The 57,671-nt window shown below is 55.8% G+C and carries 40 protein-coding genes and 2 pseudogenes (1 of these 42 only partly in view); 21 read left to right on the forward strand and 21 right to left on the reverse strand.

What is annotated here, in order from left to right; translation table 11 throughout:
• Together FJD38_RS21875 and cobA are read left to right on the forward strand one after the other, a co-directional pair.
• Window positions 1-27: the final stretch of a bifunctional protein-serine/threonine kinase/phosphatase gene (locus FJD38_RS21875; protein ID WP_146387508.1), read on the forward strand. It extends 1,641 nt beyond the left edge of the window; the window shows 27 of its 1,668 coding nt (coding positions 1,642-1,668); the start codon falls outside the window, past its left edge; it ends in the stop codon at window positions 25-27.
• 39 nt (window positions 28-66) lie between these two features.
• Entirely contained in the window at window positions 67-849 is a 783-nt protein-coding gene (gene cobA / locus FJD38_RS21880; protein WP_122785981.1) for a uroporphyrinogen-III C-methyltransferase, read from the forward strand.
• A gap of 163 nt (window positions 850-1,012) precedes the next feature.
• Here the strand turns inward: cobA and FJD38_RS21885 are convergent, their stop codons facing one another.
• The 3 genes from FJD38_RS21885 to FJD38_RS21895 are packed head-to-tail and all read right to left on the reverse strand — an operon-like array spanning window position 1,013 to window position 4,113.
• Window positions 1,013-2,455, reverse strand: coding sequence for an MFS transporter (locus tag FJD38_RS21885; protein ID WP_146387510.1), 1,443 nt, complete (start codon window positions 2,453-2,455; stop codon window positions 1,013-1,015).
• Window positions 2,456-2,510: 55 nt separating this feature from the next.
• The gene (gene aroE, locus FJD38_RS21890) at window positions 2,511-3,326 is read right to left on the reverse strand and encodes a shikimate dehydrogenase (RefSeq protein ID WP_122785979.1); all 816 of its coding nucleotides are present in this window, start codon (window positions 3,324-3,326) and stop codon (window positions 2,511-2,513) included.
• Window positions 3,327-3,348: 22 nt separating this feature from the next.
• Window positions 3,349-4,113 carry an SDR family NAD(P)-dependent oxidoreductase gene (locus FJD38_RS21895; protein ID WP_146387512.1) on the reverse strand — a complete coding sequence of 255 codons (765 nt, stop codon included), beginning with the start codon at window positions 4,111-4,113 and terminating at the stop codon, window positions 3,349-3,351.
• A 140-nt stretch (window positions 4,114-4,253) separates the two neighbouring features.
• Here FJD38_RS21895 and FJD38_RS21900 point away from each other — a divergent pair, with 140 nt between their 5' ends.
• Window positions 4,254-5,177: a LysR family transcriptional regulator gene (locus FJD38_RS21900; protein ID WP_146387514.1), complete on the forward strand. Its 924-nt coding sequence runs from the start codon at window positions 4,254-4,256 to the stop codon at window positions 5,175-5,177.
• Window positions 5,178-5,229: 52 nt separating this feature from the next.
• Here FJD38_RS21900 and FJD38_RS21905 read toward each other — a convergent pair whose 3' ends face one another.
• Entirely contained in the window at window positions 5,230-5,631 is a 402-nt protein-coding gene (locus FJD38_RS21905) for a VOC family protein (RefSeq protein WP_146387516.1), read from the reverse strand.
• Window positions 5,632-5,649: 18 nt separating this feature from the next.
• The gene (locus FJD38_RS21910; RefSeq protein WP_146387518.1) at window positions 5,650-6,393 is read right to left on the reverse strand and encodes an SDR family NAD(P)-dependent oxidoreductase; all 744 of its coding nucleotides are present in this window, start codon (window positions 6,391-6,393) and stop codon (window positions 5,650-5,652) included.
• Window positions 6,394-6,530: 137 nt separating this feature from the next.
• Here FJD38_RS21910 and FJD38_RS21915 point away from each other — a divergent pair, with 137 nt between their 5' ends.
• Complete coding sequence (locus FJD38_RS21915) at window positions 6,531-7,424, forward strand: AraC family transcriptional regulator (protein ID WP_146387520.1); 894 nt, start codon at window positions 6,531-6,533, stop codon at window positions 7,422-7,424.
• Window positions 7,425-7,518: 94 nt separating this feature from the next.
• Here the strand turns inward: FJD38_RS21915 and FJD38_RS21920 are convergent, their stop codons facing one another.
• Window positions 7,519-8,634 carry an NADH:flavin oxidoreductase gene (locus FJD38_RS21920; protein ID WP_146387522.1) on the reverse strand — a complete coding sequence of 372 codons (1,116 nt, stop codon included), beginning with the start codon at window positions 8,632-8,634 and terminating at the stop codon, window positions 7,519-7,521.
• 121 nt (window positions 8,635-8,755) lie between these two features.
• Between FJD38_RS21920 and FJD38_RS21925 the strand changes: the two genes are divergently transcribed.
• Window positions 8,756-9,646, forward strand: coding sequence for a LysR family transcriptional regulator (locus FJD38_RS21925; protein ID WP_146387524.1), 891 nt, complete (start codon window positions 8,756-8,758; stop codon window positions 9,644-9,646).
• Between the two features lie 250 nt (window positions 9,647-9,896).
• Here the strand turns inward: FJD38_RS21925 and FJD38_RS21930 are convergent, their stop codons facing one another.
• Both FJD38_RS21930 and FJD38_RS21935 read right to left on the reverse strand, forming a co-directional pair.
• Window positions 9,897-10,430 carry a GNAT family N-acetyltransferase gene (locus FJD38_RS21930; RefSeq protein ID WP_146387526.1) on the reverse strand — a complete coding sequence of 178 codons (534 nt, stop codon included), beginning with the start codon at window positions 10,428-10,430 and terminating at the stop codon, window positions 9,897-9,899.
• A 213-nt stretch (window positions 10,431-10,643) separates the two neighbouring features.
• Entirely contained in the window at window positions 10,644-11,228 is a 585-nt protein-coding gene (locus tag FJD38_RS21935) for a dihydrofolate reductase family protein (protein ID WP_146387528.1), read from the reverse strand.
• Between the two features lie 285 nt (window positions 11,229-11,513).
• Here FJD38_RS21935 and FJD38_RS25080 point away from each other — a divergent pair, with 285 nt between their 5' ends.
• Window positions 11,514-11,708: a hypothetical protein gene (locus tag FJD38_RS25080; protein WP_341874145.1), complete on the forward strand. Its 195-nt coding sequence runs from the start codon at window positions 11,514-11,516 to the stop codon at window positions 11,706-11,708.
• Between the two features lie 30 nt (window positions 11,709-11,738).
• Here the strand turns inward: FJD38_RS25080 and FJD38_RS21945 are convergent, their stop codons facing one another.
• The gene (locus tag FJD38_RS21945; RefSeq protein WP_146387530.1) at window positions 11,739-12,668 is read right to left on the reverse strand and encodes a 2-hydroxyacid dehydrogenase; all 930 of its coding nucleotides are present in this window, start codon (window positions 12,666-12,668) and stop codon (window positions 11,739-11,741) included.
• Window positions 12,652-13,992 (reverse strand): MFS transporter, encoded by a 1,341-nt coding sequence (locus FJD38_RS21950; RefSeq protein ID WP_146387532.1) that lies wholly within the window; start codon window positions 13,990-13,992, stop codon window positions 12,652-12,654. Before FJD38_RS21950 ends, FJD38_RS21945 begins: the two co-directional genes overlap by 17 nt.
• 252 nt (window positions 13,993-14,244) lie before the next feature.
• Between FJD38_RS21950 and FJD38_RS21955 the strand changes: the two are divergent.
• Together FJD38_RS21955 and FJD38_RS24880 are read left to right on the forward strand one after the other, a co-directional pair.
• A pseudogene (locus tag FJD38_RS21955) lies at window positions 14,245-14,585 on the forward strand (acid phosphatase); the annotation flags it as partial.
• Window positions 14,585-14,752: pseudogene (locus FJD38_RS24880) on the forward strand (IS5/IS1182 family transposase); the annotation flags it as partial. The pseudogenes FJD38_RS21955 and FJD38_RS24880, both read left to right, overlap by 1 nt.
• Window positions 14,753-14,850: 98 nt before the next feature.
• Here the strand turns inward: FJD38_RS24880 and FJD38_RS21965 are convergent.
• Window positions 14,851-15,291 carry a helix-turn-helix domain-containing protein gene (locus FJD38_RS21965; protein ID WP_146387534.1) on the reverse strand — a complete coding sequence of 147 codons (441 nt, stop codon included), beginning with the start codon at window positions 15,289-15,291 and terminating at the stop codon, window positions 14,851-14,853.
• Window positions 15,292-15,370: 79 nt separating this feature from the next.
• Here FJD38_RS21965 and FJD38_RS21970 point away from each other — a divergent pair, with 79 nt between their 5' ends.
• Window positions 15,371-15,886 carry a DUF2938 domain-containing protein gene (locus FJD38_RS21970; protein ID WP_244302785.1) on the forward strand — a complete coding sequence of 172 codons (516 nt, stop codon included), beginning with the start codon at window positions 15,371-15,373 and terminating at the stop codon, window positions 15,884-15,886.
• 94 nt (window positions 15,887-15,980) lie between these two features.
• Here the strand turns inward: FJD38_RS21970 and FJD38_RS21975 are convergent, their stop codons facing one another.
• Window positions 15,981-16,601 (reverse strand): dTMP kinase, encoded by a 621-nt coding sequence (locus FJD38_RS21975; RefSeq protein ID WP_146387580.1) that lies wholly within the window; start codon window positions 16,599-16,601, stop codon window positions 15,981-15,983.
• A 93-nt stretch (window positions 16,602-16,694) separates the two neighbouring features.
• Window positions 16,695-17,924 carry an MFS transporter gene (locus tag FJD38_RS21980; RefSeq protein ID WP_146387536.1) on the reverse strand — a complete coding sequence of 410 codons (1,230 nt, stop codon included), beginning with the start codon at window positions 17,922-17,924 and terminating at the stop codon, window positions 16,695-16,697.
• A 158-nt stretch (window positions 17,925-18,082) separates the two neighbouring features.
• Here FJD38_RS21980 and idi point away from each other — a divergent pair, with 158 nt between their 5' ends.
• Window positions 18,083-18,658 (forward strand): isopentenyl-diphosphate Delta-isomerase, encoded by a 576-nt coding sequence (idi, locus tag FJD38_RS21985; RefSeq protein WP_146387538.1) that lies wholly within the window; start codon window positions 18,083-18,085, stop codon window positions 18,656-18,658.
• On the opposite strand, the gene mtlD is transcribed toward idi, so the two are convergent.
• Both mtlD and FJD38_RS21995 read right to left on the reverse strand, forming a co-directional pair.
• Window positions 18,648-20,768, reverse strand: coding sequence for a bifunctional mannitol-1-phosphate dehydrogenase/phosphatase (gene mtlD, locus FJD38_RS21990; protein WP_122785961.1), 2,121 nt, complete (start codon window positions 20,766-20,768; stop codon window positions 18,648-18,650). The two genes, idi and mtlD, sit on opposite strands and share 11 nt — an antisense overlap.
• Window positions 20,769-21,197: 429 nt before the next feature.
• The gene (locus FJD38_RS21995) at window positions 21,198-22,190 is read right to left on the reverse strand and encodes an alpha/beta fold hydrolase (protein WP_122786052.1); all 993 of its coding nucleotides are present in this window, start codon (window positions 22,188-22,190) and stop codon (window positions 21,198-21,200) included.
• Between the two features lie 194 nt (window positions 22,191-22,384).
• Between FJD38_RS21995 and FJD38_RS22000 the strand changes: the two genes are divergently transcribed.
• The 4 genes from FJD38_RS22000 (at window position 22,385) to FJD38_RS22015 (ending at window position 37,044) form a co-directional block, all read left to right on the forward strand.
• Window positions 22,385-24,574, forward strand: a complete 2,190-nt coding sequence (locus FJD38_RS22000; protein ID WP_146387540.1) for a TonB-dependent siderophore receptor — start codon at window positions 22,385-22,387, stop codon at window positions 24,572-24,574.
• Between the two features lie 221 nt (window positions 24,575-24,795).
• On the forward strand, window positions 24,796-27,726 hold the full coding sequence (locus FJD38_RS22005; protein ID WP_146387542.1) for a Tc toxin subunit A: 2,931 nt from the start codon (window positions 24,796-24,798) through the stop codon (window positions 27,724-27,726).
• A complete protein-coding gene (locus tag FJD38_RS22010; protein WP_146387544.1) occupies window positions 27,719-32,557 on the forward strand; it encodes a Tc toxin subunit A-related protein in 4,839 nt (1,612 codons plus the stop codon). Before FJD38_RS22005 ends, FJD38_RS22010 begins: the two co-directional genes overlap by 8 nt.
• Entirely contained in the window at window positions 32,554-37,044 is a 4,491-nt protein-coding gene (locus tag FJD38_RS22015; RefSeq protein WP_146387546.1) for a SpvB/TcaC N-terminal domain-containing protein, read from the forward strand. The genes FJD38_RS22010 and FJD38_RS22015 overlap by 4 nt, the downstream gene beginning before the upstream one ends.
• A 94-nt stretch (window positions 37,045-37,138) precedes the next feature.
• On the opposite strand, the gene FJD38_RS22020 is transcribed toward FJD38_RS22015, so the two are convergent.
• On the reverse strand, window positions 37,139-40,048 hold the full coding sequence (locus tag FJD38_RS22020; RefSeq protein WP_244302786.1) for an RHS repeat domain-containing protein: 2,910 nt from the start codon (window positions 40,046-40,048) through the stop codon (window positions 37,139-37,141).
• Between the two features lie 282 nt (window positions 40,049-40,330).
• On the opposite strand from FJD38_RS22020, the gene mexE reads away from it, so the two are divergent.
• From mexE to FJD38_RS22040, 4 genes are all read left to right on the forward strand, one after another.
• Window positions 40,331-41,575 carry a multidrug efflux RND transporter periplasmic adaptor subunit MexE gene (gene mexE, locus FJD38_RS22025; protein WP_122785956.1) on the forward strand — a complete coding sequence of 415 codons (1,245 nt, stop codon included), beginning with the start codon at window positions 40,331-40,333 and terminating at the stop codon, window positions 41,573-41,575.
• Window positions 41,576-41,590: 15 nt separating this feature from the next.
• Window positions 41,591-44,770: an efflux RND transporter permease subunit gene (locus FJD38_RS22030; protein WP_122785955.1), complete on the forward strand. Its 3,180-nt coding sequence runs from the start codon at window positions 41,591-41,593 to the stop codon at window positions 44,768-44,770.
• Window positions 44,767-46,185 (forward strand): efflux transporter outer membrane subunit, encoded by a 1,419-nt coding sequence (locus FJD38_RS22035; protein ID WP_122785954.1) that lies wholly within the window; start codon window positions 44,767-44,769, stop codon window positions 46,183-46,185. The genes FJD38_RS22030 and FJD38_RS22035 overlap by 4 nt, the downstream gene beginning before the upstream one ends.
• Before the next feature lie 184 nt (window positions 46,186-46,369).
• On the forward strand, window positions 46,370-47,425 hold the full coding sequence (locus FJD38_RS22040) for a tetratricopeptide repeat protein (RefSeq protein WP_146387548.1): 1,056 nt from the start codon (window positions 46,370-46,372) through the stop codon (window positions 47,423-47,425).
• A gap of 34 nt (window positions 47,426-47,459) precedes the next feature.
• Here the strand turns inward: FJD38_RS22040 and FJD38_RS22045 are convergent, their stop codons facing one another.
• Both FJD38_RS22045 and FJD38_RS22050 read right to left on the reverse strand, forming a co-directional pair.
• A complete protein-coding gene (locus FJD38_RS22045; protein WP_146387550.1) occupies window positions 47,460-48,608 on the reverse strand; it encodes a PQQ-dependent sugar dehydrogenase in 1,149 nt (382 codons plus the stop codon).
• Between the two features lie 18 nt (window positions 48,609-48,626).
• The gene (locus FJD38_RS22050; protein WP_146387552.1) at window positions 48,627-48,974 is read right to left on the reverse strand and encodes a hypothetical protein; all 348 of its coding nucleotides are present in this window, start codon (window positions 48,972-48,974) and stop codon (window positions 48,627-48,629) included.
• Between the two features lie 287 nt (window positions 48,975-49,261).
• Between FJD38_RS22050 and FJD38_RS22055 the strand changes: the two genes are divergently transcribed.
• A complete protein-coding gene (locus FJD38_RS22055) occupies window positions 49,262-51,796 on the forward strand; it encodes an autotransporter family protein (protein ID WP_244302787.1) in 2,535 nt (844 codons plus the stop codon).
• Here the strand turns inward: FJD38_RS22055 and FJD38_RS22060 are convergent, their stop codons facing one another.
• The 3 genes from FJD38_RS22060 to FJD38_RS22070 form a co-directional block, all read right to left on the reverse strand.
• Complete coding sequence (locus FJD38_RS22060; protein ID WP_122785950.1) at window positions 51,797-52,309, reverse strand: hypothetical protein; 513 nt, start codon at window positions 52,307-52,309, stop codon at window positions 51,797-51,799. It abuts the gene before it with no gap.
• Window positions 52,310-52,499: 190 nt separating this feature from the next.
• A complete protein-coding gene (hdeA, locus tag FJD38_RS22065; RefSeq protein ID WP_122785949.1) occupies window positions 52,500-52,814 on the reverse strand; it encodes an acid-activated periplasmic chaperone HdeA in 315 nt (104 codons plus the stop codon).
• A gap of 260 nt (window positions 52,815-53,074) precedes the next feature.
• A complete protein-coding gene (locus FJD38_RS22070) occupies window positions 53,075-54,112 on the reverse strand; it encodes a zinc-dependent alcohol dehydrogenase family protein (RefSeq protein ID WP_122785948.1) in 1,038 nt (345 codons plus the stop codon).
• 445 nt (window positions 54,113-54,557) lie between these two features.
• On the opposite strand from FJD38_RS22070, the gene FJD38_RS22075 reads away from it, so the two are divergent.
• Window positions 54,558-56,144, forward strand: coding sequence for an ABC-F family ATPase (locus FJD38_RS22075; RefSeq protein WP_122785947.1), 1,587 nt, complete (start codon window positions 54,558-54,560; stop codon window positions 56,142-56,144).
• A gap of 159 nt (window positions 56,145-56,303) precedes the next feature.
• Complete coding sequence (locus tag FJD38_RS22080; RefSeq protein ID WP_146387554.1) at window positions 56,304-57,491, forward strand: MFS transporter; 1,188 nt, start codon at window positions 56,304-56,306, stop codon at window positions 57,489-57,491.
• Window positions 57,492-57,671: the final 180 nt, after the last annotated feature.

Here is a 57,671-nt window from a genome sequence, read left to right on the forward strand (position 1 = left end):
ATGCTGATTTGGCTACTGCACGCATGACGATAAACAACGTCCAATTGCCCTGATAAGGAATACCCCATGAGCGCAAAAGTCTGGTTGGTTGGTGCCGGTCCCGGTGATCCGGAATTGTTGACCCTTAAAGCTGTGCGCGCCTTGCACGCCGCCGATGTGGTGATGATCGACGATCTAGTCAATCCAGCCGTGCTTGAGCACTGTCCCAACGCGCGAATAGTGCCCGTGGGCAAACGCGGCGGCTGCCGCTCCACACCGCAGGATTTTATCCACCGATTGATGCTGCGCTACGCCCGCCAAGGGAAATGCGTGGTACGCCTAAAAGGTGGCGATCCATGTATTTTTGGACGCGGCAGCGAAGAAGCCGAATGGCTCGGCGTCCGCGGTATTGAAGTGGAATTGGTCAACGGCATCACCGCCGGTTTGGCGGGCGCTACCAACTGCGGCATTCCGCTTACCCTGCGTGGTGTCGCCCGAGGCGTTACCTTGATTACCGCCCATACCCAGGACGACAGCAGCCTCAATTGGTCCGCTCTGGCACGCAGTGGCACAACGCTGGTGGTGTATATGGGTGTGGCCAAGCTTGAGGATATCCGTAGCAGTTTGATGACCGGTGGTTTGGACAGCCGCACGCCAGTGGCGATGATCGAAAATGCTTCGTTGCCACATCAACGGGAGTTACGCAGCACACTGACCTCAATGTACGAAGATGCGTTGGCCTTTGAACTGAAAAGCCCGGCGATTTTGGTGATTGGCGAAGTGGCGGCTGCGGGTGGAAGCTGGAAATGCACCGATACAACGGTTAGCACGCAGCCTGAAAACAAGCAGGTTATTCGGCGAGGAAGGTGAACCACTTGCCTGCTGCAATAACCAGGGCAGCCAACAGCTGATTGCGGGGTACCGGCGACAGATACCGGCCCCGCCCAAAACAACTTAAACCGCCCTGCCCAGCCAGCCGGAAGCTGATTTTTACAACTCTTGAGTGACCTCGACATCGTGTTTATAGCGACCCTCAAGCCGTTCGTGTACCTCGAGTGCTGCTGGACGGGACATGCATTGCTGAGTCGGCATGGGCTATTTCCCAGGCATCCCGTGGATCATCCAAGTCGCGATTGAGGGTTTCCGGGGTTTTGAATGTGGCGTACAGGGTGATCAGTGTAAGCAGCGTCAGGTAACAGGCAATGGGCAGCCAAGCGCCGATACCTGCGCTGGCGTCACCGTCATGGCTCGCCACCACCAGTGCAATGATGCCGGCCCCGATCATCGGCGCAATCCCACCGGCGATCACTGCCGATGCCTCACGAGCGATGGACACCCCCATGTAGCGGTGACGCGAGCCGAACAACTCTGGCAGCAACGCAGCCTGCGTACCGAACATACCCCAAGTGCCAATGCCCAAGGCGATGGAGATAGCAATGACACTTGCTACGACATTGCCCAGACTGAGCACCCACCACACCGGGAATGCCAGTGCCAATTGCACCAGAGCAAAGGCCCGGTAGACCACGACTCGGCCAAAACGGTCGCTGAGCTTGCCCGCAATCGGTACGGTCATCGCGCCCAGGCTGGCCGCGCAGATAAGGGTCAACACCCCCACCGGCCCTTGCAGCCCTACCACGCCAACGATGTAGCTTACTGCCAGAGCCTGGTAAATCGATGAGCCACCGTTTTCTCCCAGGCGCAGCCCAATGCCGATCAACAACGTGGGTTTGGAATGCTCCATCGCGCTTTTAAGCGGGTTGACGCAGACACGTTTGAGCGCCTTCAGGCGGATAAAAGTCGGGGATTCCTTGAGCGACAGACGCATGTACAAGCCCAACGCAACGATCACCACGCTGCTGAAGAACGGCACCCGCCACAGCCCGCTTTCGATCACGTTGTCATTGCCGCTGACCACCAGGAAATACACCAGTGCTGCGAGGATGGTGCCCAATTGGATGCCAAGGAACGGCAGCGCAGCATAGAAACCCCGTCGGCCCTCAGGGGCGTATTCGGTCATCATTACCGCCGCACCGGCCTGCTCGGCACCCGCGCCCAACCCTTGCAGAAGACGCAGGATCACCAACAGCATGGGTGCCAGGTAGCCGACTTGATGGAAGCTTGGCAGTGCACCGATGAGCGTGCTGGAAATGCCCATCAGCAGCACTGTCGATGTCAGCACGAACTTACGCCCGACGCGATCACCGATCATGCCGAACAGTACCCCGCCCAGAGGCCGTATCGCAAAGCCCAGAAAATAGGTACCGAAACTGGCGATCAGGCTCATGGCGCGGGTCTGCTCCGGAAAGAACAGAGGCCCGAAAATCAATGCCGAAGCCAGGGTGTAAAGCGCAAAGTCGTAGTACTCCAGTGCACTTCCCAGGGAGCAGGCCCAAGCCGCGCGGTGCAAATCTTTCTTGTGCGCTTGCGCGTCGGGGGGAGTGCCAATGTCGGATGCTGAATGATCGTGAGTCATGGGGTACCTCCAGGTGCCTTTACGGCATCTTGTTATTGACCAGTCGAAGGGTTGCTTACAATTTCAACCGCTGTATTTCCTGGAGCATGGCCTGCTCCATGATGTCGATTGGAGCCTCTTTCCCGGTGTACAACTCGATTTGGCGACACGCCTGGTGCACTAACATGCGGGTGCCGGCAATGGTGCGGCAGCCCAACGATTGGGCTTGCAGCAACAGCGCGGTATGCACCGGCATGAAGGCCACATCCATGACCAGCAGATGACCGGCCAGGCTGCCGTCCAGCGGGTTACTGTCCGGTTGCTTGAAGCCCACGGACGTCGCATTGATGACGATGTCGAAGGCCTCGGCCGTGAACGCCTCGACGCCCCCGCCCCACCTTGCCCCCAGTTCTTCTGCCAGCGCAGCACCGCGCTCGATGCTGCGATTGAACACCGTGACCTCGGCCGCTGCTTGCAAACACCCGTAGACCACCGCACGAGCCGCGCCGCCGGCACCGATTACGGCGATACGCTTGGCGCACAGATCGGTGACTTCTTCCAGGGCACGTACTGCACCGAGGTAGTCGGTGTTGTAGCCGGTCAGTACGCCGTCGACGTTATTGATGGTGTTGACCGCACCGATGACGTGGGCAGACTCGTCAATCTTGTCCAAATGAGGCATTACTGCGGTTTTATAGGGCATTGAAACGTTCATGCCGCGCACGCCCAGCGTACGAATGGCTGCTACGGCGGCGACCGGATCTTCGACGCCAAAACAGACAAAGGTGTAATCCAGGCCCAGCGCTGCATATGCCGCGTTGTGGATCTTTGCAGAGAGCGAAAACGGCGAGCCCATGATTGAGCCGCACAGGGTTGGCAGGGATTGAGGCATGCGGGAGTCCTTGGCGAGAGAGTTAGACGACGCTGGTCAAGCCACCATCGACGAAAAGGGTCTGACCGTTAACGAAGTTGGACGCTGATGATGCGAGAAAAACGGCCGCGCCGCAGAGCTCCTCTACATTGCCCCAACGCCCGGCAGGCGTTCGCTGCAACAGCCATTCGCAGAACGCCGGATCGTTGACCAGCGCCTGATTCAATTCCGTCTGAAAATAGCCGGGGGCCAGGGCATTGATCTGAAGACCCAGACCTGCCCAGTCGGCACACATGCCCCGCGTGAGCATTCGCACGGCGCCCTTGCTGGCGGCGTAAGGTGCGATGGAACGTCGGGCCAGTTCGCTTTGCACCGAGCCAATGTTGATGATCTTGCCGTGCCGGCGCGCAATCATGTGACGAGCGACCGCCTGGGATACATTGAACACGCCATCAAGATTGGTACTCATCAGCCTGTGCCAGTCATTGGCGCTGACATCCTGCAGCGCCTGGCGATGCTGCAAGCCAGCGTTGTTGATCAGAATATCAATCGGCCCCAGGCACTCTTCCAGCCCATCGATGGCCGTTGCGACAGCAACGTGGTCGGTCACGTCGAATACCGAGTAATCGACGTCCAGCCCTTCATCGCGCAACAGCGCGCAAGCACCTTGAGCGCGCTCGGCATCGCGGCCATTGAGCACCACGTGGGCACCCGCTTGTGCCAGCCCGCGAGCCAGAGCCAGGCCAATGCCGCGTACCGAACCGGTGATCAGCGCTCGACGCCCGTTCAGACGAAAGCTGTCGATCATGTGTGTCTCCCTACGCTGAGTTGTTGAATGGGCAATGTCGCCACTTTCAACTGCTATCGCGCCGGGATGCCAATCGTTTATGGTGATGTTGTGATCACCCCTCGTGATCACCAAGTGACCATGCTGCACAGGGAGAAGATGTGGAACTCAAGCATTTGAAAGCTTTCGCGACACTGGCCGAAGAGTTGCATTTCGGCCGTGCTGCGTTGCGCCTGCACATAGTCCAGCCCGCCCTGAGCGCGCAAATACGGGCTCTGGAGGAAGAGGTAGGCGCACAGTTATTCGAGCGTAACCGGCACCGCGTCGAGTTGACCGAGGAAGGAATGCTGTTTCTGCCCGAGGCCTTGGCTACCCTGCGCCAGGCCCGGCGCGCCCTTGAAGTGCTGCAGCAAGCGGCGGCCGGTGAGGTTGGCATATTGCGTCTGGCATTTGTCTCTTCAACGTTGTCGCACTTGTTGCCGCAACTCGTCCGCACGCTGGAGCAACGCTACCCGCACATCGAACTGGAGCTCAAGGACATGCCTTCGCTAGCGCAAGCTCGGGCTTTGTTGGACAACGCCCTGGATTTTGCCTTGGTACGCCTGCCCTTGAATGTACCTGGCGTCCAGACACGCATGCTTTTCGAAGAGTCACTGGTCGTCGCGCTGCCACAAGAAAACCCGTTATGCGCCAAACCTCGTATAAAGCCTCAGGATCTAGCCGGATGTCCGGTACTGGTGCTAGCGCGCAAGTTCGCTCCCGGCTTGTATGACCAGATGCTGGCAGGCTTTCACAGACGAAAAGTTACGCTGACCATTGCCCGGGAAATGGGCGAGTTCACCACACAGTTGGCGTTGGTGGCCGCCGGTCTGGGCATTGGCATATTGCCAAGCGGCGCAGCATCGGCATTGCCCGCGGGTGTCGTGACTCGCCCACTGACTCTGCCCATGAGCGGGGCTGGCATCGGCGTGGCTTGGCTCGGCCTGGAAAATCCACGCAAGCGGGCGCTGATGAGGGTGCTAGACGAACTTTATCCCGTGACAGCGCCTGAGTTCACTGAGCAAGCGCCAAGCAGCACGCTATAGATTTCAGAAACCACCGGCTGGTGCGCGCCAAGGGTCCCGCGCAAATGACTACTCATTGGGCGTGCTGCCATGTTTTGTAGACGAATTCGAGGCTGTACCCATCCGGGTCCAGCACATTGGCAGCGTAATAGTCAGGGTGGTAGTGCAAGCGCGCGCCAGGCGAGCCGTTGTCGATTGCCCCCAGATTCATGGCAGCGGCGTAGGCGGCATCCACTTCAGCCTTGCTGTGCGCGATAAAACCAACATGTACCGCACGCCCTTCGACAACGCCCTCACGCAGCCAGAAGAACATCCGGCCGTTGGCGCCGAAGCCTTTTAGATCAGGATGACCCGGCGGGCCGTCCTTGCCGTCGTAGTCCAGGCGTGCGGTGATACCCAACGGGGTCAGGGCCGCTTCGTAGAAACGGATGGACCGGGCGATATCGCTCACGGACAAAAAGATATGATCCAGCATGGCAAAATCCTCAGGTATTCAGATGTTGTAGCCGCCGGAAACTTCGAGGGTCTGGGCATTGATCCAGGCGCCCTCCTCTGACAGTAACATGGCGATCACACGGGCGACGTCTTCAGGCTCGCCGACTCGCCCAAGTGCGGTTTGCGCCGCCAGTACCGCCTCAAACTCATCGTTCAGACCGCCACCCAACTCGGTACGGATGGCGCCGGGCGATACGGCGTTGGCCCGTATGCGCCGCTCGCCGAACTCTTTGGCCATGTAACGGGTGAGCACTTCGAGCCCCCCCTTGAACGCCGCATAGGGCGCCACGCCAGCGGTGGCGACGCGGGTGGTGGCACTGGTCAGATTAACGATACTGGCGTTTTCCGCGAACAGCGGCAGCAGGGTCTGGGTCAGGAAAAACGGGCCTTTGAGGTGCACGTTGAACAAACCATCGAACTGCGCTTCGGTGACCGTTGCCAAAGGATTGAACAGACCGTAGCCGGCGTTGTTGACCAGGCCACCCAAAGTGGTGGCATCCCAGGTGTCCCGCAAGGTCAGTACCACTGACTGGCGAAACGCCTCGAAGCTGCCAACGTCAGACACGTCGAGCTTGAGAGCAACAGCCTTGCCACCGACGTGTTCAATGCGTTCCACGACCGTCGCGGCAGCCCGTGGATTAGTGTTGTAGGTCAGGATGACCCCCATCCCACGCTGAGCAATGTACTCGGCGGCACTGGCACCGATTCCACGGCTGCCACCGGTAATGACGATTACGCTCATCTGATGTTCCTCTGTGGTTCATATGTGCACCCACAGTACTCATCAGGATCGTCAGGTTCGTACCCATTTCTACCCGAAACCTGCCTGTTTCTGCTTTTCGCTTGCATGGCGCCGGGTCCTGCCGTCAGCATGCCAGCATGGACAATCAACTGAATGAACTCAGGTCGCTAGCGGCCAAGGCTGAAAATCGCCGTACCGAAACGGGCATTCCCCGCGTGGCCATGGTTCAGGGCAAAATCCCCGAGCACATGCTGGCGGCGGTCTATGACCCGATGATCAATGTGATCCTGCAAGGCAGTAAGAGCATGACCGTGGGGGATCGGACGCTTCGGTATGACCCTGCGACCTATTTCGTCATGTCCATTGATTTGCCAGCCGTGGGGTCTGTGCATCCGAGCGTATCGGGAGAACCTTACTTGGCAGTGAGTCTGACTCTTGACCCGGCAGTGCTGTCGACGCTATTTGCGGACCTGCCTAAACCTGTCGGCCGCGTTGAGAACGCGCCTGGGTTTTGCGTGGCGTCAGTCACAACCGACCTGATGGATGCCTGGGTGCGAATGCTGCGATTGATGAGCGACCCGGACGCCATCGCAGCCCTGGCCCCGGTTTACGAGCGAGAGATTATCTTCCGTGTACTCCAGGGGCCCCATGGCTGGATGCTGCGCGATATCGCAGCGCCGGATAGTGCGATGGCGCGCGTCAACATGGCGATCCAGTGGATCCGCCGTGACTTCGCTCAGCCCATTGGCGTGGAGCGCTTGGCGGAACGAGCATCAATGAGCGTCTCGGCGTTTCACCGCCACTTCAAGGCAGTCACCAATCTGAGCCCTTTGCAGTATCAGAAACGGATTCGCCTGCTCCAGGCCAGAACGCTGATGGTGGCCAACGCTCAGAACGTCATGACTGCTGCCTTCGAGGTCGGCTATGAAAGCGCGACGCAATTCAGCAGGGAGTATGCGCGGGTGTTTGGACTTCCTCCTGCACTAGACGTCGGCAGGATCCTGGCGCAAACAAGCGCCATCAGTCGCTAGCCGGTTAGATATAGGCTTGAAGATATCCATGACCCTTGGCTGTCGGCCAGGAGCGGCCGTACGCGACGCGAGCCTTGGTTGCTCCCTACACAGGCTATTCGCACAACTCTACGTCCAATTCACGTTCCTTGATGTTGGCGATGGGCTGAAGGATGGAACCATCGAACTCACGAAGCTCTGTGCCTGCCTCGATCAGCGAAGGATAGTCAGGATTGCCGAGCGCGCCGCGCCCCAGCGCCACAAGATCAGCCCCCGAACGTATTACCTCGGCTGCACGATCTGGATCATGCAGGCCGCCGTTCGCAATGATCGGCACGCCCGGAGCATACTTCCTGGCCATAGCGACGAGACTGTCTTGAGACCCCTCGAATGCAGGCTGCCACGCCTCATACTCAGTGACATGAATAAAATCGACCTCAGCATCAGCCAGAGCGCTGAAGATGATTTGAGCGTCGCTTTCACCACCGAGCCACTTGTTCTTGAAATCGTTGACCTTGCCCTGAGAAATACGGATGCCCACCGGCACTTTCGCTCCGACACGATCCTTCACCGCAGCGACCACCTCGACAAGAAGACTCATGCGCTGACGGATATCACCGCCCCAGCAGTCATTGCGCAAGTTGGTGTGGGCCGTCAGAAACTGGTCGAGTAGGTACCCGTTCGCTCCGTGGATTTCGATACCATCAAATCCTGCCACCTCGACCGCACGTGCTGCCGTATCCACGAAGCCTTGAATGGCCTCCGCTATCTCAGCTTCAGTCATTTCGACAGGCATACGGTAGGAGCCTGTGCCATGGTAAACAGTCATCTGCTCGCCCACGGGCTGAACGGCAGAGGGGGCAATGTTGTGATGGCGATAGATATTGCCCTGACTCAGCGCACCGGCGTGCATGATCTGCGCAAAAACGAGGGCGCCCTGCGCCTGCAGATCCTGGTTGAGCATCGACCATGCAACTGCCTGCTCTTCATCTGCCAGTCCCGGTTGGTTGGGGTAGCCCTGCGAAAATGCCTTATCGGTGTACAAACCTTCGGTGATGACTAGACCGAACCCGCCTTTGGCGAACCGTAGGTAATAGTCACGCATAGTGTGCGTGACCAGACCGTCCTCCGTCGCTGTTACCCGCGTCATCGGTGCTACCGATAGGCGGTTGCGGAAATGCGCGCCCTTGATATCGCAGGCCGATAAGATGACTTGCTTTGTTTCGCTCATAATTGCCTCGTAAAGTCGTTTAACACACTATGGAACAGGCTGTTTCAAGCATGCTATCGAGTGAAAGCGGTGAAACAAAGGCTCTTGCCAGTGAAGCCGGCTTAACAAAAAAGGATATAAAATGCTGACGTCCGACCTACGGGTATTTCAGGCAGTCGCGTCTGCCGGCAGTCTTTCCGCCGCTGCGCGTCAACTGGATGTGCAGCCTATGCAGGTGTCACGGCGAGTGGCCGCACTGGAGGAAGAATTGGGCACGCGCTTGTTCCATCGCACCACCCGATCAGTTTCGCTCACCTCTGAAGGCCAGCTCTTCCTACCGTATGCATCAACGATTATTGATGCGGAAGACAATGCGAAAAGCGAACTGGGCCCAGCAACCGCCAAAGCGAAAGGCGTCCTGCGCATGACCGCGCCGAGCGTATTTGGCCAATCAATAGTGGTGCCTATGCTCTCTCGCTTACTGGAAGCCCACCCTGATCTGAGCGTTGACCTAGATCTCTCGGACAAAGTGATCGACATCGTCGGACAAGGGCTGGATCTAGCCCTTCGCCTTGCACCATTGGGAGATTCCGAACTGGTCGCCAAGCGAATCACTTCAAACCCCCGCGTGATATGTGCATCGCCTGACTACCTGCGCCGCAATGGCCGACCTACGAAGTTGACTGAGCTGGAGGCTCACCACTGCATTCAGCTTCAAGCCATTCCGCGCTGGCCGTTCATCATTGATGGAGAGCTCATTCGCAAGCGTGTAAACGGTCGTGTCAACACCAGCAGCGTAGACGCGGTAAGAATCGCAGCGATCCAAGGTCTCGGCCTCGCCATGCTGACCTCGTGGGACATCATCCGCCAGGTGCGCGACGGTAAGCTTGAAGTCGTTGAGTTACAGGATGCCGAAATGGAGGATCTCTCGGTCTGGGCCGTGACGCCTAGCCGACGTTTTACGCCTATGCGGGTCAAAATATTCTTAAGCGCGCTGGAGGATGAGCTGGATATGATCAGAAAATCAGGCTGACGCGCATTTACCTGCAACCGACGCTTCTGCGGTGCCCAAATTCAGCTGGAGAAATGCATTCCACTTACCCGCTCATTTGCATTCGACTTGACCAGTCGTTTGCATCAAATGTGACCAGCACAGCGGAGGGGGCGTTGAGCGACAGAGAACGGCCGATTCTGCTGAAAAGTCGATTTTTTCAACAAACGTGACGTTGAGCTTGGCCTCATCGTAGAACCTATTCACCACTGTAAAATGACCCGAATGGGCGTTAATTTTCGCAGGTATCGTTTCGTAGATCGTGCCACATATGCACTTTCGAAACGAATTGCTGCCCTACTGCTACCGCCAAAGGCTCTATTCCAAATGGCTTGAATCCCATTCGCTCATAGAGCCTTTGTGCACCTCGATTGCCCTCGGTGACGGTGAGCTGAACGAGCAAAAGCTGAGGCTGGGATTTTGCATAGGCCAGGACGCTACGCAGCAGTTTATAGCCGATGCCTTTCTCTCGATGAGCGAGTGGAACGTACATTCCGAAGAGCGTGGATTTGTGGCTGGCCTTTTTTCTTCTTTCAACAGAAAGTCCAGCGACACCAAGCAAATCTTCATCCTCAAACGCAGCGAACACCACATCGGCAGCATCAGATCCACTATTAAGCCTTTTCTCCCACCACTCGATGGGTAAGGCTTCGCGCTCGCCGACATCGGAAGTAAAAGCATCGGGATGAAGGCGATAAGCCTCAAGCATTAGCGCTCGATACGACGCGGCATGATCCGGGGTCAGTCGCTTAATTATCGTGGTCATCGAAATCACATTTCATGGTCGTGCACTGATTATGTCCTTCCTAGGCCCAAGGCGACACGGACGCAGATGCTTGAGTTTTTCAACAGAATCGACCCATAAGAGTCAGATAGCTTCCTGATTTCGATACCCGAAACCGGACAGTCGTGAAGTTCTGCAAGCAAAACCAAGCAGTACTAGCGAAAGACTGACCAAAATGAAAAATCACAACCTGCATCATTTATTTCGTTTTACCACGTAGTTCAGGCACACCACGCCCGACGCAAAAAGTTTACTTTTCACCAACGTGAGTGCGGTTCTGTCCTCAATGTTTTTGAACAAGGGAATACCCTGCCCGAGCAGAATCGGATTGATGAATAGCAAATACTCGTCGATGAGATTCTCCGCCATCAGCGCGTGAGTGGCGCCAGGGCTACCAAACACTAAAATCTCGCTGCCCCCGCTGTGCTTGAGCTTGCTAATTTCATCGCTTAAATTGCTACTGATGATTTTGGTATCAGGATGATTTTTTTCCAGCAGGGTTGTCGACAACACAATTTTGCGGGCGGTTTTATACCAGCGCGAATGCGCGTGGTCATGCGCACTGGCATTGGGCTGCTCGGCAGCGGTTGGCCAGTACGACTCCATCATCTGGTAGGTGACGCGCCCGTATAACGCGGTGTCGGTCTGCTGAATCCGCTGCTCCACGTATCCAAACAAATCGTCGCTCAGACTTATCCAGCCCAGGCTATCCATTCCTTCATCGGTGGAGGCAACAAAACCGTCCAGTGACACATGCACAAACGAAACGATTTTCCGCATGATTTTCTCCTTGAGTTTATTTGGTTACATAACCGGTGTTTGGTTCCTGCCTTCAATTGCATCCTATTTCGCCACCACCATCATGCTGCTTGCTTGCGCAATACAACCGAACTTCATTCTGAAACAGTTTTCCACAAAGCGGCCAGTCCCGACTGGCTCTTTTTGGCCGATTGCTTGCTGCCTGTCGTGAAGGACTGCAATCGCCCCATAAGAGTCAGATAGCTTTTAAGCGGCATTCTGCGGCGCTTCGTCAAAACCTGACCCAGGGTCAGTCTCGAAGTCAGGATGGCCCGTAACACCGAGTTGCTCGGGATGATCGCTGACGCCAGCCTGGATCTGGCCCTGACCTGGGACACCGGCAATGTATCGCCGTATGCCAAGTGCCTGGGCCTGGGTTATGTACTGCATGCCGGCGCCGAGCTGCAGGCACCTGCCATCAAATACCTGGCTGGCTTGATCAAAACCTGGCTGCAAGAATAGGCGCAAGGGCTCGCGCCATAAAATGGCAGTTCAATCCGGGATCGGTGTTGGATAGGCGGCATCGCTAAAATGCGCGGCCAGATTGGCCAGGGTCAGGTCGGACATCGCCCGACGCGTATCCCAGGTGGCACTGGCCATATGCGGCGCCAGCAACACATTATCCAGCTCCAGCAAGCCGGGATGGGGCCGCGGTTCATCCTCGAACACATCCAGCCCGGCCCCCAAAAGGCGCCCTTGGGCCAATGCACTGGCAAGCGCGGCCTCGTCAACCACACTACCGCGCCCCACATTGATCAGGATGCCTTCACTGCCCAGTGCGGCGAGCACCTTGGCATCAACCAGGTGCCGGGTCGACTCTCCACCGCCCACGGCAATCAGCAGAAAATCCACCGCGGCGGCCAGTTCGGTCAACGAGGCGTAGTACGGGTAATCAACCGCCAGCTGACGACGCCCGTGGTAGCTGATGCGCATGTCGAACGCCGCCGCGCGCCGGGCAATCGCCATGCCGATCCGCCCCAGGCCAACGATGCCCAGCCGCGCCCCGCTGACCTTGCGGGTAAAACCGAACGGACCTTGCTGCCACTGCCCGCTACGCACGAACTGATCGGCTTTGGCAATGCGCCGCGCAGTGCCGAGCATCAAGGTAATGGCGAAATCGGCCACGTCGTCGGTGAGCACGTCCGGCGTGTGCGTCACCACAATGCCCCGGGCCCTGGCAGCCGCCACATCGATACCGTCGTAGCCGACGCCAAACACCACGATCACTTGCAGGTCGGGCAGCCGCCCGATCAAATCGGCCCGCACCCGCGACTCGCCATTGGCAACCAGAGCGCGGATCCCCCGGGCCTTTGACGCATCCAGTTCGCTGCCGCTCTCACTGCATTCCAATACTTCATATCGGGCATGCAAACCCTCGCTGAGCATGTCCGGCAAACGCGCAACTTTAAGCACTGTGAACATTTTTGTGGCCCTCCACGATGGCGTCACGCAGGATTTGGCGCTTGCGTTGACCGCCCAGGTACAGGCCCAGCATGCCACCGACAAGCAAGGCGACGGCAACCATCAACAAGGCGTAGTCATAGCTTTGAGTGGTGTCCTTGATCCAGCCCATGACCGGTGGCAGCCCAAGCCCTGCGATGTTGGCGATGGAGTTGATCAAGGCAATCGAAACAGCAGCTGCAGGCCCGGACAGATACTCGGTGGTGGTGGCCCAGAATACCGGAGTCGCCGCCCAATTCAGGCCAACAGCCACCACCAGCATCACGTAGGCCAGCCACTGATTGCCGGTAAACACCGCCAGGCCCAGCATGCCCCCGGCCAGCAACAGCGGCCCCCCCAGGTGCCAGCCGCGCTCACCGGTGCGGTCGGAATGACGGCCATTGGCGTACATAAATACGCAGGCCAGGAAAAACGGCATCGCCGACAGCAGGCTGACCACAAACGAACCCTGACTGGATACCGACTGCACGATCAGCGGCAAAAACAGGGTGACCCCGATGGTGCCGAAAGCCTGGAGCAACCAGAACAGACTCAGCAGCCACACCTGGCGACTGCGAAACGCCACATGCCAGGCATCCTTGTGCGAGATGACGGTGCTCGCTTGTTCGGCCTCGATGGTGCGGCTGAGCCAGGCTTTTTGCGCGCTGTCGAGCCAGTTTGTAGACGCCGGGGAGTCAGGCATGTAGCGCAAGACCACAATGCCCAGCGCCACTGCAGGAATGCCCTGGAGAAAGAACAACCAGCGCCAGCCGTTAATGCCCAGCAAACCGTCCAGATGCAGAAAGGCACCCGACATCGGCAACCCGATCACCGACGCCAGAGCCGCGCCGATGTAGAACCATGACATGGCCTTGGCCCTGTCACTGCGCGGGTACCACTGCGACAGGTAGTAGATGATGCCGGGGGTGAAACCGGCTTCGGCCGCGCCCAGCAACAGGCGCATGACGTAGAGCTGGTTGGCGCTCTGGATCAGGCTCATGCCAGCAGCGATGATGCCCCAGGTGATCATGATTCGGGCAATCCAGCGCCGTGCACCGACCCGGGTCAGGATGATGCTGCTGGGCACTTCGAACAGAATGTAGGTGAGGAAGAACAGACCCACACCGATGCCATACATCCGCACGCTGAGCCCGAGGTCGGCGTTCATGGTTAGCGCCGCCACCGAAATGTTCGACTTATCAATGTAAGCCACCATGTACAACAGCATCAGGAAAGGAATCAGCTTCAGATTGAGCGTCTTCATGGTGCTGGCATGCAGACAACTGTCCAGCGATGGACTTGTCATGGGGAAAACCTCTTGTTGTATTTATTTTCGGAACCCGACTGCCGCCTGATCCTTTGGTTTTGTCCAGACCATAAACCAGTCTTGACAACAGTTCAATATATGACTTTACAACCCTATATATGGGATTAAGTCGTCTTCCAGTTCGACTTGCTGCCACAGCGCCGTCACAATCCCCTGTTAGCCTCCGGTCCGATAATATTTTGTTACATCTGATCAGGTACCCGTATGAGCGACCAGAAAGACCAGGACACCCCAGGACACCCGACTGCCCGCCAGTCCAGCCGCCGTCATTTCCTTGAGTCCCAAATCGCCTCGCTACAAGGCGACGACCCCACCGGCACGCGCGTCAAACCCTTAGACAAATCCCCGGCCAGCGCCATGACCGGCGCCCCGCAGTTCGGCCCCAACGCCCTCACCCCGGACTGTTTGCCGTGAACACCATGGGCTCGCTCTACTGGCCTCCCTGGATCCGCGATCCCGAACATCCGAACTATTAAAACTTGATTTGCCCAGCGTGCTGGTGCCCCAAACACGAGCACATTGGCGACAAACTGAGCAAAAAGAACATCGACTGGGCCTGGTACACGGGTGCCGTGGCCGGCAAATTGCCTGCTCTAAATGCTCAATGAAAGAGCGCTGCTGCCCAAACACCTCGTTCCAAAAAATCGCCCGTAGCGTCCATGAGGCGGCACACAATGTTGCTCGGCTAATTGCCGCAACACCGCCATACATGTGCTCTCGCCATGAGCGCAAAAAGGTTGCCACTCATGTCCGACTGTTTCCGACCCAGAGCAGAGGATCACCTTGGTCGGGTAAGTACTTCCGGCTAGCGCTGAGGTTGATATCTAACAAAGGCATTCACACGCCACGTCTACGCAGTTTCGACTTTCCGGATTTCCTCTTGGTATCTTCCTTTCCGATAGCATTCAGTAATTTCTGGAACGTTGAGCATTCAATGTGACGAACAGCAGGACAGCACGCCACTCGACGAAGCTCGTCGCGTGTGGCACTGAGCCGCTCGATAGTGCGGTCTAGTTCATCGGCCTTTTGGTTAAGCCGCTGACGATCAATGTCAGGCTGCCCCTCTGCATCCAGCATGGCAGCAAGATCGCCTAGCGAAAGCTCTGCAAATTGTCCGAGCGCGATCAAGGACAACCGCTGGAGTATGTCGGCACGAAACACGCGACTCAGGCCGCGGCGCCCCACTGAACTGATAAGGCCTTTCTCTTCGTAGTAGCGCAACGTTGAAGCCAGTAAGCCGGAGCGTCGTGCAACTTCACTAATATCCATCTCTTTCATGCTTGACCTCAAGTCGACTTGAACTTGCAGACTGTCTGGATCAAACCGCCAAAACAGACTCAAGGCAAGGAGAAATACCGTGGAAATAGCTGAAACCGCGCTTCACATTCTGTGTATTGGAATGGGTGCAACGCTGATCATGGACGTGTCGGGTTTTGTTCAAGCACGAGTGCTTGGTTCAACGTCGCTTGACTATGGCCTGGTGGGTCGCTGGCTGGGCTACATGCTGCAAGGGCGGTTTCGTCATGCCTCGATCACGGCGGCAACTCCTATCAGGAACGAACGCTTGATGGGGTGGGTATTCCATTACATCACGGGCATTGTCTTCGCCACGCTGCTGATAGGTGCGAAAGGGCCAGCGTGGATCTGCGACCCTACGCTGACACCCGCGCTGGTGATGGGTTTGGTCAGTGTGATTGCACCTTTTTTCATCATGCAACCCGCGCTCGGTTTCGGCGTTGCCGCTTCTAAGACAGGGTCGCCGAGTATTGCAAGGCGCAAGAGCGTCATTGCGCATCTGACATTCGGAGTGGGACTTTTTGTGGCAGCATGGTTGCTGAGCCTGCTCTTCCCGGCATCGTTCTGCTTAAGTTGATTGCCTTCGGTTCAGCGGCGATGTTCAGGATAGGAAAGGTTTACCCATTACCAAGCTATAGCGTTACACGGGGCTAACCATCAATCAGGACCTTTCAAGTCATGCCACGCAGCACGCCATTGATTTCAGAAACCACCTGCTGGGTTGCTGTTTCGATAGCACCATCGTTGCGGCATAAAACCCATCCTTGATCTTCAATCGCTCGTTCGAACGCTTCAGTACACGCAACATGCTCAGCCTGGTGATGCATCACTGTGCTACCCAGGCCGCGCGAGCGTGTTGCCGCCCTCGCCCAGGAAATTTCAGGGGCAGTGACCACTCCGACATGCAGGTCTGGCACTCGCACGTTTCGATCCAAGTTCAACTGAAGGATCTCTGCAAACGGGACGGTCCGGCGAAACGCAGCATCCGATGGATACCAGCGATCAATCAGGATGATGCTGCCCACAGCCTGCTGTGTGAGTACATGGCTGGAAATCCAGGCGCGGCTCTCTGCGAAGCGCTGACAAATGGTCAATTCAAGGTCGTGGGAGGGATTTCTGGCGAACGTGTTGACGAGGGCCATAGTTTCAGCCCTGTAGGGATCGCTTTTTCGCTCGCATAGCCGGATCACTTTCTTGTTGTCAGCCCTCAGCACTTGCGTGATGGCCTCCAACAGTGTGGTTTTACCTGTGCCCTTGGGCCCATCCACAGAAACAAACAACGTGGGGTTCATACTTCGACCGTTAATACACATTGACGATGACTTTAACCCGATTGCTGGCTTGAGCGCCTGAAAACCCAAAATCATGAGGTGATGCTTATGAGGTCAAGACATATCACTGCGCTGTGCAGTGGCGACGTATTCCTCATGTGTGCTTGTCGCCTCACGCAAAGCCGGTAGCCCGAACAGTACGGTAGCGACCATAAACAGCCCGGCGCCAATGCCCACGCCAAACCCGGCAGCGCTACCGTAGACATCAATAACCAGCCCGGCGAGCATACTGCCCAGCGCCACCCCGATACTGATGCCGGTCGACATCCACGTCAGACCTTCGGTCATGCGTGCCGCGGGAACGATGATCGAGCCAAGGTTCATGGCGATGACCATGGTTGGAGCAAAAGAGATACCCGCCACCAGAAGCATGGCCGCCAAGGCGTAAACGTTAGGTGAAAAAACAGGTAAAACCGCTGTTAGTGCAGTGATCAGCAAAGCGATAAAAAATTGTTTTTCAATCGGCATGCCTATTTGGAAGGCGCCAAAACTCAGCCCGGCAATCATGGAGCCCATTGCATAGGCTGCCAGAATGAAGCTGGCGGAGGTTGGCCAATCATGCTCGTTAGCAAATGCGACGACGGCCACATCGACCGCTCCACCAATGACGCCCATGGCCAGAAGTGCCAGCACGATAATGCGCAGGCCCGGGTTATGCAGGGTTGAGCGTGCCTTGCCTTTGCTGGCCACGATCACCTGCGGCTCTGTGCGGCGCTGCAATAAAAACGCTGCCACCCCGATGGCCAGCAGCAATACGGCAGCAAGGGGCCCGGCCTCGGCAAATAAACCGGTACTCAGGCCAATCGCCAACGGCGGGCCGATAATAAAGGACATCTCTGTCAGCACCGTGTCCAGCGAAAAAGCCGTATGCAACTGCGGTGAGCCGCGAAACAAGTGAGTCCAACGTGCTCTGATCATCGCCGGCATGCTGGGCATACTGCCTGCCAGTACCGCCAGAATAAAAAGAACAACCGCTGGGGCGCCGGTGTAAACAGCCGCAATCAGCGCCAGCAACATGATGATGCTGAAAGAGGTGACCCAGGGTAGAACGCGACTCTGCCCCCGGCGATCGACGAGCCTCGAGAGATGCGGGCCAATCAGTGCATTCGACAATGTAAATGTCGCCGCGATAGCACCAGCCAGCCAATACCCGCCATTGTGCTGCACCAGCATGGTAATGAGCCCGATGCCAATCATTGCATGTGGCAATCGGGCGATGGCGCTTGCAATCACTAACCCCGGGACGCCGGGCGTAGAAAGCAGTTCGCGGTAAGGATTTGCCATGAATTTATCCGTAAGAAATTAGCGAGAGAGTGCATGTACATTCATATGCGTCATTCACCTCTTGTCGGCAAATCATACGAAGCATGCATCAAAGCAGTGGCGCTCACTGCACAGTACTCCTAGCCTAGCTGAACCTTTTCCCAAAAAGATTTCTCGATATGACGTCTTCAAAAGACGAAGAGCTCATTCTCGTAGATGAGCACGACCAGCCCATAGGCACTGGCTTGAAATTAAGCGTGCATAAGGACGGCCTGCTTCATCGAGCCTTTTCTATCTTTATTTTCAATGGCAAGGGTCAACTGATGCTGCAACGACGCGCATTGGGTAAATACCACTCGGGTGGGTTATGGACCAATACCTGCTGTGGCCACCCGCGCCCCGAAGAAACGGTTCTGGGTGCCGCACACCGTCGGTTGCAAGAGGAGATGGGATTTGATTGTGCACTGCATGAAGCGGGCACCCTGACTTACCGAGCTGAAGTTTCGCAGGGTTTAATTGAGCATGAATTTGATCATGTTTTTGTTGGGCGATTTGATGGGGATGTTCACCCTGACCCCGAGGAGGCACTCGATTGGCAGTGGATTGACCTCGACACCTTGCACACTGCACTTGTGACTCAGCCCGACACCTTTACGGTGTGGTTTAAAACGATTATCGAACAGCTCGGTGGCAAGCTGTGCAACCTCAGGGACTTAGCCCTGAAGTTGCACACTGAACAGGACATCAGGCACTGATCGCGTCAGTCTCCACATCCCGTGCGAAGTGGCCAACAATGGACTCAATCAAAGCCCTGTCCGCGACAGGGTCAAGGCCCGGGTACGGCTGGCCGTTGTACAGGCCGGTATAGGTCAGCATGTCCTCAATGCTTGAACCCTCCTCATACACGCTCCGCATTAGTTGGCACTCGGCGTCTTTGGCGTCAGTAGCACTCAGCGCATAATGCAGGGCCAGCGCACTGCCGAATTCCAAGGCGTTGCAAGCAATACCATGCTTTTTGGCCAGATCAATGCTGCGGAAAATTCGCTCATTGCGTTGTAACTTGCGCAACGGGTCACGCCCGACACGAGCACAGGGATCCTTGAAAGAATTTTTGCAACGTTCAAGAAAGGTCGAGGAGAAATCACTGATGGCATCTGCCAGGTGCGGATATTCAGCGACCAGCGCAGGCCCGACTTCCTGATGAATCAGTCGCTCGGCCAGCGCGCTGACCCGCGGATCACCCATGCCCTGCCCCACCCACGAATAGCCCAGCAAGCTGGAGTACCAGGCAATGATGGCGTGCGGCCCGTTCCAAAGCAGGTTCTTCATCACTTGAGTCTGGCTGATGTCATCAACGGTTTTCACCTGACGCAGCCGCTCCAGCAGATTGCTGCACCGCTCTGCGTACAGCGGCATATCAGGTTCACTGTTAAACAGGATCAAGTGCAGTTGACCGAGTGCATTGGTTGACTGGGCAAACGGTCTAAAGCGTGCAATTAGCCGTTCGTACTCGGGCGCAGGCGACTTCTGTGAGCGTTTTGGCGCGGGTGTGCCGTCATTCAGACTGTTTTGAAAGATCGTCGACTTGATTCGTAACTGCCGCACCAGCGCTTCATTACTGATTTTGGAGACGATACGGCTCACGACAGTTTCAGCGAAATGGGTGTTCTCCAGGATTTTGGCGCACAGCTCGGGCGATACCTGCTGCGCCAGATGCGTTTGGACTTGGCGGCGGACAAACTCCGCGCCACCCACCTTGTTCAGCACTATCAGGATCGTCAGCTCTCGCCCGCGCCGCTCGAAACGTCGAACCAGACCTTTGGCAATCACCCCCGCCTGCTTGCGAATCGCGGGTTCGGGCAAACTAAGCCCGACGATCTCCGCAACGTCGTACATACGGATGACAGCTTCTTCGTCGTCCATGTCGATCATGTTGAGCGAATCGATGGTTTGGTCAAAGGATGTCGCGCCGTAGCGCACACTGAAGCTGCCAAAGGCCTGAATGGTTTCTCTGAGCATCCGCGAGCGCGTTGCGGCAATGATTTCACACGGACGTGTGTAACCATCCCAGTGCGAGAAGATCTGTGTCAGGTAGCCGCCGCCCATGGCGCCAAAGCCATGAATTCCGACACTGAATTGGTTAAACGCCTGCGGAAAACTATCAGTCAGTTGCGGTGTGCCCAGGTCTGGCATGCAATCGTTCAGGTCTGCGAGAAAGCCATGCATGCTCTGATACACCTTCAAGGCAGCCGCCTTGACCTCCGGTGCTGGTGGCTTGATGTCTTCAATCAGAATGGGTTGGCCTTCAGCGCGGGTCGCAGACAGCAGGCCGTTTTCAGAGTCTTCCAGCATCAAGCAATGTTCAGGCAGGCAGTTCAGCGCACTGGCCGCTGCCAGAAAAATCTCGGGATGGGGCTTGCCTTGAGTCACTTCGTCGCCACAGACGGTGACATCGAAATACTTCAGCACATTGGCATTGATCAGGTATTCCTCGGCAATCGCTCGACGGCTGGACGTTGCAACGGCCATGGTCAGGCCGTATTTGCGCAAACGCTCCAGCACCTCCAGCAAACCGTCCTTGATCGGTACGCCATTATCGCGGACATAAGCCAGCTCAAGTTCATCGGCGCGCTTTCTGACTTCTGCGTAGGGGAAGTCGTCGCCATGGTTGGCCTTGGCCAGCGCTTCGGCTTTCTTGGCACTCAGGCCCAACGAACCTATGAGGGTGTCTTCACTCAGGGGTGTGCCGAAAATCTCGAGCGCTGCCTGTTTCAGGGTTTTGAAACGCAAGCGTTCCGTGTCAAACATTGTGCCGTCCATATCAAAAATGGCACTGAAAATGCGTTTGCCCTGGAAATGAATCATGGGGGTGTTACTCCTTATACCGCGGGTGATGGGTTCAGATAAAAGCAGTGCTCAGAACGCATCAGGCGGAGGGACGTAACAATGGCGCCAGTCGGCGCAGCTGCCTGGCAACCGGGGTCGCAGGCGGGAGATGGCGAAATGTATTAAGAGGCGAGAAACAAACCCTGTCGCTGCGCGCGCACAGCTTTTTACGTGAGGCCCACACTTGGCAATCAGGGATGCGCAAGGTGAGCCGGACGAGCGATTGATACGTGTGATTCCATCCATAGGGCGTTGAAATATCCTGTTTCGATAAAGAGTCCTTTTTAGCTATAACCTATTCAATGGCTCTAAAGCAAGGCAGCACGGCCGTCACTAGGCAGTGGTTGCCGAAGGCAACGTCCGGTTGCGTAGTGACCGTAACTGCCTGCGCACACAATTGAGCAGGACTCAGTGGCTGCCTGCGACAGCTGTCCCTGCGCGGTTCAATTGCTCAATCAGGACTTTATTGAAAGCGGCTGGATCTTCCATTTGCGGGGCATGGCCCATGCCTGGAAATTCAATCAACCGGGCGTCCGGTATCAGAGCCGCGGCCTGTTTGCCGAGCACTTTGTAATGGCCAATTTTGGCCTTCACTTCAGGCGCCGCTATATCGCTGCCAATCGCAGTCGTATCGGCGTCACCAATCAGCAGCACTGTAGGTACCTTGATTTGCGGCAGCTCGTAGATCACCGGCTGGGTAAAAATCATGTCGTAGATCAGCGCCGAGTTCCATGCCACACGCTTATGCCCCGGGCCTTTGTTCAGCCCCGCGAGCATGTCTACCCACTGATCGTATTCGGGCTTCCAGTGACCTGCGTAATAGGTGTTTTGTTCGTACTTGCGTATGCCGGCAGCGTCCAGTTTCAGTTCGCGCTCATACCATTGATCGACGCTGCGCCACGGTACACCGAGGGCTTTCCAGTCCTCCAGGCCGATCGGATTGACCAGCACCAGCTTCTGCGTATCTGAGGGGTAAAGCAGCGCATACCGGGTTGCCAGCATGCCGCCGGTGGAATGACCAATCACACTGGCTTTGTCTATGCCAAGCTGACTGAGTAATGCATGGGTATTGGCGGACAGTTGCTGAAAACTGTACTGATAATGTTCAGGCTTACTGGATGTGCAGAAGCCAATTTGATCAGGCGCCACTACTCGATAACCCGCCGCACTCAGTGCCTTGATGCTGTCACCCCAGGTCGCTGCACAGAAGTTTTTACCGTGCAGCAACACGGCGGTATGACCATTGGCCGCCCCTGTGGGAGCTACGTCCATATAGCCCATCTGCAAGGATTGCCCCTGGGACTTGAAGGTGAAGTGATGCAGCGGGTACGGGTACTTAAAACCCTGAAGTTCTTCGCCATAGCCTGGAGTGGATGACTCGGGGGCCGCAACCGCAAGCATGGGCAAGGCGCAGGAAAGAGCCAGGCATGAGCGCTTGATAAAAGGTACAAACTTCATGGGCAATGCCTCAAAAAGACTTGAGACTCACACGCCACTATTAACCCAAGGTTAAAACCCGCCTGTATGATGTCGCGCTCAAGAATCAGGCCACTACTCAAGCCTGCCGCGGGTCAGTCATAGCTCAGGAGCGTTTCATGAACAGGCTTTACCGGACTTTCAACGTGGGAGAGTCCGCCCCGCGGTTCGCGCTCAACTCACTGACCCTGGGTGTATTGCTATCCGGCGCGGCGCCCGTCGCCCATGCAATGCAAACTGAACTGCCAGCCACCAGCGTGACCGCCTCCGGGGCATTGAGCTATCAAGCTGATCAGGCCACAGTCGCAGGTTTCGAGTCGACGCCGTTGCTGGACACCCCCGCTGCAATTACGGTCTTTACCGATGCCTTGATCACTGACCAGCAAGCCCGCCTGCTCAGCGATGTATTGAAAAATGACGCGTCAGTGGGTGAAAGCTATGCGCCCGTGGGCTATTACGAAAACTTTGTGGTGCGTGGCTTCTCGTTGAACTCAGCCAGCAGCTACAAAATCAACGGCCGCACCATCACCGGCGAGCAAAATGTCGGCCTGGAAAACAAACAGCAGGTTGAATTGCTCAAAGGCCTCGCGGGTTTGCAAAGCGGGGTGTCCGAGCCTGGGGGTGTGGTCAATTACGTGACCAAACGAGCCGCGGATGTGCGCTCGGTCACCGTTTCGACCGATGACCGAGGCAGCGGATACCTGGCCACGGACGTAGGCGGCTGGTTTGGCAGCGAGCAACAATTCGGGCTGAGGGTGAATCTGGCTCATGAAGACATCCATTCTTACGTCGAGCACGCCAATGGCCAACGCGACTTCGCTTCCATTGCCTTCGACTGGAACATAAGCCCCAATGCTCTGCTGCAACTGGATGTGGAGTACCAGAACAAGGAGCAACGCTCAGTACCGGGCTATCAACTGCTGGGCGGTACCGATCTTCCACATCATGCTTCGCCGAAAAAGCTGCTTGCCCACCAAAGCGGCAGCAAACCTGTGACCATAGATTCTCTGAACCTCAACGGGAATTTTGAGTACCGCTTCAGCGATGATTTAAAAGCGAGCCTTAGCGCCTCGCGCAGCAAAGTCATCATCGATGACTACAGCTCTTTTGCCTGGGGCTGCTACGGCTCAGACAGTTGTGCCGGCAGTGCCGTGCCGAACTACTTCAGCCCCGAGGGCGACTACGACATCTACGATTTCCGCAGCCCCGACGACACGCGCCGCAACGATGAAATACAGGCGGCGCTCAGCGGACAATTCGATACCGGCACTATTAGCCACGAACTGACCGTGGGTACCAGCGCGTTTCGCCGCGTGGTGGACCAACGCGAACTGATCAACGAGATGATCGGCAGCGGTAACGTCGACACCGATCCTCAAGACTTCCCCCGCTACACCGGCCCGGTCAACGACAGTTATCGTCGTTTGGACAGCCGCCAATACGGCGTGTTCTTCAATGACCTCATCAGTTTCAACGAGCAGTGGCAAACGGTGCTGGGTGGCCGAGAAGTCCGCCTTGATGAGCGGACGTTCGATGACCAGGGTGACACCACGCGCCACACCCGGCGCTATGAATTCTTGCCGCAAGCCGCACTGATCTACAAACCAATGCAAAACCTGTCGCTGTACACCCGTTACAGCAAGGGCTTGTCGCTGGGGGGCGAGGCCCCCTGGTTCGCCAGCAATGCCTTTGAAATATTGGCGCCAACCGTGTCGCGGCAAATCGAGGCCGGTATCAAATACGACTGGCAGCGCATGAGTTTGAGCGCCACGCTGTTTCAGATTCGTCAGGCTTACCAGTATGCAAGGCCCAACGACGATGCCAGCTTTACCTTCGTGCAACAGGGCGAGCAGAAAAACACGGGGCTTGAATTGGCCGCCAATGGTCATGCAACTGATCGCTTGCAAGTGTTTGCCAGCGTGGCAGCCATACGCTCCAGAGTGACCGGCAGCGGTACGCCGGAATATGAAGGGCACCAGACAATCAATGTGCCCACACTGCGCGCCAGCCTTTACGGCGACTATGCGTTGCCTTGGGTCGAAGGCTTGGCTTTGTTGGGCGGCGTGCAATATAACGGTAAAAAATACGCTAACCAGCAAGGCGCAGTCGAAGTGGGCTCCTACGCCATTTTCAATATTGGCAGTCGCTACAGCACGCGTATTGAGGGCTATGACACCGTGTTCCGCTTGACGGTCGACAATCTCTTTGACAAGCGTTACTGGCGCGATGTCGGCGAGTACATGGGGGACAATTACCTGTTTCAGGGCGCCCCGTTGACCGCAAGGCTGAGTGCCTCGATCAATTTTTGATGGGGCCGATGCATGAGGCCATCGGCTTCGTGGTGCAAGGCAGTTCTCTTGCCTTCACCGCGAATGAATAAAAAGCCCGCTCCGGGGTCAGGATTACTCACTCAATAACGATACATCCTAAGACTTTGAGCGGCTGTAGCTGACGGTTAGCGCTACGAGGGCAATGATAGTTTTCCAAACGTGCAGTGGATCAGCCACTTCACGTAAAGGAACTGTTCACTATGCCCAAGGATTATTCTCCCCTACTGGATTTACTCATTGTTTCGCGCCCAGGACGTGAACACGATCGGGACAGGTTTAAAGCTGCACTCCTGACGCTCGACCTGTACTCGGTGTTCGACATCATTCGTTTATCCAGAAACGACTTTATTGATCGACTTGCCCAATACTGCGACGACGATGGAGGGGAAGCCTATGACAATGCCGTCGGCTATGCCTCACAAATAGAACTGCTGGCGCGTGACCCAACTTCACTCGATGACGACTCGCTACGTAACAGACGCAGCGCTATAACCGACCCCCGTGCGCCTCCCACCTACGCGACCCTGTTCCCTGGCAACGGGGAGACATTTTGCTCCGCATCCTCTCTGGCCGCCGTCGATTCACCCGCTGCTTATCTGCGTGCGCTTTATATGTTTGCGCTGCAGCTTGAGCAAACAGGCAAAGGCACTAAAGAAAAAATAACCCTCAACCGACGACGGCCAACACTCAAAGATCTGATGATCGACGATGAAAATACCCATCGCGAACTGCCGATGTTGACCTTGGTTAACGAAACCTTGAGCGGGCCTGTAAAAAAGTATCTGACTGACAACAGTGATCTCTACGGCAACCGAACTGTGGAGCAGGTGTTAACCGAACTGCGTTACCCGTTCGAACTTCCGTTCGATCTGGCACATCAGCAATGTGTATTGGGTTTGTCGGCTCAAAAACCGCGACTCGGGGCTTTGAATTACCTGATCAGTCTCAAGCTCCCGTACAACCACCAACCCGAAAACAAATACGGCGTCGTGCAACAGGAAGCCTATGAGGCACAACGCCTGCTTACGCTCCTGAGTCCAGCTCAGCAAAATCTGTTGACTGAAGACGTTTACGGGCAAAACCCGGCAATCGATTCGCCGTCTGCGTCCTTTTTCAAGAAACACTATGGCCACAGCCAACCCATTACTGATCAACAACAGTTCATGCAGAGCACTGGTTTGAATACCGACCAACTCCTTGAATTATTGGCGTTGGGGCGTTACCACCCACGGCGCTCAGCCCATGTATTACCTGAACAGGCGCAGATGACCACCGATCAGAACATGGGGGCACGCTATGTCAATGGCCCTGTGGTGGCCGGGCAAAAAAGCCTGGGACTCAGCACCGTCACGGCCGACAAAATGATTCTGGTGCAGACCAGTCCTCAACGATACGACCGGTTACAACGGATGATCCGCTTGCAACGCTGGCTCGATATACCTTTTTTCGAGCTGGACGAGTTTGTGCACAGCGCTCAAGGCTGCGAAGGCACTCCAACAGACTCGCTGGTGATTAATGACAATACCCTGCGGGCATTGGGCGTTTTTCGCTATTTAAGCCAGCGCTACGGCATCAAACTTCACACTTTTTCAGCCTGGTTGTACCAGTTGCCGGTGCATGGAACAGCACAACATGCAGCGTTGTTCGATCAAGTATTCAACCCCCCGCACTGGTTGCATTCACCCTTGATGCTGGACAACCAAGCCTTGGACCTCACTACAACGGATGCCACTCTGTTCCGAATCTGTGCGGCATTGGGTCTGGAAGATACGCCAGTATCGTTGGGACTGCTCAAGGCCCGTACGCAACTATATTCGGGCGCGCCCGCGCGCAATATCACGACCCTTTCCAGCTTTTATCGCCAAGCCACACTGCCAGCACTGTTCGGCTTATCTATTTATGAATGTGATCAACTGGTTCAAATGCTTGGAGGTGCGGACTACCGCCGGCAATTGGTTACCCCCCTCTTACGGACATCAGGCAGCAACGCTCCGTCGGACTTTCTCGATGTACTGATGCAACTGGACTGGGTCGTCACCTGGCTCAAAGACAGCAAGACCAGCATTACCCAATTACGCCAGCAATTATTGCTGGACACGGTGTCCGCCCCTGCGCCAGTACAGGCGCGACTTACCCAACTTCACAATGCACTGCACGGCATGCAAGGGTATTTTCTTCCTCAAACCACGTTCGATGAACTGGATCTTCCCCAGGCCGAAGCGAGCGCCAAACACCTGGAACTCCCTTGGAACCTGGTGCTTGCAAAGGCGCTCTTAAGAGCAAATGTGCTGCCCAACAAGCAGCCAAAACTTGAGGCTATGGAGAAAGCCATAGATGTAGTGGTTGATCGCTACACAACGCTGAGCCTTGATTACGAACGTAACCGGGCTCTCAAAAGCGTAGCCAAACAAAAACTCTACACGGTGGTAGGAGCGGCCTTCGCACAACTACAGCCTTTTAAGGCGGATGTGGAGCATGTGCTCAAGGATGCGTCTCAAGCCAGCGAAGCTTCAGGCTTGAATAAACAGGCTTTCAAGCAGACAACCCGTGCTTTGGCCAATGCCCTTGGCAGCCAGCATCCCAAGGACACTCTCAAGCATATTCTTCTGTACTTGCCCAATGCCGAGGCCGACCTGCAATTGCCGTTGAGTCGTACGGTATTGCAATCATTTCTGCTCAACCCCCACTGGCTGGACGCGGAGCAGGCAAGCACTTCCATGCTCAAACTTACACTCAGCACCCTGTATCTGTTCCAGCGATTCAATCATTTCAGCCTGCAGTACGGGGTCAATCACGACTCGCTGCTCATTTATTTGAATGAGGCCAACCCACAGGTTCTCCCCGAAGACTGGACCAGCCTGAATGTGCAATCTCACCGTCAGCTATCCGAGATCATGGGCTGGAGTCCTGCCGAGGTTGAGTTGCTGACCCAACGTTTGCCCGAAAAACGAGTGCGTTCAATGGTCGAACTGGACTGGCTCATGCGCTGCCATGACGCCACTAAAGCCACGGGGCTCTCGGCAAAGATGGTGCTGCTAGCCACCGGTTTGACGACCACTTTCAGCTCCGATGACTGGAAACACGTGGGTGTCGCCGCCCTCGGTACTCACCCAAGGAATGACCATGTCTGAATACATCCATCAGCAGCTTAATGAGCAACTGCGTGACGCATTGCTCGCGCTCTATCTCACCTATGCGCTGGCTGAAGACAGCACGCTGCCACGCCAACACACAATCCGCACGGCTGATGATCTATACGCCTATTGGCTTCTGGACGTGCAAGTCAGTCAGGCGGTTCCAACCACTCGCGTCGCTAGTGCCATTGCCAGCTTGCAACACTATATCAACGCGATTTCATCCGGGCTTGAACCCGGTTATGAAACCCTGGGTATGTCATCTGCTCAACACAAAATCTGGCGGGACAGCTTGCATGCCTATTCGATATGGCGAACAGTTCAACAGGTGCGGCATTTCCCGGCGCATTACCTGGACCCGATGTTACGCAGTCAAAAAACCGAAAGTTTCAAGAAACTTGAAAACGACCTGAATCAATGTCGTCTGGATGCCGACAGTGTGCGCCCTGCTGTTCAACGGTATTTAGCCGAGTTTGAAGAAATTGCTACCCTTAAGACGGTAAGTGGATACATTGACGGCGCCTCCAACAATTTTGCCAACAGCACCTATTACTTCATTGCCAAATCCAATATCGACAGCACGTATTTCTGGCGCTCGCTGGATATGTCAAAGCGAACTGAACCCTTTGTGATCGACGGTGCTCAGCTCTACAAACAAGACATTCCACAGCCTGGGGCTTGGTCTGAATGGAAAAAAATCCCTCTTCCTGCTTCTGAGTTCATTCCAGACCATAGTATTCGCCCTGTGTGCTTTAATAATCGACTGTTGGTTATATGGGCTGAGTGCATTCCGCCCTCGGCCACCCATAACAGCCCCGAATATACTTGGGCTGACCCTGGCGAGTCTGAGAAGAGTTATAAAAAACGCTTGAAGGATTATCTCAAAAGCCGCTACTTTCAGTATCGCCTGTACTTCTCTTATATGAAATACGATGGCAGTTGGAGTGGGCCACAAGTATGCAGTGACGAATACTGTGTCATGGGTGAACTGACCAAGCTCGATAAGGATGCGGTCAAAGACGCCACTGATACTATTGCAGTGCTGGACTCTACCACACAACCTCCTTCACTGTTTATCGGCCTCAATGCCTTTGCAATGCCATCATCGGACAACAAGAGCGACTACACCCGAAGTGATTTTTTTCAGGCCGTGAGAATACACCATGACTTCAGCGTTAAGCGTCTGATCTCAAGAGGTACGCTGGTTGATCTCACGTTCAATGTAGACGACGAACAACTGGCCAACCGTTATTTGGCTCTATTCGTCTTTAACAATAAAGACTCGTTCAACTTCCATGCTCCCACCAGCGAAGTCATCCCCGTCAACGAGGCTGTTGATAGCACCCCCACCTCAGCACTTTCCAATTGGAACTTCGAAAATAAACAGTCTTTTATCCGCAATCTGCGACCGGGTAGAGATATCGTTTACAACACTACTTCCAACGTATTAGAAGTCACTTCAACACTGGACAACCCTCTCCAGGAGCATCGATGCATTGCGTTAAAAGCACGCAGCAATAACTCTGAGCTGACTTTGGATTTGTGCTTGCATCGTCCTACCAATAGCGGATTTGGAAAATCGGAACTGGTGAATGGTTCCTTGCTGCGTTTAAAATCTGGCGGTGCCTTACCATGCAACTGGATATCCCTTTCCATTACCTGTGACAAGACAGGTCTGACCTACTCAAGCCTGATTTATGATGACAACTCTGCAATCGTTTCAAGCGTGCACTCCATAGATGCCCAGCCCGTGCGCCAAGGCTGGGAAGTCCAGTTGGCAGGCAAATACATTGACTATGACGCCTTTAGTTTTATTTTCGACAACAGCAATACAGACTATCGCATTACCGTCCATTTTCATGTACTCAATAGCGACCCTGCAGATGAGCGATCCAATTGGGTATTCGAGAATGCACGCGCCACGTTATATGAACGTCACTATAAGCCCGTCGTCATCATCCCGCTCAATGATGTTCATACTCACCCGTCCAATATCCACCGTGGTAACAGCTACATCGTAGGTGAGCCCAAAACCTCACGCCGTGAACTTAATGGCACCTCGTTAAGCTTGGCCCCGGACATGCCGTTTGTGGCGCATATCCAACTTAACCCTAAAACCTTGCGCCCTTTAGAGGAGAAAACCCAAGGGGCAATTGACCGGCCCCGGCCCATTACCATCATTCACGGAGTGCTTATTTTCGATACGGACACCCGTCACAACGACCGCATTATTCGAGGGTATGCACTGAAGTCTTCGGATGTGACACTGCCGGTCAAAAACGAAGCTACTTATACTCCCCTTTCGCCCAAAATCACTCGCCGCTATGAAAGTCCCATCGGCAAATTAGAGTTCATAGATTTCAGCGGCTCTACCATCCATTACAGTGACAACACTGCGATGAAAATTCCCCGAGCCCGCATTCGCATGAATACGGGCATTAGCCGCCAACTGATTGATGCCGCTAATATCAGTCTGGACTCTCTCTTTTCAATGAGCGCCAGCCAATGGCGCGAACCTGCATTAGATGCAATCGCCGAACCCGCTTTACTTGATTTTCATGGTGCGCATGGTCTCTATTTCTGGGAGTTGTTTCTCTACCTGCCTTGGCTGGTCGCCAGTCGCTTGAACATGGAGCGTCGTTATTCCGAGGCGCAATTTTGGCTTAACTATATTTTTGACCCGCAGAGTAATAACAGTGATTCGCACGCGCACGCGCCTGCGGTGCACTGGAAGCTGCCTGCGCTGATTGGCGACAACCGCGACTTGAGTTATGCGCAAGACCAACAGGACGACCCGAACTTGATTGCTCTCAGCGCTCCGGTCTACTTCCGTCAAGCGTTGTACATGCTCTACCTGGACATTCAGTTCAACCGGGGCGATGCCGCCTACCGTCAAGCCAGCGCCGACAGTCTGGTGGAGGCCAAACTCTGGTATGTGCGCATAAAAAATCTGCTGGGCCCTCGGCCGAACATGACCCGCTCCGACCCATGGCTACCGATAACCCTTGCCGATCTGGGCGCGTCGACCTCCAGTGAACTTCGTCGGGTAGAAAAACGCCTGGGCCGGAACTTTACAAAATTGAGCCCGCTGCATCGCTCACCTGCCACTGTTACTCAAACTACCTTAGCGCGCGACTCTAATAGGCTGTGCCTCCCCCTAAACCCTGATTTGGTTGCACGCTGGGACAAAGTGCAAAGCCGTCTGCATAACTTGCGCCATCACCTTAGTATCAATGGCAAGCCTCTGCAGCACACCATATTCGCACCGCCCATTTCGCCACACGCCCTATTGACCGGTTATGGGCGAAGTACGCGTGACGGCAACCTTTCCATGCCTGACAGGCAGCTAGCGGACGTTGGACATTATCGTTTTCAGGTGGTCTACGCCCACGCCATGACAATGGTCGAAAACGTCATTCAGCTCGGTACTACCTTACTCCTGCTGTTCGAGCGCAAGGAGCAGGCGCAGTACTTGCAACAGCAACAACTTCACGCGTGGGATCTGGCAAACATTGCCGTCGAACAACAGAAGCAAACCATGGTTGTCGACGAATCAAACCATCGCACACTGCTTGCTGGTCGCCAGGTGATTCAGGGGCGGATGAACTACTTTGAACAGCAACTCAAGGAAGGAGTCTCCTCGCAAGAAGCCCTTGCCAGTCAGCAGTACCTGGACGCTGCCAAATGGGATATTGCCGCAGCGAGCGCTCAGGCCAGCGCCGGGCTGGCGATGCTGTTACCCAATATTTTCGGAACCTCCAATGGCGGAATGCGCTTTGAGGGTGCGTTTCATGCCATTCAAGCGGGCGCCCAAGGGATGGCAAACGAAAAACGCTCCAGTGCCCAGCATCTGGATCGAACCGAAGTGTTCAATCGTCGCACTCAAGAATGGACCCAAGCCTTGGATCAGTGCCGACTGGAGATCAACCAGCTCGACATGCAACTCCAAGCTCACGCGCAACAATCCGCCACGCTACGCTTGCAGTTGCGGCACAGCGAAGCAGCGATGGAACAGGCACGACTGACCTACGACATGCTCAATAAACGATTTTCCAGCGTTGAGCTTTTCCAGTGGCTCAACAGTCAATTGGCGGCTTTCTACTATCAGGCCTACGATGCGGCCCATTCACTGTGCCAAACCGCTCAGGCCTGCTGGCAATTTGAACGCGCCGATTGGAACAGTTCCTTTATTACAAGCAGCAGCTGGAGTAATCAATTCAAGGGGATGACGGCGGGCGAATCGCTAAAACTGGATTTACAACGCATGGATGCCGCTTACCTCCAACATAACCAGCGTGAACTGGAAATTACCAAAACAGTGTCCTTGCGCCTGCTGCATGGCAAGGACACCGCTACCACCCTGAACAAGGAATGGACGCAGCTCAAGCAGCAGATGACCAGCAATGGAACCGTTGACTTTGCGTTGACCAAGGCATTGTTTGATGCAGATTACCCAGACCATTACTTGCGCAGAATCAAAAGTGTCAGCGTATCCCTGCCGGCCACACTCAGTCCTTATGAAGACATTCGAGCGACTCTGACGCAACTTCAAAATCAGACCCAACTCTCTAAAGCACCTGACGACACCCTCAATAATCTGCGGGTCAAAGAGCAGGTGGCACTCTCTACAGGCGTCAATGACAGCGGCCTGTTCACCCTCAACTTCGACACTGATGAGCGTTACCTGCCATTTGAGTTCACCGGGGCGGTGTCCAGTTGGCGCTTGGCCTTTCCCAATCCAACAGCACAACACGCCATGCTCGACTCTCTCAGCGACATCATCATTCATGTGCGCTACACCGCAAGAAGCGCAGGAGGTCTGGGATGAGCACCCAAGCTGCCACCCAAGGCGATGTCCTCACGCCGTCTCTGCCCAAGGGCGGCGGCGCCATACACAGTATTGGCACGGGATGGGGCGCTGTCGGCATGACTGGCGGCGCGTCATTCCAGGTTCCGCTACCTTTGTCTCCTGGGCGCGGGTTCACTGCGCCAATGAGCCTTACCTACCACAGCGAACTGGGCAACAGCCCGTTCGGCATGGGCTGGGATGCTTCAGCAGGCGCTATCAGCCGCAATACCCTGAAGGGCGTTCCGGCCTATAACCATGAAGATGTGTTTATTGGCCCTTCAGGCTCGGAGCTTATTCCCGAACGTACCTTAAGCAATACCCTGTTAACCCGTGTGGCCACTCATTACAACGGCCTGCAACTAGATTCTTCCTATACGGTGGTGCGTTATCTGCCGCGAAACGAAAACACCTTCGATCGTATCGAACATTGGTCATCACAGGCTGATACGGCAGGCTTCTGGCTCGTCCAGGGAGCAGACGGCAACATTCACCTGTATGGTAAAACGCCCGCAGCACGCATCGTCGACTCGCAGATGCCCACCCATGTTGCCCAGTGGTTGCTGGAAGAAAGCCTGAACCCCCACGGCGAGCAGATTTACTATCAATACAAGGCTGACACTAAGGGCAATGGCCCGCGGGATTTCAGCGCCCAACGCTACTTGACGCGCATCTGCTACGGCAATATCACCGCCAGGCCTCAGTTGATGTTGTGGTCGACGCAAACACCAGCACCACGACAATGGCATTTTGAGCTGATTTTTGATTACGGCGAACGCGCCCGCTCGATGACTCAAGCGCCCTCCTACCTTGAGCAAACCCCTTGGCTTGAACGCAGTGATCCCTATTTCAGCTATGCCTATGGGTTTGAACTGGGCAGCCGACGTCTTTGCCAGCAAGTCTTGATGTTTCACTATTTTCCAGAAGAAACCGAACTGGGCAGCGAGCCCGTTCTGACACGCCGGGTGCTGTTCGAGTATGCATCCACCCACACCCAGGTAAACCAGTTGCAGTGCGTGCATCACCAAGCGTGTGAGGCAAGCGGAGCAATCAGCCATTGGCCACCTCTGGAATTGACCTATAGCGATTTTGAGTTGACTGTCGCCCCGGCTGACTGGCGACCTTTTGACGCGTTGCAAGGCCCGGTCAATAGTCAGGGCTATCAGTTGGTTGATTTGTACCGCGACGGCCTGCCCGGGGTGCTGTATCGCAACGATAAGAGCTGGTACTACCGCGAGCCGCTCAGGGCCGAACCTGCACAAACCCTCGATCACGTGGTTTATGGGGCGTTACAAACACTGGAGCGCATCCCCATTGCGGATCAGACCCGCCCGCTTCAACAATCTTTGGCCGATCTCGATGGTGACGGCCAGTTGGACTGGATCATTGCTCAACCCGGCATGAGTGGTTTTTTTACCCTGGACAGCAACCGTCAATGGTCCAACTTCGCGCCCTTTACGGCGCTGCCACAGGAGTTTTTCCACCCTCAGGGTCAATTGGCCGATTTGATGGGCAACGGTGTGTATGACCTGGCCCTGATCGGCAGCAACAGCGTGCGCCTCTACATCAACCAGGGCCAACTGGGGTTTTCTCCAGGCACCGATGTTGCTCATCAACCCGACGATGACCACTTACCGCTGCCCGGCAATGGCACCACTGAGTTGCTGGCGTTCAGCGACGTGCTCGGCAGCGGCCAGCAGCACTTGATCCGCATTCGTCACAACGAAGTCAAATGCTGGCCAAACCTGGGACGTGGTCGATTCGGTAAAGGCTTTATTTTCGCCACATTGCCCTTCACCTATGCCGAGTTCGAAGCGTCGCGGGTCTTGCTGGGCGATCTGGATGGCTCGGGGGCCAGCGACCTGCTCTATGTGCAACCTGATCAGGTGCTGATTTTCATGAATCGCTCCGGCAACGGGTTGCAAGGCACACCCGCTTCGTTACCCTGGCCCGTGGGGGTCAGACATGATCGTTTCTCTCAAGCCAGCGTTTCTGACCTGCAAGGCCTGGGCTGCTCCAGCTTGATCCTGACGGTCAATCATCCAACACCACGTCACTGGCGTTACGACTTTGTCAGTCGAAAACCCTACTTGTTGATCAGCACCGATAACAATATGGGGGCTGTCGGTCATATTGATTACAGCAGCAGCGCCCAGCAGTGGCTGGATGAAAAGCACAGCCGCCAGCGCGAGGCTAAACCGCCAATAACCGGTTTGCCATTTGCACTGCACTTGGTAACCCGCCAGCAACAACACGATCAGATCAGCGGCAATCAATTGACCCAACGTTTTACTTACAGGGAAGGCTATTACGACGGCCTTGAACGCAAGTTTCAGGGGTATGGCTTATTGCTGACCACCGACACCGAGCAATCGACACTGTCGGCAGGCCGTCATGGGCACACGGCTGCACTGCTGCGCAAAACCTGGTTTCACACCGGCAAATCACTGGACATGCCCCGAGATAATTACTGGGCCGGCGATGAGCATGCCCTACCTCTGGGCAAGGCACTGCTCACTCGTCTGGAGGCAAGCACGCTACAAGACACCTTGTTACCTACTCCGTCCGCTGGTGACTTGCGTGAAGCAGCACTTGCCCTCAGCGGCTTAACATTACGTGAAGAAGTATTCGCCGCCGCTGAGGCCGCGCTTACCCCCGTGCCCTACACGGTCAGCGAGCACCGCTATCAACTACGCCAGCTACACCCGCCCGCCTCGCTGCTGGTTTTACCTTTGGAATCGAAGATATACCGCTATGAACGCGAGCGTACCGATCCTGCCTGCCAACACACGATCAATCTACGCCGGGACCGCTATGGCGGCCTGGTGCACGGGCTTACCATTGAGTACGCCCGCCGTGCACGCCCCAGTGACCCGCCGCCTTTTAACGAGTCTCACCAAAAAACCTGGTGGCGCGACACCCACGACCCGGCTCAACAGGCGTACTACATCAGCGAAGTCCTGGCGCAACCCATCCATCTGGAAGGCAACCAGCGCTGGCGGCTGCACCTGCCTTATCGCCAGCGCAGCAACGCGCTGGTACTTGAAAAGGACAGCCTTGAACCTGCGCATATCAACTACGAAAACTTGATCAGCAGTGGGCCAACAAACCCATTAGGCTCACACGTCCCTCGCACGTTGGCCGGCATGACGGTGCAGTACTACACCCTCGCACTGAGCGACTCGGCCTTGGCACAAGGACACGCCAGCTTTGAAGCATTACCGGCCTATCGTGAAAGTGCTGAACTGGACGCGATGGCTCTGTCGGCATACGACGATCTCCCCTCATTGCCGGGCGCGCCCTCCTTTGACTTGGCGCGTACCCTTCGCCAAGAACACTACCATCGCATGTCAGTGTTTTTACCCACCGACAACGCAGATGACTCGCAGAGCCGTGCGACAACCGCACTGTGGTCGCTCAAACAAGGATTTGCCCGATACTCAGGTCAGCAGTCCTTCTATCGAGTCTCCCGTTTACGCCCCTCAGAAAGCCACTCATTCACCGAACTGACCTATGACCGCTACCACTGTCATATCGCTTCAGTGACTTCAATTGATGGTTGCCAAACCCAGGCTGTGTACGACTACAGATCATTACTGCCCATCAAGATCATTGATCCTCAGGGCACCGTTCAGCAGGCGCGTTATGACGCATTCGGGCAACTGCAAGCGACCAGCATCTACGGTCATGAGCGCGGTATAGCCACGGGATTCGCGGCCCTTGAGCAGTACCAGCGCCCTGCTGATGACAGCCCGCAAGCGGCTATCGAGGCGCCTGAGACAGCACTGTCAAACGCCGCCAGCGCCTGCTTCTATGCACCCTTCAGCTGGATGGGGAAAATTTCCGCATCCCCTGAGCGTGTGCAATGGATAGCCAAGGGCTATCTGACTCCTGGCGGGTATATCCGTGCCAGCTGTCGAGCACGCGTGGCCACACTGGACTTGAGCCAGGGGGATAACCGTTTACTTAGTGAGCAGATTGGTCTCGCGCGTCGAGAGCCGGTTTATGGTGCTGTGTTGCAGGCAGATACCTACACCACCAGCGACCCGGATATTACCCGGCACATTCATATCAACCTGACGTGTAGCGATGGTTTTGGCCGCGTTTTGCAAACCAAGCAAAAAACCTCAGCGGGAATGGCCTACGTGGTCGACCCAGCTGGACGACTGACCCAAGACAGCCAAGCGCAGCCTCTGCGTCAACACAGCGAAAAGCGCTGGCGTGTCAGTGGCAGGGTTGAGTACAACAACAAAGGCCTGGCGATACGTAGCTATCGTCCTTACTTCGCAGATCAGCACGGTTACATCGAAGACGAGTCATTACGAAAAAGCGGATTCAGCGATCAATTGTTCTATGACCCGCTGGGGCGCCTGACGAGCAAGATAAACGCCAAAGGTGATTTAAGTCGTCAGACTTATCACACGTGGTACACCGTCAGTGAGGATGAAAACGATACCTTCGAGGATTAAGCACAATGCCTTGCGCGTGTTGCTCATAGCTGATGAGCGGGCCTGCCATAACAGCAGGCCCGCACTGCTCCGGAGCGACGGCCAGAGATCACTCTCAGTGGGGATCGCTTATGTAGGCCACTCGGTAGTTACGAGCATTGATACGTTCAAGGATCAATCGAAATGCACCGCGCCGCTTACCGGCACCTGGAAACCCATGAAGATCCGCAGACCACAATTCAGCACCACTGTCGCGGTGTTTGTGCCAATGCACCGCCGCCATTCGCCCTTCACTCAGGTGACCCAGCGTGATAGCGATGCTGCGACCTTCAAGACCTTCCATGCGGTTCGCAATGCTGGACGTATCGATAGTGATAGACGAAGCAGTTGAGCCTGTAGCCACAGCCAGCCTGTGAGTACTTGCAGGAGCACTGCTTTCTTTCGCCACTTTTCGCTTCGCCAATGCAGTGGAACCCTGGACATCAAATCGGCTTAGGCCGCCTTCAGCTGAGCCTTGGACCATCGCTTCTCGAGCAGGCTCGCGCAGTAAAATGTGGCTATAACCCAGCTGACGCAGCTCTTTACCCACCGGCCTTTCAAGCTCAATCAATTGGTTTAAGCGCTCTTGGGAGCTCGCAGGGCCAATAAAACCGTAAATTTTGCCGGTTGCTGTTGTGTGTGACTGAATCGATAATTTTTCTTCATCGCGTTGTTGTTGATAAAAAAAATTGACCAGTCGGTTGGTCTCTTCATGGGTCAGGCCACGAGACTCGGCAATGTCTACAGCCGTTTCGGACAACCACTTGGCCACTCTTCGTTGTCTGGCGTCAGGGGAATTAAACAACGCGCGCCTGTTTTCCCTCAGGTAGCGGTCATGAATCAAAAAAGCCACAAGGCTCACCCCGAGCAAGACACCCAAGCTTGCTCCGATTACAGGTACATCAGCCACTGCCCAGCCCAAGGCCGCTCCCAGCCCTGCCAGCAGCGGAACATAGGCAAGCCCCACGAGCAGACGTTGAGCCATGGGAGATCCCTGAAGCCCGTCCCGATCACTCAGAGTCATCGGATTATTGTTCACCATCGCATAAAGATTCAGCCCATTGATATCGCACCCGGGGTCTGGGCTTATCCAGCGCTGCAACCAAGGCGCGTAGTATCTGAAACCGTAGTAGTAGAGCCCCGTTGCATCCCGCTCTTTGCCCGAATAGCGAAGGGTCTTGAATGTCACTTCAATGGCATTTTTCGCCGCCCACCAGGCAGTGGCACCAAAGGGGTAATACCCTTCCTGACTGAGAAGCGCAGCATGCTCATCGAGCTCCAGCGAACAACTGCCGAGGGGGTCCGACAGGCAGAATCGGAGTTGCTCATCCTCTACGCCTCGGGGCCTGCCCTTCTCCCATTGCAACGCTTTGACCGTCGCTCGCCCGGTGTCCACTGACAAGACCGTGAGCCACTGACCCAGCGCATGGTCACGGCGCAACTCAAGCCCTGGCAAATAGATCACTTCACGCGTATGGGTCAGGCTCATGGCCTTGCTCGACCGGCATTTGAGGACACGCAGCCCGCTGGCATCGTAGGCATAGGTCTCCAGATCATGTTCGCCGTCGTCACGAAGCACTTGGTTGACCTGTGTGAGTTGATTACGCCCGTTCCAGGTCATGCTTTGGCCCTGTGCCAGCATTTGCTGATTACCACAACGATCAAAACCACTGCCCGAGATTGGGTTCGCTGTGTAAAGGACGCTTCGATTACTGTTCAGGGCCACTCGCATCTGCTGGGTGTAACCCTGCCCTACCGAGGGAATATGTCGCATTTGCAAGAGATTACCGCTGCCGTCGTACTGATATTGGCGCGTGTAGTTTCGCCAAAGATTACGTTGCGCAGCACCTAGCATTACCCATTCAGGCAGTCGTGAACCACCGTTGTGCTGCGCATTTTCGCGCCCGGTGGCGTGGGTCAACTGGTACAGGGTGTCGTACTCGAACAGGCTTGTGGCGTTGACCTTGGCATTGCTGGTCCAGGTGGTGGCCTGGGCAGCGTCACTGATGCTGCACACATTGCCAACCCGGTCATAGCCATAGGTAAGGTCTTGCAGGGCATGCTCCCGGCGCTCGGAACGGTAGCTTGCCAGCCGGCGCACGCTGCCATCAGCCTCGTTATAACTGACCTCCGTGATCATGCCGTTGCCGGCTCGCTCCAAGGTCACGAGCCCCAAAGCGTTATAGACCCGGCGGTCCACCACAACTTTGCGCTTACCGCTCTTGAGCAGCAGCGAGAGCTGAGTCAGCTCACCTTCCTGGCCGTATTGCGACAGGTGACGATTACCTCTGGCATCGGTCTGCTCACGCACGGCGCCCAAGGCATCGTATTGCCAGCTACTGAAAAAGCGCTCGGGTTTCAATGCGTGCTCGCGCAAGCTCTGCACCTGTGACCAATTGACTTCACCGGGCACCAGAGCAAAACGTCGGGACTCACCCGTAATGCTTCCCGAGAGAGCGTAATGATCGTAAGTCACGCAACCCGCCGTATCGTCATGACGAGTCAGCCGTCCACAGCGATTGTGTGCCGCGTGCTCACGCGTCCTGGCACCGTAGGTTAAACGCTCAGCGCAACGCTCCTGCAAGTCATCACTGGCCTGCTCAAATAACGCAATCGGCCTGAGCAATGAATCATATTCATGACGTGTGCGGGCGCCTCGACTGTCCCAGCGCTCAAGGGGTTGCCCACCACAGCCAAACAGCGCCACGCTGCGCCCGGCGTCAATGGAGTCAGTGCGCAAAGCGACCCCGGAAAGACTGTAACAGTGGCTCATGTTAGGACGCACAGCAGGGTCACCCACCTGCAGTGCGTAAAAACGCGGATCCCATTGTTGGAGCAAGTAGCCAGTGGCACTCCACACATTGCGGGTGATGTGAGCGGTTGGCGAGTCTTCACTGCGCAGCCGGTGGTAAGCCACCGAACGCACGGTGGCACCCCGAGGGTCGAAAGCAATCAGTGAAGGCGTATGACGGTGTAGGGAAGGCATAAATACATGACCTGCTTGGCACAATAATTGGGCCAACCTAACCATTCAACCTGCTTTGTCAGGGGTACTTATTCGTTGTTTTTTGTGACTGAATAAGCGTCTTCCGATAGCCTCAATTCTCACAATTAATTGATAGCCTGCTAACCAAAGCCTCACGCTAGACGGCTCGCTTCGACTTTCTATCATTCCCAGTGATAATAACCTTTGCTGGGTTCGATTCGTTTGCCAGTACGCGCGCCAGCATTATCCGCCCATCTCAACAAATTGGCGGATGCACCCCTCATGGAACAGTCACTGAAACATTTGCGCTTCCCACTGGCGGCTTTGGCCATCGTGGTGATGAGCGCATGCGGCAAAACCCCACAAGCGACTGCTCCTGCTCCCGCAGCCAAAGTCAGTGTGGCCAAAGTACTGGAACAGCCGGTCAACGAATGGGACGAATTCACAGGGCGCCTTGAAGCGCCGGAAACAGTTGAAATACGTCCGCGCGTGTCGGGCCAGATTGATCAGGTCGCCTTTACTGAGGGCGCCCTGGTGAAAAAGGGCGACGTGCTGTTCCAGATCGACCCTCGTCCTTTCCAGGCCACTGTGCGTCAGCTTGAAGCCCAGGTGCAACAAGCGCGCGCCAACGCCAGCCGTACTGAAAACGAAGCCCAGCGCGGCGAGCGTCTTCGCCAAAGCAATGCCATCTCGGCAGAACTGGCTGATTCGCGTACCACTGCCGCTCAAGAAGCCCGCGCCGGTGTCGCAGCGATTCAGGCGCAACTGGATCTGGCCAAGCTCAACCTGAGCTTCACCCGTGTGACGTCGCCCATCAGTGGCCGTGTCAGCCGTGCCGAAATCACGGCCGGCAACATCGTCACCGCTGATGTCACCCCTCTGACCAGCGTGGTTTCGACTGACAAGGTCTACGCCTACTTCGACGCCGACGAGCGCGTATTCCTCAAGTATTCGCAACTCGCTCGTCAGGGCCAACGCGGTCAGACCACCCCGGTGTATCTGGGCCTGTCCAACGAAGAAGGTAATCCTCATCTCGGTCAGATGAACTTCGTCGATAACCGGGTCAACCCGCAAACCGGCACCATCCGGGGGCGCGCGGTATTTGACAACGCCGATGGCAGCTTCACGCCTGGTCTGTATGCACGCCTGAAATTGGTGGGCAGCGGTACTTACTCGGCCGTCTTGATCAATGAAGAAGCGGTCGGTACCGATCTGGGCAAGAAGTTTGTATTGGTGATGGATGCTGACAACAAAACCACCTACCGCACGGTTGATCTGGGGCCAAAAATCGAGGGCCTGCGCATTGTTCGCAGCGGCCTGAGCAAAAACGACACCATCATCGTCAAGGGCTTGCAGAAAGTACGCCCCGGCTCCCCGGTAGCGCCTGAAGTGATCCCGATGGCCAACGAACAAACCCTCGCCGCACTGGCGCAACAACGACAAGCCCTGGAAGCCAGCAACCTGCAACAAGTGAAGCCCGCCATCAACGCGCCGAAGCTTGCCAGCGTTGCGACTCCGCGCGGTTAAGGGACGACAACTCCGATGAATTTTTCCCAGTTCTTTATTCAGCGGCCGATTTTCGCGGCTGTGCTTTCATTACTGATTCTGATTGCGGGCGGCATTTCGCTGTTCCAATTGCCCATCAGTGAATACCCCGAAGTCGTGCCGCCAACCGTGGTAGTGCGTGCCAGCTTCCCCGGCGCCAACCCCAAGGTGATTGGCGATACCGTTGCCGCGCCCCTGGAACAAGCGATTACCGGCGTGGAAAACATGCTGTACATGTCTTCGCAATCCACCGCTGACGGCAAAATCACCCTGACCATCACCTTTGCGTTGGGCACTGACCTTGACAATGCTCAGGTGCAGGTACAGAACCGCGTGACGCGGACACAGCCCAAGTTGCCGGAAGAAGTGACGCGCATCGGTATTACGGTGGACAAAGCTTCGCCCGACCTGACCATGGTTGTGCACTTGACCTCGCCGGATCAGCGTTACGACATGCTCTACCTGTCCAACTACGCCATTCTCAATATCAAGGACGAACTGGCGCGCCTGGACGGTATCGGTGATGTGCAAATGTTCGGCATGGGCGACTACTCACTGCGGGTATGGCTCGATCCCAACAAAACCGCATCGCGCAACCTGACAGCTACCGACGTGGTCACGGCTATCCGTGAGCAAAACCGTCAGGTCGCCGCCGGTGCTCTGGGCTCACCGCCGGCACCCAACGCTTCCAGCTTCCAGTTGTCGGTCAACACCCAGGGCCGTCTGGTCACTGAAGAGGAGTTCGAAAACATCATCATCCGCTCCGGCGATGATGGCCAAATCACGCGACTCAAAGATATTGCCAGGGTTGAGCTGGGTTCCAGCCAGTACGCGTTACGTTCTTTGCTGGACAACCAGCCGGCCGTGGCACTTCCAATCTTCCAGCGCCCCGGCTCCAATGCGATCCAAATCTCTAACGATGTTCGCGCCAAAATGGCCGAACTGAAGAAGAGCTTCCCGGAAGGGATGGACTATCAGATTGCATACGACCCGACCATTTTCGTCCGTGGCTCGATTGAAGCGGTGGTTCATACCCTGTTTGAAGCCCTGATTCTGGTTGTGCTGGTTGTGATCCTGTTCCTGCAGACCTGGCGCGCTTCGATTATTCCGCTGGTGGCCGTGCCTGTATCGCTGATCGGTACGTTTGCGGTGATGCATATGTTCGGCTTCTCGCTCAACGCCCTGTCGCTGTTCGGCCTGGTATTGGCGATTGGTATCGTGGTGGACGATGCGATCGTAGTGGTGGAGAACGTCGAGCGAAATATCGAACTGGGGCTCAACCCTGTCGATGCGACCAAGCGCGCGATGCGAGAAGTGACCGGGCCGATTATTGCCACGGCATTGGTGCTGTGTGCGGTGTTCATCCCGGCCGCCTTTATCTCGGGCCTGACAGGTCAGTTCTATAAGCAGTTCGCATTGACCATTGCCATCTCGACAGTGATCTCTGCCTTCAACTCGCTGACGTTGTCTCCGGCGCTGGCCGCGGTATTGCTTAAAGGCCATCACGCCCCCAAAGACCGCTTCACCAAACTGCTCGACCGCCTGTTCGGCAGCTGGCTGTTTGGCCCGTTCAACCGTTTCTTCGTCAAAGCCAGTAACGGGTATGTCGGTACGGTGCGTCGCATCATTCGTGGCAGCGGGATCGCCATGCTGATTTACGCAGGCCTGATGGTGCTGACGTGGGCCGGATTTGCTCACACTCCGACCGGTTTTGTGCCCCCGCAAGACAAACAATACCTGGTGGCCTTTGCCCAACTTCCGGATGCGGCCAGCCTGGATCGTACTGAAAGCGTGATCAAGCGCATGTCAGAGCTGGCACTTAAACAGCCCGGTGTAGCCAATTCGATTGCCTTCCCCGGCCTGTCGATCAACGGGTTCACCAACAGCCCCAACAGCGGCATTGTCTTTGTCGCACTGAAATCGTTTGAAGAGCGTAAAGACCCGAGTCAATCCGCTGCCGCCATTGCCGCCACACTGAATGGGGAATTTGCCGATATTCAAGAAGCCTACATCGCTATCTTCCCGCCGCCTCCGGTACAAGGCTTGGGCACCATTGGCGGGTTCCGTTTGCAAGTCGAAGACCGTGGCGGTCTGGGCTATGACGAGCTGTACAAAGAAGTCCAGAACGTAATTGCCAAGAGCCATGACGTGCCGGAACTGGCCGGGTTGTTTACCAGCTATCAGGTCAACGTGCCGCAAGTCGATGCCGCTATCGACCGTGAAAAGGCCAAGACCCACGGCGTGGCGATCAGCGACATTTTCGACACCTTGCAGATTTACCTGGGGTCGCTTTATGCCAACGATTTCAACCGCTTCGGACGTACTTATCAGGTGAATGTTCAAGCTGAGCAGCAATTCCGTCTGGAACCTGAGCAGATTGGCCAACTGAAAGTGCGTAACAACAAAGGTGAAATGATCCCGCTGGCGACCTTTATCAAGGTCAGCGACACCGCAGGACCAGACCGTGTGATGCACTACAACGGGTTTGTCACCGCTGAAATCAACGGCGGCGCTGCACCGGGTTACAGCTCGGGCCAAGCCGAAGCAGCAATGGAAAAACTGCTGAAAGAAGAACTGCCCAACGGCATGACCTACGAATGGACTGAGCTGACCTACCAGCAAATCCTGTCGGGCAACACCGCGTTGTTTGTGTTCCCGCTGTGTGTGTTGCTGGCGTTTCTGGTACTGGCCGCTCAATACGAAAGCTGGAGCCTGCCACTGGCGGTGATTCTGATCGTCCCGATGACGCTGCTCTCGGCAATTACCGGGGTGATTCTCTCGGGCGGTGACAACAACATCTTCACTCAGATTGGCTTGATCGTTCTGGTGGGGTTGGCATGCAAGAACGCCATTCTGATTGTGGAGTTCGCCAAGGACAAACAGGCAGAGGGGCTCGACCCGCTGGCTGCGGTACTGGAAGCCTGCCGCCTGCGTCTGCGGCCGATTCTGATGACCTCGTTCGCCTTCATCATGGGTGTGGTGCCTTTGGTGCTCTCCAGCGGTGCTGGCTCAGAAATGCGCCACGCCATGGGTGTTGCGGTGTTCTCCGGGATGCTCGGGGTGACCTTCTTCGGCCTGCTGCTGACACCGGTGTTCTATGTATTGATTCGCCGCTATGTGGAGCGCAGTGAAGCGCGTAAAGCAGCCAAACACCTGAAGTTGGAGTCGCAGCAATGAGCTTGAAAGTCTTTATGCCGAGCCTGTTGGTGCTGGCTTTGAGTGCTTGCGCCGTTGGCCCGGACTACAAAACTCCGGACACCCCACCGGCACAGGTCAATGCCGAGTATTTGAAGGGGTTTGACCGCGCGCACTTTGAAGGCATCTGGTGGCAGCAGTTTGACGACCCGACGCTCAATCAGTTGGTGACGCAATCGCTCAACGGTAACCGCGAGCTGCGTGTGGCGTTTGCCCGCTTACGTGCAGCACGGGCCATTCGCGATGACGTCAGTAACGACGCCATGCCGACTATTACCAGCCGTGCCAGCAGTGATATTGGCAAAGGACAGATACCGGGCCAGACCGAAAAGCGTGTCAACAGTGAGCGCTATGACCTGGGTCTGGATATGGCGTGGGAGATCGACCTGTTTGGCCGTATCCAGCGCGAACTGGAAGCCAGCGACGCAGATGAACAGGCCGCAGCGGCGGATCTGTACCAACTGCAAGTCACCATGATTGCGGAACTGGTGGATGCCTACGGCGAACTGCGCGGCGCCCAACTGCGTGAGCGCATCGCCCTGGACAACCTGAAAAACCAGCAGGACTCCAAGGCCATCACTGAAAGCCTGCGCGATGCGGGCGTGGGCGACCAACTGGACGTGGTGCGTGCTGACGCCCGCTTGGCTTCGGTTGAAGCCAGCGTGCCACAGTTGCAAGCCGAGCAAGTGCGCGAGCGCAATCGTATCGCCACGCTATTGGGCCAGCGACCTGAACAACTGAACGTTGATTTGAGCCCTAAACAACTGCCCGCCATTGCCAAGGCGTTGAACATTGGCAACCCCGGCGACCTGTTGCAGCGCCGACCGGACATCATGAGCGCCGAACGCAAACTGGCAGCGGCCACGGCTCGTATCGGCGTGGCCAAAGCCGATTTGTTCCCGCGGGTCAGTCTGAGCGGATTTCTGGGGTTTACCGCCGGGCGCGGGTCACAAATCGGTTCGGCGGCAGCCAATGCCTGGGCACTGGGGCCGCGCATTACCTGGCCCGCTTTTGATCTGGGCAGCGTACGCGCACGTTTGCGTGGCGCCGATGCCGAAGCCGAAGGCGCACTGGCCAGTTACGAGCAGCAAGTACTTTTAGCGCTTGAGGAATCTGACAACGCCTTCAGTGACTATGGCAAACGCCAGCAACGTCTGGTGTCGTTGATTCGTCAAAGTGAATCGAGCCGCACCGCCGCTGACTTGGCAGCGATACGTTACCGCGAAGGCACAGTGGACTTTTTAGTCTTGCTCGATGCCCAGCGTGAGCGTTTGGCCGCTGAAGACAGTCAGGCACAAGCCGAGGTAGAAATGTATCGCGGCGTAGTGGCCATTTACAAAGCGTTGGGTGGCGGCTGGCAACCTGAAACGGAAGAGACCCTGGCCCGCGCGCACTGATTTAACGCTGTCTCCAAGAGCTCCTTTGGTTGGCCGCAACCAACCAATTTTTTGCCCCGCGCTCATTCGGTCGCGGGGCTTTTTTTTGCGGGCTGGATCCATCCGCAATCACCCCGCCGTTTGACTCCAGCTGCAGACTGTCCCAATCTTGCAGCCCATACGCTCGCTTGTTTCTGGATATTGCATGGCTCAGCCTCGCCGTTACCTGTTTGTCAGCCTGATGTCTGCACTGATCGCAGGCGGCCTCTGGTATGGAATGCGCTCCGCCCCTACGGTAGCGCCCGCCACCACTGGCCACAGCTATTCGGCTGCGCTCGAACAAGCCCATAACGGGCAGCCCGGCGCTGCGCGGGTCTTGTATCAGCAGTTGGCCCGCACTGACCTCTCCGATATCCGCCGCGCCAGCTTGCATGCTGAACTGCCTAACTACCCAAGCCCTCAAGCCTTGAAGCTGGCAGATGCCGACCTGCTCAACCCTTCACCTTTAGTGCGTCAGGCGGCTATTCAAAGCGTTGCCGGTCTGGTGCCCAATGCTCAACGCACGCTGCTGCTTGGCCCGTTACTGGAGGACCCTGAACAAAGCGTACGATTTGCGGCAGCCAATGCCTTGCTGGGTTTGTCGGCCGATGAACAAGGCCTGTACTTCGGCCCGTTGCAGCAAGTCGTCGACGAGTATGAGCGCGACCTCACTACCCGCCCGGACGACGCCCAGGCGCAAGGCCAACTTGCCCGTTTGTATCTGCATGAAGGGCAACTGGATCAGGCTCAGGCAGCGCTGGAGAAAGTCACGGCCCTTGAGCCGGATAACCTGCGCGCAGTGGTGGCACAAATAGAGTTGCTGGATAAACGCGGGCAGGCTGATCAAGCACGGCAATTGTTGGCCAAGCAACTGCAGGCGCACCCGGATTCGGCTTATCTGCAACATGCCCTTGGGGTCTGGCTGCATAACCACGGCCAGACTGAATACGCGCTGCTCGGCCTGGCCAAGGCCGTGGAGCTGGAACCTGACAACAGTGACTACCGTTACAAACTGGCAGTTGCCCTGCACGACCTCGAACAATTGGAAGCGGCACAACGCCAACTTGAAGAGCTGTTGCAACGACAACCCGCCAATCGCAAGGCCCGCATTCTGCTGATCCGCTACTGGAAAGAAACCGGGCAGATACAGAACGTGCAAGTGTTACTGGCACAACTTGAACAAATGAACCCCGATGATCCAGCCTTGCAGCAGGGACTTTGAAAGGGGTTCACGGCTAGCACAAGCAGTCAGCCCGCTATTGCAGGCCCACGCGGTAAAGCACGCCATCCTGCTCATCGGTCAAGACATACAAATACCCGTCAGGCCCCTGGCGGACGTCGCGAATACGCGCGTTCAACCCACCTAATAAGCGCTCCTCATGCACCACCTTGTCGCCATCGAGCTGTAGACGTATCAGGTCTTTATCGGCCAGAGCGCCAATAAACAGGTTGTGTTGCCAAGGCTTGAAGCGGTCTGCATCGTAGAACGCCATGCCGCTGATGCCCGGCGATTTATTCCAGACGTGATGGGGAACGACGGTGCCTTCCAGTGTCTTGCCCTTGGCCTCGGGAATGGGCTGGGAAGAATAATCAATGCCATGAGTCGCCAGCGGCCAGCCATAGTTTTTGCCGCGCTCAATCAAGTTGATTTCATCACCGCCCTTGGGGCCATGCTCATGGGCCCAGAGCGTGCCCGTCCACGGATTCAACGTCGCACCTTGTTGATTCCGATGACCGTATGACCAGATTTCCGGCCGGACTCCTGTCTGCCCTACAAAAGGGTTGTCGGGTGGAATTCGTCCATCGGGGAAAATACGCACAATTTTGCCCTGCAACTTGTCGAGGTCCTGGGACGTGGGCCGCTGATTATTCTCGCCAAGGGCGATAAACAGATAGCCGTCGCGATCGAAGACCAGGCGAGAACCAAAGTGGTTACCCGTAGAAAGTTTGGGTGTTTGACGAAATATCACTTCAAAATTGTCCAGTTCGGTCAAATCATCCGATAAACGAGCGCGGCCGACCGCAGTTCCGGCCTTCCCCCCTTCGCCACCTTCTGCGTACGACACATACACCAATCGATCTTTGGCAAAGTCTGGCGACAGGACCACATCAAGCAATCCCCCCTGCCCTTTAGCCCACACCTGCGGTACGCCTGACAACGGCGCAGAGAGTTTGCCTTCAGGACTTACCACCCGCAGATGACCTGGGCGTTCAGTGATTAACAAGCCTTGGTTATTGGGCAGAAAAGCCACCGCCCAGGGATGATTTAGCCCCTCCACCACAGGCGTCACCGTAAGGGTCCCCGCCTCGGAAGAAAACGACTTCTGCCCGTCGGTAGAAGCTGCAAAGGCAACATTGAGCAGTGAAGTGGCACACACCGCAGCCAACAGAGTTCTTCTCAGCATTAGCTGTTCCTTATTCGATTAACGATTTTCCCGGGGTTGCAGCGACGGTGCAGTCGGCTTGACGGTCTCGGGCAGCGGCGGATTACGCGGGTAGCCATTGCCCACCCCACCATTCTCAAGGGTCGGGGCTTTCACTCTGGGCATGGTCGAAGGCGCCGGGGGCACCGGCGTAGCAGGAACGCTGCCTTGACGGCTATTAGGATTGATTCGCCGCAGTGTGTTGTTGGTGTTGCCGTGCGTGGAGCCTTGTGCCACCCATTGGATGTCCGAAGAGGCCGCAGCCTGAACATCACTCTGTGCATTTGCGCACGTTATTGTGGCAAACCCCAGCAGAAGCAAGGCAAGTCTGGATCGACAAGGTTTCATCGCATTCTCCTTCTCTAGGCACCCAGAATCTTTGAGGGACTCTGGAGGCGCAGGTTCGGTTTAAAACTTAAATACGCTCAATTTAAAGTCTCAAAATGTCACTCAATGTTACTTGGCAAACCCAACCGCTAAGTAAATGCCCCTTTAGGCCACTCAACAACCTGTCATTTATGACACTTACGCCATGATGTTTTTGCGTTTATAACCCATCCAAACTCTGTCGAGCCTGACAGGCACTGCAGGGGTGAACCGTGATGTTATTTATGTCCGCAATCAGGATGTCAATCATGCCTAAACACCCTGCCCTAAGGTTATTCGCCACTTCCCTTCTGAGCCTGGCCTTGCAAAACGCCTATGCACAGTGCTCGTTCAGCCCGACTGCTGGAGATGACAGCTATATCTGTGACAGTGGTAGCGCTGCGTCACTCACTGACTTGCAGGGCAACAATAGCCTTAGCTTGCCCAGCAACAGTACGGGCACCATCACAGGCCCGGTATCTTTCGGCCCCGGTGCTGACCAGATCACGGTTAACGCCGGTCTTATTGATGGGGCGGTCAGCCAAGGCTCGGGCATAGATGACTTCATCATGACGGGAGGCCAGATCCGGTCTCTGGCACAAGGTGACGGTCGCGACACCTTCCTGATGACCGGCGGGACTATTGTCGGCGCTTTTGAGGACGGCGATGTGGCCACAATGACCGGTGGGCGTATTGGCCGTGTTGATATGAAGCTGGACAACAATATTTTTAATATGTCGGGCGGCCAAATCATTGGCAATCTGGTGACCGGTTTTGGGCTGGACACCATCACCGTCTCCGGTGGCTCCATTGGCGGCAACATCAGTGTCAGCGGTGGCAACGATCAAGTCACCGTGACAGGAGGCACCGTGGGAGGCCAGATTCTAATGAGTTTTGGCAACGACGCCTTTGTCTGGCGGGACGGCGGTACGCTTGAGGGGGCTGTGATGATGGGCGATGGCGACGATACCGGGCTGTTGTCCAATCTGCCCGAAACCTTACTGTCGACTACGCCGCATATTGATGGCGGCCCGGGCAATGATTCGCTGACCTTTGCCAACAGCAACCCGCAATCGGGTGCACGTTATGTCAACTGGGAAACGATAGCGCTGACGGAAGGCTCCCACCTGACCCTTAATGACACCCTGACATTGGGCGATACCGTCAGCAGCACGGGTAATCTGAACATTGATGCCAGCAGCCAGATTGACTCCAGCACAGGTGTCATTTCGCCCTTCACAGCGGGCCAGAACGTTAACGTCAATAATGCTGGCTTGATAGACCTGACCCGAAGCGGAAGTTCCACTGGCGACACCTTGACGATCAATGGTAACTATTCCGGCAATAACGCCATTATCAAATTACAAAGTGTACTGGCCGGCGACAATGCAGAGTCCGATCGACTGATCGTTGCGAGCGGCCAAATGTCAGGCAGCACCGCACTGAATGTCACCAATATGGGCGGAACCGGGGCATTGACCACGCAAAACGGCATTCAAGTTGTGCAAGCCAATCAAGGCGCTACCAGTACCGCAGGTGCATTCACGTTGGGCCAATCACTGTCTGCCGGGGCTTATCAATACTATCTGTTCAAGGGAGGGATCACGGCGGGAAGTGAAAACAGCTGGTTTTTGCGCTCTAGCGTCGTGACACCACCTGCGGTTGCCGCCGTTATACCGCCTGTGGTGGTGCCTCCAGTTGTGGTGCCTCCAGTGAGTCCACCCGTCGTGGTTCCTCCTGTTGTGGCCCCTCCTGTTGTGGCTCCAGTTGAACCCACGCCTGTCCCTGCCCCCGTCGCAGCAGTTGGCACGCCAGCCCTGCCCACCGCAGCGCCCGGGCAAAGCATTACGCTTTATCGTCAGGAGGTGCCGCTCTACGCTGTGGTACCGCCTGTAGCGGCCCTGCTGGCGCAAACGTCAATAGGCACTTTTCATGATCGCCAGGGTGAACAAAGTCTGCTGACTGAAAAGGGTGCCGTTGCGGCAGGCTGGGCACGCACGTTTGGCAGTCACTTGCGCCAGAGCTGGTCCGGTACAGTCGCCCCCAGTTTTGACGGCTCCATCAACGGGTATCAAATAGGACACGATGTGTATGCATGGACATCAGAAAGCGGTATGCGTCAGCGTGTCGGCCTGTTTGCCAGTCAGTCCCGACTGGACGGTGATGTGCGCGGATTCAATCTGGGGTTTAAAAATGCCAAGGCGGGTGACATCCGCCTTGACGGCGACAGCCTGGGCGCTTACTGGACGTTGATCACCCCACAATCGGCGTACGTGGATGTCGTGGCCATGGGTACCCGCTTGGACGGGCGCACGCGCTCTGAACGCGGGGTGAAACTGGATCTGGATGGCCATGCCGTTAGTCTGTCGCTGGAGACGGGCTACCCGATTGCCGTGTCCAGCCATTGGCAAATCGAACCACAAGCTCAGCTGATTGCACAGAGGGTCTCCATGGACAACGCCAGCGATGGCATTTCCAAAGTAGGCTTCGAGTCGCAGGACTACCTGAAGGGCCGGGTCGGCGCACGCATGAAAGGGGCTTACAGTGTCAACAATGTGCCCGTCGAGCCTTACCTGCGTGCCAACCTGTGGCGCAGTTTCGGAGGCCGCGACGCCACAAGTTTTGACACTGTTGAGGCGATCAAAACCGACCACAGCGCCAGCAGCATGGATGTTGGCGCAGGCGTGGTGGCGCGTTTGAACTCAAGCGTCAGCCTCTATGGCAGCACCGATTACAGCGCCAACCTCGACTCGCGCAACCTAGAGGCCATCAGCGGGACGTTGGGTATACGCATAAGCTGGTAATCAAGGATAGGGATCAGGCCCGATTTCGATCACCGTGGACTCACGCGCCTCTGCAATCAGCGCTTCGCGGCACACCTGGTAGCAGTCCTCGATATGGCCGTTGCCGACCATTTTCATCACACCAAAGCTGATCGTGGCGGCCACCGCCTGCCCCACAAAAGGCACAAACCGAATGACCGATTTGGTGGCTACCTTGGTGCCCATTTTGCGGACCAACGACATGACCAGTGTTCGGCTGATGAATTTGCCGATGACTTCACTGCCGATGCCCGAGACTGCGACGACGATAAGACGCCTGGATCGCGTGTCCATTTGTTCAATCTGCTGCGGGGTCAGGCCGAATTTACTGTTGATGGCAGGCAGCATTTCAACCAGCAGCGCCACATCCGTTCCGATATCCAGCCCCGGTATCGGAATGGCCGCAGCACCAGCCGATACGGCTGAACGCTTGGTGACCATGGCCTTGCACTCGTCACGAATGCGATCCAGCTCAGCTAATGATCTGATTAACATAGGACTCCCCGACTAAAAAATAAATCCGACGCAGTCTACTACGCCCCACCGCCACTCATGGCGGGTCTGCTTTTAATGTAGAGGGGATACAGCGCGAGAAATTCAGAACGAGGGCAAAAATTTAACTGCAGGCGGGTTCAAGCGGAAGGGAAAATCAGCCTGTACTCGCTGGGAGTACAGGCTTGAGGCTTTACATGTCTTTTTTAACTTTTGTCCATTCGGATTTGATTTTCTGAACGAAGGAGTCTTTCGGGGCTTCTTTACAGGCCGTGATCACCAGAGGGGTGAGAGTTTCAACACCGTCGACGTCAAGCACAGCGTCTTCTACCTTGCCACTTTTGTTAACGGCTTCACCCAGACCTACAGCGGTCGGCTGGAAGGTGTCTTTAACTGCCAGGAAATCCTCGCACGTCCATTTCGAAACAGGCTGTTTGGTATCAGCGTGAGCCATTGAGGTCAATGCTACCAAGCTGGCTGCGCCCATCATCAGGATGTACTTCTTCATATCAATATTTCCCTATTATCGAAAAGAATGTCAGTGACGTTGGTTATACCGCCAAAAACATAGTTGCCAAAACCGACCCTGTCAAAGAAGTAACGATTACCCATCAACCTGTAGCCGGTTTAAAAGATAACGAATATGCACACAACTCCGTGGCGCGAATTAGTCTATAAATCCGCTCCCTGCATAGCCACCGCGCCAACTTCAGAGTGCCCGGAAAAGCATTGTTCCTGGCACTTCTCGCCGTTAGCTGATTACTCTGGTCATTGCGAGAGAATAACTTTCATCGCCTTCTCCTTGGCCGCATTGCCGAACACTTCGTACGCTTTAAGAATGTCATTGAGGGCAAAGCGGTGAGTGATCAACTGACCGGCGTCGACCTTGCCTGATTGCACCGTTTTCATCAGCATGGGGGTGGTGTTGGTATTCACCAGGCCGGTCGAAATAGTGACGTTCTGGATCCATAGTTTTTCCAGATGCAACTCGACACTTTTACCGTGCACGCCCACATTGGCGATGCTGCCACCGGGGGCAACTACCGACTGGCAGGTGTCAAACGACGCAGGAATGCCCACGGCCTCAATGGCCACGTCCACCCCTACCCCTTGCGTGAGCTCAAAAATGCGCTCAACGGCATTTTCCGTATTGATGTCGATGACGTGTGTGGCGCCAAAACGCTGAGCCACTTCCAGGCGGTTGGCATCACCATCGACCACGATCAACTGGGCAGGTGAATAAAACTGTGCGGTCAGGAGTGCAGCCATACCGACAGGTCCAGCGCCGACAATCACGACACTGTCACCCGGCTTGACCTTGCCTGCCAGCACCCCGATCTCGAAACCGGTTGGCAAAATATCGCTGAGCATGACCAGTGCTTCTTCGTCCGACCCGGCGGGAACGGGATAAAGGCTGTTGTCGGCATGAGGAATACGCACGTATTCAGCTTGAGTGCCGTCAATCAGGTGGCCCAGAATCCAGCCGCCGTCAGCGCAGTGGGAGTACATCTGGCGACGACAGTTCGGGCAGCTGCCACAGGAAGTGATGCACGAGATTAAAACATGGTCACCGGGCTTGAAATTTCGAACGGCCGAGCCGACGGCTTCAACCACGCCCACCCCCTCATGGCCCAGCACGGTGCCTTTGGCAACTTCAGGCACATCGCCTTTGAGAATGTGCAGGTCAGTGCCACAGATGGTCGTGTGGAGGATGCGAACAATGGCATCGGTCGGTTTATCGACGACCGGCGTTGGAACCTCGGCCCAGCTCTTTTCGCCTGGTCCCTGATAGGTGAGTGCTTTCATCATGGCCTTCCTTTATCCGATCAGAATCAACAGCGACTGTGCACCTTGTGGAAGGAGCGCCAGCCCCCAAGTCGTTCGGTGCAGTAAAGCAGCCTTTTCCAAATGCGCGTTGCCGCAGGTCATAAAACCGTGCATCTGCCTGAATCAACTCAGGGGCAATGAGGGTTAACCCACTCTCCTCGACTCGAATCAGCCTGAATAATCACACCTAACCTTTGGCTGACAGGAATCAGACGGTGCCGGGCGTACAACTGTTGTCACACCTATGCGACAATGCACGCCATATCCGGCATGATTCCCGCCTTTTTTGCTCAGCAACCTGGCTATAACGCCAAAATGTTGCTCTCTACTAATGCGCGCTGGATCAACTCAAGCTCAGATTGGAGAGCTTTGAAGGGGTCCCATCCCAAATACGCGCTCTCTAAGCTATTGATAGGTAAAGTAATTGATCTCCACAGCTAACATCACCATGCAATTCGGCGCAAAGCCGCTCTTTGAGAACGTTTCAGTAAAATTCGGCGCGGGCAACCGTTATGGTTTGATCGGCGCCAACGGTTGCGGCAAATCGACCTTCATGAAAATCCTCGGCGGGGACCTTGAGTCGTCCGGCGGTCAGGTCATGCTGGAGCCGAACGTGCGCCTGGGTAAGCTGCGCCAGGACCAGTTTGCGTACGAAGAATTCACCGTGATCGACACTGTGATCATGGGTCATGAAGAGCTGTGGAAGGTCAAGGCTGAGCGTGACCGCATCTATTCGATGCCTGAAATGACCGAAGCCGACGGCATGGCTGTCGCAGAGCTCGAAACAGAATTTGCTGAAATGGACGGCTACACCGCCGAATCCCGTGCCGGTGAGTTGCTGCTGGGCCTGGGTATCGGCATTGAACAACACAACGGCCCGATGAGCGAAGTGTCGCCGGGCTGGAAGCTGCGCGTTTTGCTGGCTCAGGCGCTGTTCTCCGATCCTGAAGTGCTGCTGCTCGACGAACCCACCAACCACTTGGATATCAACACTATCCGCTGGCTGGAAAACATTCTGACCCAGCGCAACAGCCTGATGATCATCATCTCTCACGATAGACACTTCCTGAACAGTGTCTGCACCCACATGGCTGACCTGGATTACGGCGAGCTGCGTCTGTTCCCGGGCAACTATGACGAATACATGACCGTGGCCACTCAGTCGCGCGAGCAACTGCTGTCTGAAAACGCCAAGAAAAAGGCGCAGATCAACGAGCTGCAATCGTTCGTCAGCCGTTTCTCTGCCAACGCCTCGAAATCCAAGCAAGCCAGCTCCCGTGCCAAGGCGATCGACAAGATCACTCTGGCCGAGGTCAAGCCTTCGAGCCGTGTCAGCCCGTTCATCCGTTTCGAGCAGACCAAAAAACTGCACCGCCAGGCGGTCATCGTTGATCAGATGGCAAAAGGCTTTGATGGCAAAACCCTGTTCAAAGACTTCAGCTTTACCGTTGAAGCGGGCGAGCGCGTTGCGATCATTGGCCCGAACGGTATCGGCAAAACCACCCTGCTGCGTACGCTGGTCAATGAGCTGACGCCTGACGCGGGTACAGTCAAGTGGACAGAAGCCGCTGAACTGGGCTACTACGCACAGGATCATGCGCACGACTTTGAAGACGACATGACCTTGTTTGACTGGATGGGCCAGTGGACTCAAGGCGAGCAAATGGTGCGTGGCACCCTGGGCCGTATGTTGTTCTCCAACGATGACATTCTGAAATCGGTCAAAGTGATTTCCGGTGGTGAGCAAGGCCGCATGCTGTTCGGCAAGCTGATCCTGCAAAAGCCGAACGTACTGATCATGGATGAACCGACCAACCACTTGGACATGGAGTCCATCGAAGCGTTGAACCTGGCGCTCGAGAACTACCCTGGCACCTTGGTCTTCGTTAGCCATGACCGTGAGTTCGTGTCCTCGCTGGCCACTCGTATCATCGAGCTGAGCCCAAGCGGTGTAATTGACTTCAGCGGCACGTACGACGATTACCTGCGCAGCCAAGGCGTCGTGTTCTGATTTCAGACACCGCCCCTGGCGAGCCAGCGTCATAAAAAAACCCCGTCACGTTGACGGGGTTTTTTCGTTTTAGTGGCTGAACAAAATAGTTAGCCTGCTTTCATTTATCCACCCTTCACGCCATCATGCTCGCCTAGACCGTCAATCGGACCGCTTGTCATGCCTGTGCAACACCCCTCGCCTGCTCATTCCCCCTCGGTCACGCTGCAAATTCTTTCAATCGTGGTCTACACCTTCATCGCCTTCATCTGCATCGGCTTGCCAATTGCCGTATTACCCGGCTATGTGCATGATCACTTGGGCTTCAGCGCCGTCGTTGCGGGCCTGACGATCGCTTCGCAATACCTGGCCACTCTGTTAAGCCGACCGTCTGCCGGGCGTCTGGTCGACAGCATCGGAACCAAGCCCGCCATTGTCTACGGCTTGATCGGGATTGCCGTTAGCGGGGTCCTCACGTCACTGGCGGTGATGCTGGAGGGCTGGCCATTGCTCAGCCTGTGTGTGTTGCTGGTCGGGCGGGTGTTCCTTGGCGTTGCGCAAGGGCTCATCGGTGTCGGAACCATTAGCTGGGGGATTGCTCAGGTCGGCTCGCAACATACAGCCCGCGCCATTGGTTGGAACGGCATAGCCTCTTACGGCGCTATTGCTATAGGTGCTCCGCTGGGCGTGGCGATGATCGACGCGGCAGGCTTTTTCAGCTTGGGAATTGCCCTGTTGGGGTTGGCTTTATTTGCGCTGGTGCTGATCCGCAATAAACCTTCCATGCCGGTCATTCGAGGCGTACGCATGCCCTTCTGGTCGGTGTTTGGCCTGATTGCCCCTTTTGGTATCAGCTTGACTCTGGCCTCTATTGGTTACGGCACACTCACCACTTTCGTAACGCTCTTTTATATTGACCGAGGATGGGCAGGAGCCGCGTATTGCCTGTCCGTTTTTGGTGTTTGCTTTATCTTGGGTCGACTGATTTTCACCAACAGCATCAACCGTTTTGGTGGCTATCGCGTGGCGATAGCCTGTATGACCATCGAAACCTGCGGTCTGATATTGCTGTGGCTGGCCCCCTCGGCGGTGTATGCCATGATCGGAGCAGGCATGACCGGTTTTGGCCTGTCATTGGTGTATCCGGCCCTGGGGGTTGAGGCCGTCAAACAAGTGCCCGTTTCGAGCCGTGGTGCAGGTTTGAGTGCTTATGCCGTATTTTTCGATTTGGCGCTGGCTATCGCTGGCCCGGTCATGGGCGCTGTTGCCTTAAACATGGGGTATCCATTGATATTCTTCAGTGCAGCAGTGCTCAGCGTGCTCGGACTGTTACTTGTTGTAGGGCTTTCCCTACGAAAAACAGTTTAGTTACTAAGAGACACATATAAAATCACAAAGACAATTTCTCGTAGGTGCGGCGCAAAGCCGCACTTATCACGTCATAACCGTCTGATTCGCAACATAAAGTATAAATGATGTCAGTGGGACATTATTGCGGATTAATGATTAATCGCCATTATACGCCGCGCTGACGACGCTCAGCACTTG

Origin of the sequence: Pseudomonas saxonica (assembly GCF_007858365.1) — a bacterium.
GTDB classification, from domain to species: Bacteria; Pseudomonadota; Gammaproteobacteria; order Pseudomonadales; family Pseudomonadaceae; genus Aquipseudomonas; species Aquipseudomonas saxonica.

Coding starts and splice junctions, on each gene's coding strand:
- FJD38_RS21975 (WP_146387580.1), bottom strand. CDS start 16,601: ATGAACCCCACGTTGTTTGTTTCTGTGGATGGGCCCAAGGGCACAGGT.
- FJD38_RS21965 (WP_146387534.1), bottom strand. CDS start 15,291: ATGAAAGAGATGGATATTAGTGAAGTTGCACGACGCTCCGGCTTACTG.
- FJD38_RS22015 (WP_146387546.1), top strand. CDS start 32,554: ATGAGCACCCAAGCTGCCACCCAAGGCGATGTCCTCACGCCGTCTCTG.
- cobA (WP_122785981.1), top strand. CDS start 67: ATGAGCGCAAAAGTCTGGTTGGTTGGTGCCGGTCCCGGTGATCCGGAA.
- FJD38_RS22070 (WP_122785948.1), bottom strand. CDS start 54,112: ATGAAAGCACTCACCTATCAGGGACCAGGCGAAAAGAGCTGGGCCGAG.
- FJD38_RS22045 (WP_146387550.1), bottom strand. CDS start 48,608: ATGCTGAGAAGAACTCTGTTGGCTGCGGTGTGTGCCACTTCACTGCTC.
- mtlD (WP_122785961.1), bottom strand. CDS start 20,768: ATGATTCATTTCCAGGGCAAACGCATTTTCAGTGCCATTTTTGATATG.
- FJD38_RS22000 (WP_146387540.1), top strand. CDS start 22,385: ATGAACAGGCTTTACCGGACTTTCAACGTGGGAGAGTCCGCCCCGCGG.
- FJD38_RS22005 (WP_146387542.1), top strand. CDS start 24,796: ATGCCCAAGGATTATTCTCCCCTACTGGATTTACTCATTGTTTCGCGC.
- FJD38_RS21885 (WP_146387510.1), bottom strand. CDS start 2,455: ATGACTCACGATCATTCAGCATCCGACATTGGCACTCCCCCCGACGCG.
- FJD38_RS21980 (WP_146387536.1), bottom strand. CDS start 17,924: ATGGCAAATCCTTACCGCGAACTGCTTTCTACGCCCGGCGTCCCGGGG.
- FJD38_RS22050 (WP_146387552.1), bottom strand. CDS start 48,974: ATGAAACCTTGTCGATCCAGACTTGCCTTGCTTCTGCTGGGGTTTGCC.
- FJD38_RS21920 (WP_146387522.1), bottom strand. CDS start 8,634: ATGAGCGAAACAAAGCAAGTCATCTTATCGGCCTGCGATATCAAGGGC.
- FJD38_RS21905 (WP_146387516.1), bottom strand. CDS start 5,631: ATGCTGGATCATATCTTTTTGTCCGTGAGCGATATCGCCCGGTCCATC.
- mexE (WP_122785956.1), top strand. CDS start 40,331: ATGGAACAGTCACTGAAACATTTGCGCTTCCCACTGGCGGCTTTGGCC.
- FJD38_RS21995 (WP_122786052.1), bottom strand. CDS start 22,190: ATGCTTGCGGTTGCGGCCCCCGAGTCATCCACTCCAGGCTATGGCGAA.
- FJD38_RS22055 (WP_244302787.1), top strand. CDS start 49,262: ATGCCTAAACACCCTGCCCTAAGGTTATTCGCCACTTCCCTTCTGAGC.
- FJD38_RS25080 (WP_341874145.1), top strand. CDS start 11,514: ATGGCCCGTAACACCGAGTTGCTCGGGATGATCGCTGACGCCAGCCTG.
- aroE (WP_122785979.1), bottom strand. CDS start 3,326: ATGCCTCAATCCCTGCCAACCCTGTGCGGCTCAATCATGGGCTCGCCG.
- FJD38_RS21925 (WP_146387524.1), top strand. CDS start 8,756: ATGCTGACGTCCGACCTACGGGTATTTCAGGCAGTCGCGTCTGCCGGC.
- FJD38_RS21935 (WP_146387528.1), bottom strand. CDS start 11,228: ATGCGGAAAATCGTTTCGTTTGTGCATGTGTCACTGGACGGTTTTGTT.
- FJD38_RS21895 (WP_146387512.1), bottom strand. CDS start 4,113: ATGATCGACAGCTTTCGTCTGAACGGGCGTCGAGCGCTGATCACCGGT.
- FJD38_RS21930 (WP_146387526.1), bottom strand. CDS start 10,430: ATGACCACGATAATTAAGCGACTGACCCCGGATCATGCCGCGTCGTAT.
- FJD38_RS22020 (WP_244302786.1), bottom strand. CDS start 40,048: ATGCCTTCCCTACACCGTCATACGCCTTCACTGATTGCTTTCGACCCT.
- FJD38_RS22040 (WP_146387548.1), top strand. CDS start 46,370: ATGGCTCAGCCTCGCCGTTACCTGTTTGTCAGCCTGATGTCTGCACTG.
- FJD38_RS21910 (WP_146387518.1), bottom strand. CDS start 6,393: ATGAGCGTAATCGTCATTACCGGTGGCAGCCGTGGAATCGGTGCCAGT.
- FJD38_RS22080 (WP_146387554.1), top strand. CDS start 56,304: ATGCCTGTGCAACACCCCTCGCCTGCTCATTCCCCCTCGGTCACGCTG.
- FJD38_RS22030 (WP_122785955.1), top strand. CDS start 41,591: ATGAATTTTTCCCAGTTCTTTATTCAGCGGCCGATTTTCGCGGCTGTG.
- idi (WP_146387538.1), top strand. CDS start 18,083: ATGACGTCTTCAAAAGACGAAGAGCTCATTCTCGTAGATGAGCACGAC.
- FJD38_RS22060 (WP_122785950.1), bottom strand. CDS start 52,309: ATGTTAATCAGATCATTAGCTGAGCTGGATCGCATTCGTGACGAGTGC.
- hdeA (WP_122785949.1), bottom strand. CDS start 52,814: ATGAAGAAGTACATCCTGATGATGGGCGCAGCCAGCTTGGTAGCATTG.
- FJD38_RS22035 (WP_122785954.1), top strand. CDS start 44,767: ATGAGCTTGAAAGTCTTTATGCCGAGCCTGTTGGTGCTGGCTTTGAGT.
- FJD38_RS21950 (WP_146387532.1), bottom strand. CDS start 13,992: ATGACAAGTCCATCGCTGGACAGTTGTCTGCATGCCAGCACCATGAAG.
- FJD38_RS21945 (WP_146387530.1), bottom strand. CDS start 12,668: ATGTTCACAGTGCTTAAAGTTGCGCGTTTGCCGGACATGCTCAGCGAG.
- FJD38_RS22010 (WP_146387544.1), top strand. CDS start 27,719: ATGTCTGAATACATCCATCAGCAGCTTAATGAGCAACTGCGTGACGCA.
- FJD38_RS21915 (WP_146387520.1), top strand. CDS start 6,531: ATGGACAATCAACTGAATGAACTCAGGTCGCTAGCGGCCAAGGCTGAA.